A 56,399-nucleotide genomic window follows, 5' to 3' on the forward strand; every position below is an offset into this window, starting at 1 on the left:
TCCCGGTACCGGTCCAGGTCCTCGAGGATCTCGGCCATCGTCGGGCCGTCGGCGAACTCCGCCCGCCGGCGCTCGAGGTACGCCTCGAGGCTGAACGGATCATCCGGGCGCCGGGGCCCGGGTGCCTCCCGCTCGGGCGGGTGGGCCGCGTTCTCGGTCATGCACCCAGGCTAGCCCCCCGCACGGACGCCCAAAACCGCGTCCTTGCACGTCAGCGCACGTCTGGGCCGCCGCGGCGCGGCGCGGCCTACAGTGGATCAGGAGGAGGTCAGGTGACCACGAAGCCGGTGATCGGCGTGCTCGCCCTCCAGGGCGACGTGCGCGAGCACCTCGCCGCGCTGGAGCACGCCGGGGCGGGCGCCCGGCCGGTGCGGCGGCCGGAGGAGCTGGCCGCCGTGGACGGGATCGTCCTGCCCGGCGGCGAGTCGACCACGATGTCGCGGCTGCTGGAGTCGTTCGAACTGCTCGAACCGCTCCGGGACCGGATCGCGGACGGCCTGCCCGCCTACGGCTCGTGCGCCGGGATGATCCTGCTCGCCCGCCAGGTCCTCGACGGGCGCCCCGACCAGCGGCAACTCGACGCACTCGACGTCGTCGTGCGGCGGAACGCCTTCGGGCGGCAGGTCGACTCCTTCGAGGGTGACCTGGACTTCGCCGGGCTCGACGACGGTCCCGTGCACGCCGTGTTCATCCGCGCCCCTTGGGTGGAGAAGGCGGGCGACGGGGTGGAAATACTGGCCAGGGTGCCCGACACGGCCGGTGCCGGGGACGCGGCCGCTAGGATCGTCGCCATCCGGCAGGGGCCGGTGCTCGCCACGGCCTTCCATCCGGAACTCACGGGGGACGAGCGGGTGCACCGGCTCTTCGTGGGCATGGTGCACGAAACGATGTAGACGGAGGAGAGATGAGCGGCCACTCCAAGTGGGCTACCACCAAGCACAAGAAGGCCGCCCTCGACGCCAAGCGTGGCAAGCTGTTCGCGAGACTCATCAAGAACATCGAGGTCGCCGCGCGGACCGGCGGGGGCGACCCGGACGGCAACCCGACGCTCTACGACGCCATCCAGAAGGCGAAGAAGAACTCGGTGCCGCAGGACAACATCGAGCGCGCCCGCAAGCGCGGCGCCGGGGAAGAGGCCGGCGGCGCCGACTGGCAGACGATCAACTACGAGGGCTACGGCCCCAACGGCGTCGCGGTGCTCATCGAGTGCCTCACCGACAACCGCAACCGCGCGGCGTCCGAGGTGCGCACCGCGCTGACCCGCAACGGCGGCTCGCTCGCCGACCCGGGATCGGTGGCGTACCTGTTCAACCGCAAGGGCGTGGTGATCATGCCCAAGAACGACCTGTCCGAGGACGACGTCCTCATGGCGGTCCTCGACGCGGGTGCCGAGGAGGTCAACGACCTCGGCGACAACTTCGAGATCGTCTCCGAGGCGACCGACCTCGTCGCGGTGCGCAAGGCGCTGCAGGACGCCGGGTTCGACTACGAGTCGGCGGAGGCGAGCTTCCTGCCGTCGGTCAACGTGCCGCTGGACGCCGAGGGCGCCAAGAAGGTCTTCAAGCTGATCGACGCGCTCGAGGACTGCGACGACGTCCAGAACGTGTACGCCAACTTCGACGTTCCGGACGACGTTCTCGCCGAGGTCGGCTGAACCCGTTCGAGCGAACAAGAATCCCGGTGTGCCAGGCATGCCGGGATTTTTTGCGGACAGGCACTGTGCCCGCGCGCGGCCTTGCGGCACAATGGCCGCCGTGACCGAGACGACGACCGAGGTGCTCGCGCCCGAAGATCACGAACTTCTCGAGTGGATCGTCTCCGAGGCCGAGCGCCGGGGCAACGCGGTCATCTCGGTTCCCAGTGACGACAAGGGATCCGGCTACTGCTTCACCGCGTGCGTGTGGGCGCTGCACAAGGTGCCGGAGGCCGTCGTCGTCGGGCTGCCCGAGCACATGGCGCAGGTCCTGCTGGACGCCTATGTGGACCGGGCCGCCACCGCGGGGCCGTTCGAGCCCGGCCGGATCTACGACGACTTCTTCGAGGGCGTGCCCGTCGTCTTCGAGCAGGTGCACCCCGGGCACTACCCCGAGTACTTCGGCAGCGCCTTCCTCGTCTACCCCGACGGCGACTTCCCGGCGCTGCAGATCATCGTCGCCACGCCCGAGGGCAAGTGGCCGTGGGACCCCGACGCCCCCGAGGGTTTCGCCGAGTGGCAGCCGGTGCTGACCGACAGCGGCAGGCCGGAGAGCTGGACCCCTGGCGTCGACGGTCCATAGTGGACATACGCTCGCTCCGGCGCGTCGTCCCGGGCGGGCGGCACCCGACCCGGTAGCCTCCGAACTGGTGTTCGGGCGCGGAAGGGCGGATCATGCGGGTGCTGGGTGTCGACCCCGGGCTGACGCGGTGCGGGCTCGGGGTGGTGGACGGCGGCGTGGGCCGCACGGTCCGCTGCGTGGCGGTGGACGTCGTGCGCACCCCCGTCGACGCGACGCTCGCGAACCGGCTGCTGAAGATCTCCGACGCGGTGGAGGAGTGGCTCGACCGCTACCGGCCCGAGGCCGTCGCCGTCGAGCGCGTGTTCAGCCAGCACAACGTCCGCACGGTGATGGGCACGGCGCAGGCCGGCGGCGTGGTCGCGCTCAGCGCGGCGCGGCGCGGGCTGCCGGTCGTGTTCCACACGCCGAGTGAGATGAAGGCCGCCGTCACCGGCTCTGGCCGGGCGGACAAGGCGCAGGTCACGGACATGGTCACCCGCCTGCTGGGGCTCGCGGAGGCGCCCAGCCCCGCGGACGCGGCGGACGCGCTGGGCCTGGCGATCTGCCACCTGTGGCGGGAGCCGATGCGGGCCCGGCTCGCCGAGGCGGAGGCGCGGGCGGCCGAGCTGGCGAAGAAGCACCGGGCGCGGCTGGCCGCGGCCGCGAAGGCAGCGAAAGCGAAGGGGGCGGCACGATGATCTCGTCGGTGCGCGGGGAGGTGCTGTCGGTCGGGCTCGACCACGTGGTCGTCGAGGTCGGCGGGGTGGGCTTCGCGGTGCAGGCCACGCCGTCGACGCTGGCGACGCTGCGGCGCGGCGAGGAGGTGCGCCTGCACACCGCGCTCGTCGTCCGCGAGGACTCGCTGACGTTGTTCGGGTTCGCCGACGCCGAGTCGCGCGAGCTGTTCACGCTGCTGCAGACCGTGTCCGGGATCGGGCCGCGGCTCGCGCTCGCCGCGCTCGCCGTGCTCGACCCCGACAAGCTGCGCACCGCGCTCGCCGAAGGCAACATCACCGTGCTCACGCAGGTCCCGGGCATCGGCCGCAAGGGCGCCGAGCGGCTGTCGCTGGAGCTGCGGGACAAGGTCGCCGCGACCGGCGCCGCTCCCGGCGAGGCCGCGCCGGCCGCCGGGGCCGCGGTCCGCGCCGAGGTCGTCGAGGCGCTCACCGGGCTCGGGTTCCCCGCCAAGCAGGCCGAGCAGGCCGTGGAGAAGGTGCTGGCGGCGGGCGAGGTCAGCGACACCCCGGGGGTGCTGCGTGCCGCGCTGACCACCCTCGGCCGCAAGGGCTAGGCCACGAGCGTGCACGATGACAGCGTGACCGAATTCGACTCCGACGAGACCCTCTCGGCGCTGCCGCAGACCGGCGAGCGCGAGGTCGAGACGACGCTGCGCCCGCGCAAGCTCTCGGAGTTCGTCGGCCAGCCCCGGGTCCGTGAGCAGCTGGAACTGGTGCTGGAGAGCGCCCGGCGCCGCGGCGTGCCGCCGGACCACGTGCTGCTGTCCGGCCCGCCCGGCCTCGGCAAGACGAGCCTGGCGATGATCATCGCGGCCGAGCTGGACGCGGCGATCCGGATCACCTCGGGCCCCGCGCTGGAGCGCGCGGGCGACCTCGCCGCGATGCTGTCCAACCTCGCCGAGGGCGACGTGCTGTTCATCGACGAGATCCACCGCATCGCCCGGCCCGCCGAGGAGATGCTGTACCTCGCGATGGAGGACTTCCGGGTCGACGTGGTGGTCGGCAAGGGGCCCGGCGCGACGAGCATCCCGCTGGAGATCGCGCCGTTCACGCTGGTCGGGGCCACGACGCGGTCCGGCTCGCTGACCGGCCCGCTGCGTGACCGCTTCGGCTTCACCGGGCAGATGGAGTTCTACGCCGACGAGGAGCTGGACCAGGTGGTCCGGCGGGCGGCGGCGATCCTGGGCATCGAGATCGACCCGGCAGCCAGCTTCGAGATAGCCCGTCGCTCGCGGGGCACGCCGCGCATCGCGAACCGGCTGCTGCGGCGCGTGCGCGACTACGCCGAGGTCCGCGCCGACGGGCACATCACGCTCGACGTCACCCGGGCCGCGCTGAAGGTCTACGACGTGGACGAACTGGGCCTCGACCGGCTGGACCGCGCCGTGCTCGGCGCGCTGGTGCACTCGTTCGCAGGCGGCCCCGTCGGGGTGTCGACGCTCGCGGTGGCGGTGGGGGAGGAGCCGACCACCGTCGAAGAGGTGTGCGAGCCGTACCTGGTCCGCGCGGGTATGCTCGCGCGGACCCCACGGGGACGGGTGGCGACCGCGGCCGCGTGGGAGCACCTCGGCCTGCGTCCGCCCGCGGAACACGGCCGAACGGACCAGTCGACGCTGTTCGACTAGCCCCGCCTGGTGAGAGTTGCGGCTTCACCTGGCACACTCGAGAGAGCACATCCGGACAAAAAGGTGCGCGCGCCGCGTGTGCCGAATGGAGAATCATGAACCAGCTCTTGCTGCCGTTGCTGCTCATGCTCGTGGTGGCGATCCCCCTCGTGCTGGGCAGCCGCAAGCAGAAGCGCGCCGCCGCGGAGCAGCAGAACCTGCAGGCCAGCCTCGCCGAGGGCGACCGCGTGATGACCACGTCGGGCCTCTACGGCACGGTGGCCGACACCAGCGACGACACCACGATCGACATCGAGATCGCCCCCGGTGTCGTGACGACGTGGCTGCGCCAGGCGGTGCGCGAGAAGGTGGCCCCGCCGGTCGAAGAGGTCGAGGAGACCACCTCCGACGACGAGCCCACCACGGTCGCCGCGGTCGAGGACACCCCGGCCGAGGAGAAGCCGGGCCCGCAGGTCGCGCCCCCGCTGGAGCAGGGCAACAAGAAGTAGCCAGGACGCGAAGCCCCTGGCGCCGACACGCGGGCGCCGGGGGCTGCACGCTGTCCTCACGTGGCACCGAGTACTGTCTCGGTGCTGACATGGGCTGAAGCTTATTTTCCCGAGGAGAACGACCACCGTGGCACCACCGGCCGGGCGGATCCGCCCGGGACGCTACCTGGGCTTGTTCGTTTTGATCGTGGTCGTGCTCTACGCGCTGGTGTTTTTCACCGGCGGCGGCAAGCCGACGCCGAAGCTGGGCATCGACCTGCAGGGGGGTACGCGGGTCACGCTGTCCGCGCGCACCCCCGACGGTTCCGCCCCGTCGAAGGACTCGCTCAACCAGGCCCGCCAGATCATCGAGAGGCGGGTCAACGGCTTCGGTGTGAGCGGCGCCGAGATCATCCTCGACGGCAGCAACATCGTCATCACCGTGCCCGGTGAGCAGGGCGACCAGGCGAAGAAGCTCGGGCAGACCGCGAAGCTGGGCTTCCGCCAGGTGCTCGACGCGCAGACCACCACCACGCCGCCGGCCCCGGCCACCCCGGGTGCGGACGACCAGTCGCCGCAGCAGATCCAGCAGGCCAAGGCCACCCGGCAGGACCCGGCGCTGGCCACCGGCTCCGGGGACACGCTGGCCGCGTCCCCGACTGCGCAGCAGGCGCTCACCGCGTTCACCTGCTCGGCGCAGGACCCGCTCCGCGGCAACGACGACCCCAACCTGCCGCTGCTGGCGTGCAACAAGGACGGCACCGAGAAGTACCTGCTCGGCCCGGTGTTCCTGGAGGGCACCGAGATCGACAACGCGGTGTCCTCGCCGCCCGCGCAGAACAAGCCCGGCTGGACCGTCGACCTGACGTTCAAGTCCGCGGGCCGCCAGATCTGGGCCGACTTCACCACGAAGCACTACCAGCAGCAGACGAGGACGGCCTTCACCCTCGACACGCAGGTGGTGTCCGCGCCCGCGATCCAGAGCGCGATCGTGGACGGCAACACCCAGATCAGCGGGCAGTTCACCCAGCAGCAGACCAAGGACCTCGCCGACATCCTGAAGTACGGCTCGCTGCCCCTGTCGTTCACCACGTCCGACGCGACCACGGTGTCGGCGACGCTGGGGCTCGCGTCGCTCGAGGCCGGGCTGATCGCCGGTGGCGTCGGGCTGGCGCTGGTGTTCGTGTACTGCCTGTTCTACTACCGCCTGCTCGGCGCGCTCACCATCGTGTCGCTGGCCCTGTCCGGTCTCGTGGTGTACGCGGTGCTGGTGCTGCTGGGCCGGTGGATCGGCTTCACGCTCGACCTCGCGGGCGTCGCCGGGTTCATCATCTCGATCGGTGTCACGGCGGACTCGTTCGTCGTGTTCTTCGAACGCCTCAAGGACGAGATACGCGAGGGCCGCACCTTCCGGTCGGCGGTGCCACGCGGCTGGACGCGGGCGCGGCGCACGATCCTCGCGTCCGACGCGGTCATGTTCCTCGCGTCCGCGGTGCTCTACGCCATCGCGGTCGGGGACGTGCAGGGCTTCGCGTTCACCCTCGGCATGTCGACCGTGCTGGACCTGCTCGTGGTGTTCCTCGTGACGCACCCGCTGGTGGCGCTGGCCGCGAAGTCGAAGTCCCTGTCCAACCCGAAGCTGACCGGGCTCGGTGGGGTGCAGCACCTCGCCGACGAGCGCCGGGGCGCCAGGAAAGCCGCCGCCGCGGCCGCGAAGGAGGCGTGAGGTGTCCAGCCCCGCAGGAAACCCGCCCGCTCCGGCGTCCGGCGCGAAGAAGGGCAGCGTGTTCCACCGGCTCTACGTCGGCACCGGCGCGTTCGACATCGTCGGCAAGCGCAAGCGGTGGTACCTGTTCTTCGCCGGGCTGGTGCTCGTGTGCCTCGCTTCGATGGTGTTCCGCGGTTTCAACCTCGGCATCGAGTTCGAGGGCGGCACGCAGCTGCAGCTGCCCGCGCACGGCACCCACGGCACCATCACCGCCGACCAGGCCAAGCAGGTGTTCGCCGACGCGCTCGGCCAGCAGGCGTCCTCGGCGCAGACGGTGGGCGTCGGCAACGCGGCCACCGTGCAGATCCGGTCCGAGGCGCTCGACGAGACCGACGTCTCGAAGGTCAAGCAGGCGCTGTTCGACCGGCTGCAGCCCATCGGTTCCAACGGCCAGCCCAGCGTGCAGGCGATCAGCGACAGCGCGGTGAGCGCGTCGTGGGGCGGGGAGATCTCCCGGCAGGCCCTGATCGCGCTCGCGGTGTTCATGGTGCTGGTGACGGTGTTCCTCGCGATCTACTTCGAGCGCTGGATGGCCGTCGCCGCGCTGATCTCGCTGGTGCACGACATCGTGGTCACGGCGGGCGTGTACTCGCTGGTGGGCTTCGAGGTCACCCCGGCGACCGTGATCGGCCTGCTGACGATCCTCGGGTTCTCCCTGTACGACACCGTGGTGGTGTTCGACAAGGTCAAGGAGAACGCGCGGGGCCTGCTCGGGCTGACGCGCCGCACCTACGCCGAGACGGCGAACCTGGCGCTGAACCAGACGCTGATGCGCTCGATCAACACGTCCGTCATCGCGCTGCTGCCGGTGCTGGGCCTGCTGATCGTGGGTTACCTCCTGCTCGGTTCCGGGACGCTGCAGGACCTCGCGCTCGTGCAGCTCACCGGCATGCTCGCCGGCGTCATGTCGTCGCTGTTCCTGGCGACCCCGCTGCTGGTGGACCTCAAGATGCGCGACCCGCGGTACAAGCAGCAGGCCGAGCGCGTGCGGGCCCGCCGCGCGAACCTGGCGCGCAAGGCCGAGCAGGAGGCCGCCGGGGAGGACGTCGAGGACGAGCAGGAGAAGGCGTACGCCACGGCGGCCACCGGCTCCTCCCGCGCGACCAAGGGCACCAGGCCGCAGCCGCGCCGGGGCCGCCCGAGCGGCAAGCGGAAGCGCTGAGCATGGACCTGGACGCGGCGCTCGGTCTGATCGCCGAGGTGCCGGACTTCCCCGAGCCCGGGGTGCTGTTCCGCGACCTCTCGCCGCTGTTCGCCAGCGGTGAGGGGTTCCGGGCGGTGACGGACGCCCTTGCCGCGACCGTGCCGCCCGACGTGGACCTGCTCGCCGCGGTGGAGGCACGCGGGTTCATGCTCGCGGCCGCGGTCGGCTACGCGCGGGGGCTCGGGGTTGTGCTGGTGCGCAAGCCCGGCAAACTGCCGTCCGTGGCGGGCCGCGTGGACTACGCGCTGGAGTACGGCACGGCGGCGCTCGAACTGCCGGAGAACGTCGTGGCGCCGGACTCCCGCGTCGCGGTGGTGGACGACGTCCTCGCGACGGGCGGCACGGTGCAGGCCGCGTGCCGCCTGCTGGAGGAGGCCGGTGCGGTGGTGTCCGGCGTGTCGGTGGTGCTGGAGCTGGCGGCGCTGTCCGGACGCGGCGTGCTCGACGGGCGCCCGGTGCACTCGCTGCGCGTGGTCTGACCACGTCGGCCGCCGGAGTCGGCGGTGCGGCGCGGCGCGCGGTCCGGGTGGCCGCGTGTCGGTGGTGCTGGAGCTGGCGGCGCTGTCCGGACGCGGCGCGGCGCCGCTGGAGCGTGCGGCGCAGTACCAGCGGCCGATGCCCCGGTTGAGTCGGCGGTGCGGCGCGGAGCCACTGGAGCTGGTCGTGCCGCTCGACGCCCGCGCCATCCCACGCGCGTGGGCTGACCACCCCGGCCGGTCGGCCTGACCCCCGCGGCCGATCACCCCCGCGCCCGTCCGCCGCGAAACCCGGCCGCTCGGCGACCCCGCCGCTCCCGGGCACGGGGATCACGAACTTTCCCGGCCTCCGCGCGTTAGGCTTGATGTTCCAGTAGGTCATCGCGAGGAGCAGGAGGTGGCGGTGAGCCAGGAGCTCGATGCCGCGTCGCCCGCCGACAACGCGTTGACGCACCAGGGTGCGACGAGGGCGCCCTCGGCCACCCGGCGCGTGCGGGCCCGCCTCGCCCGGCGGATCACCGCGCAGCGGGCCGCCTCGGTCAAGCAGGTGCTGGAACCGCTCGCCGCGATCCACCGCGAGCTGCACCCCAACGCCGACCTGAGCCTGCTGCAGCGCGCGTACGACGTCGCCGAGGAGCTGCACCGCGACCAGCGCCGCAAGTCCGGCGACCCGTACATCACGCACCCGCTCGCGGTCGCCACGATCCTCGCCGAGCTGGGCATGGACACCATCACGCTGGTGGCCGCCCTGCTGCACGACACGGTCGAGGACACCGGCTACTCCGTCGAGCAGCTGGCCGAGGACTTCGGCGACAAGGTGGCCCAGCTCGTCGACGGCGTGACCAAACTGGACAAGGTCAAGCTCGGCACGGCCGCCGAGGCCGAGACCATCCGCAAGATGGTCATCGCGATGGCGCGCGACCCGCGCGTGCTGGTCATCAAGCTCGCCGACCGGCTGCACAACATGCGCACGATGCGCTTCCTGCCGCCTGAAAAGCAGGCGCGCAAGGCGAAGGAGACCCTGGAGGTCCTGGCCCCGCTCGCGCACCGGCTGGGCATGGCCACCGTCAAGTGGGAGCTGGAGGACCTCGCGTTCGCGATCCTGCAGCCGAAGAAGTACGACGAGATCGTGCGCCTGGTCGCCGACCGCGCGCCGTCGCGCGACATCTACCTGCGCAAGGTGATCGACGAGCTGAACCTGAGCCTGGGCAACTCGCGGATCACCGCGAAGGTCGAGGGCAGGCCGAAGCACTACTACTCGATCAACCAGAAGATGATCGTGCGCGGCCGCGACCTCGACGACATCCACGACCTCGTGGGCGTGCGCATCCTGGTTGAGGACGTGCGGGACTGCTACGCGGCGATGGGCGTCGTGCACGCGCTGTGGCAGCCGATGCCCGGCCGCTTCAAGGACTACATCGCCCAGCCCCGCTACGGCGTCTACCAGTCGCTGCACACCACGGTCATCGGGCCGGACGGCAAGCCGCTGGAGGTGCAGATCCGCACCTACGAGATGCACCACACCGCCGAGTACGGCATCGCCGCGCACTGGCGCTACAAGGAGACCAAGGGCACCCACAGCGGCACCGCCGTCGACATCGACGAGATGGCGTGGATGCGGCAGCTGCTGGACTGGCAGCGGGAGGCCGCCGACCCGGGCGAGTTCCTCGACTCCCTGCGGTACGAGCTGGCCGCGCGGGAGATCTTCGTCTTCACGCCGAAGGGCGACGTGGTCACGCTGCCCGTCGGCGGCACGCCGGTGGACTTCGCCTACGCGGTGCACACGGAGGTCGGCCACCGGTGCATCGGCGCCCGCGTCAACGGCCGTCTCGTCGCGCTGGAGCGCAAGCTCGAAAACGGCGACGTGGTCGAGATCTTCACCTCCAAGGCGGAGAACGCGGGCCCGAGCCGCGACTGGCTGACGTTCGCCCGCTCGCCCAAGGCCCGCGCCAAGATCCGGCAGTGGTTCGCCAAGGAGCGCCGCGACGAGGCGATCGAGGCGGGCAAGGAGGCCATCACCAAGGAGATCCGCAAGGTCGGGCTGCCGATGCAGCGCCTGGTCACGGCGGAGTCCATGGGCGCGCTGGCGGCCGAGCTGCGGCACCCGGACATCAGCTCGCTGTACGCGGCGGTGGGGGAGAACCACACCAGCGCCAAGCACGTCGTGCAGCGGCTCGTCGCGTTGATCGGCGGGGTCGAGGAGGCCGAGGACGAGCTGGCCGCGCGGTCCACGCCGTCCACCGTCACGCGCCGCCGCGGCTCCAACGACGTCGGCGTGATCGTCAAGGGCGCCAGCGACGTGTGGGCCAAGCTCGCGCGCTGCTGCACGCCGGTGCCCGGCGACGAGATCCTCGGGTTCGTCACGCGGGGCGGCGGCGTCAGCGTGCACCGCACGGACTGCACCAACGCCGAGGACCTGCGCCGCCAGCCGGAGCGGCTGGTCGAGGTGGAGTGGGCGCCGTCGGAGAACTCGGTGTTCCTGGTGTCGATCCAGGTCGAGGCGCTCGACCGGCACCGCCTGCTGTCGGACGTGACGAAGGTGCTGGCGGACGAGAAGGTCAACATCCTGTCCGCGTCGGTCACCACGTCCCGCGACCGCGTCGCGGTGAGCCGGTTCTCCTTCGAGATGGGCGATCCCAAGCACCTGGGGCACGTGCTCAAGGTGGTGCGCGGGGTCGAGGGCGTGTACGACGTGTATCGCGTCACCTCGGCGTCCTGATCTTCCCGGTTACAGTGCCGGTATGGGTCTGGAGTTCGTGCGTGACGGTGAGGTGGGCCGGCTGACGTTCACGCGGCCGGAGAAGAAGAACGCGATCACGTACGAGATGTGGTCGGCCATCCCGCGGCTCGTCGCCGAGGTGGAGCGGGATCCCGGGGTCAAGGTGCTCGTGTTGACGGGCGCGGGCGGCGATTTCTCGGCGGGGGCGGACATCGGCGAGTTCGGCTCGCTGCGCTCGACCGCCGAGGGCGCGACCACCTACGACAAGGCGGTGGAGGGCGCGGTTTCGGCGTTGACGGGCCTGCGGAAGCCGAGCATCGCGATGATCCGCGGCAACTGCATCGGCGGCGGCTGCCAGCTCGCCGTCGCGTGCGACTTCCGGTTCGCCGCGCCGGAAGCGCGCTTCGGCATCACACCGGCGAAGCTCGGCATCGTCTACGACTTCCCGTCGACGCGGCAGCTGGTCGAGCTGGTCGGCCCCGCGCACGCCCGGTACTTCCTGCTTTCGGGCCTGCTGGTCGACGCCGCGCGGGCACGGGAAATCGGGCTGGTGAACGACGTCTTCGCGGATGTGGAGTCCGAAGTGGACTCCTTCGCCCGCACGCTGTGCTCGCGCTCGCAGTCCTCGATCAGGGGGATGAACCGCATCATCGAGAAGATCCTTGCGGGGCAAGGGGAAGCGGATGCGGAGGTAGACGAGATCCGGGCGGCGGCCGTGCACGGCGAGGACTACGCGGAGGGCGTCGCTGCCTTCCTGGAGCGCCGCCCGCCGCGGTTTTCGTACCGCTAGGCCGTGGCGCTCTCCGCGAACGCGCGCACCAGCGGGCCCTCGTTCGTCTTCCGCCACGCCACCACCAGGTCGCTCGGCGGGCGGCCGGTCAGCGGAACGAGCACGAGGCCCGGCGGCAGCGGCTGCCCGACCGGGGCCAGTGCCGCGCTTCCGTTCCACAGCACCGACTGCAGGCATTCCTGGATGGTCCGCACGACCGGCGCGTCCTCGGCGGGCGGACCGCTCGTCCAGTAATCCGTCCACAGTGGATCGGTATGGTCGGGCAGCCGGACTCCCGGGCGTGCCGCCAGTTCCACCGGTGCGACCGTCTTCCGGCGGGCGAGTGGATCGTCGTCGCGCAGGACCACGCCCACCGCGTCCGAGCGCAGCACCCGGGTGCCGAGGCCGGAGTCGTCGAAAGGGGAGCGCGTGAGCGCGACGTCCACGAGGCCCGCGCGCAGTCCCGCGGTCGGATCACCGAGGTCCACCTCGTGGATGTCCACCGTGACCCCGGGGTGCCGCCGGCGGAACAGCTCGACCACGGACCTGCCCACCTGCTCGGCCGTGTCCGCGAGCGTCCCGACGCTGAGGCGGCCCGCGCCCGTCACCCGCGCCCGCACCCGGTCCGCCTGTGCCAGCAAGGCGCGTGCCTCGTCGTACAGGGTCTTCCCGGCGGGGGTGAGCCCGACGCCTTTCGGGGTGCGGTCGAACAGGCGGACGCCGAGGTCCTTCTCGAGGTTGCGGATGGCCCTGCTCAGCGGCGGCTGGGTCATGTGCAGCCGGACGGCCGCGCGGCCGACGTGACGTTCCTCGGCCACCGTGACGAAGTACCGCAGCGCGCGCAGGTCCATCGCTCCACGATAGCCGGAAGGTATCGGGTCGACCCGGGAAGTCTTGGACACGCTGAGGCGCCACGGGCACGATCCAAGACGTGAGAATCGCGTGTTTTCGGTACGACACAACGAACCTGCTGTTCGAGGACGACGTGGTCGTCGACGGCGAAACCGTCCGGGTGGAGACCGCGGGGACGCTGCCGGAGATCTTCGAGCGGCTCATCCGCGGCGGCGAGTTCGACGTCGCCGAGCTCGGGCTGACCTTCCACCTCCGGCTGCTGGACGAGGGCTCGCCGTTCGTCGCCTTGCCGGTCTTCCCGAACCGCGTGTTCCGGCACTCGTGCGTGTTCGTCAACGTCCGGAGCGGGATCCGGGGACCGGCCGACCTCGTGGGGCGGACGCTGGGGGAGTTCGGCGTCTACGGCCAGGACTCGGGTGTGTGGATCAAAGGGATCCTGATGGACGAGTACGGGTTCAGGCCCGAACGCAACCGCTGGGTGATCGGTGGCCTCGAATACCCGTCGCCGCCGTTCGAGTTCATCCCGCACCCGCACCCGGCCGACGTCGAGGTCACGGTCGCCGCCGACAGCCTGGGCGCGATGCTCGACGCGGGGGAGATCGACGCCCTGTTCTCGGCGAACGTCCCGCAGTGCGTGCTCGACGGGTCCCCGAACGTGGCCCGGCTGTTCCCGGACTTCGAGCCGCTGGAGCGCGACTACCACCGCCGCACCGGCATCTTCCCGATCATGCACGCGGTGGTGGTCCGGCGGGAGCTGCTGGAGCGGCGTCCCGGCCTCGCCCGCGAGCTCTACGACACCTTCTCGCGGGCGAAGGACGCGGCCGCCGGGCGGTACCGCCGCAACCGGCGGCTGTACCAGGTGCAGACCATGCTGCCGTGGGCGCACGCCCTGGTCGAGCGCAACACCGCCCAGTTCGCCGAGGACTGGTGGCCCTACGGCATCTCGGCGAACCGGACGGCGCTGGAGGCGTTCCTGCGGTACCACCACGAGCAGGGGCTGAGCAAGCGGCTCCTGCGCCTCGACGAGGTGTTCGCCCCCGAGCTGCTCGACACCTAGCTAGGCGGCGACCGTGGCCCCGGTGAACTTCACCGGGGTCTTCGGCGCGCCGGTGCCGTCCTGGCTCTGCGCGGCCGATGCCGGGTCCACGCCGTCGCGCGCGACCTTGTCCAGCACCTGCAGCCCGGCGTCCGAAATGGACCCGAACACGGTGTAGTCGGGGTCGAGCTGCGCCGTGCCGTACACCATGAAGAACTGGCTGCCACCGCTGTTCGGCTGGGACGTCTTCGCCATCGCGAGGATGCCGCGGCCGTAGGTCAGCTGCGGGTAGTTCTCGTCCGGGATGGTGTAGCCGGGGCCGCCCATGCCGGTGCCCGTCGGGTCACCGCACTGCAGCATCTGCAGGCCCTCGGTCCCGAGGCGGTGGCACGAGGTGTCGGTGTAGAAGCCCTGGTTCACCAGGCTGAGGAAGCTGTTCACCGTGCACGGCGCGAGCGAGCGGTCGAGCGTGAGCGGGATGTCGCCGACGGTCGTCTTCAGCGTCACGTTCACGGTGCCCGTCGAGGGCACGTTCGCACCCGCCGGCGGGGTCGCCTTCTTCGTGCTCTGCTGGTCCGCCGACGCCGGGTACTGGCACGTGGTCGGGTTGGGCAGCGGCGTGGGGCGCGCGGCCTCGGTGACCCGCTGGGTGGGGATCTGGATGGGGCTGCTCTCGGGCGCGCTGGTCTGGTCGGCCGCGGTGGTCGAGCCGTCACCGCCGCCCCTGGTCACGAGGAACACCACCAGCCCGGCGACCACGACCACGGCACCCACGGTCGCCCCCACGCCGATGATCTTGCGCCGCCGTGCGCGCTCGGCCCGGCGGACGAGCTGCCGTTCGAGTTTGCGCTTCGCGGCTTCACGGCGTTGCTGGTTGGTCGCCACCTGCCCCCTCCAGAATCTGCTCGACTTCACCGATCGGGTGGCGGCAGTCTATGGGCACAGCCTGTGAGAACCCCGTACAGGTCCGGTTAGGGTGAACGCGCCGGACTGAGTGGAGGTGGCTTTTCGTGCTCGTCGTCGGATTCGCGGCCGGCGCGCTCCGGGCGAACTGTTACCTGCTCGCGCCCGCGCCCCACGGTCCGTGCGTCGTGGTGGACCCGGGGCAGGACGCCGTCGAACCGGTGCGGAAAGCGTTGGGGGAACACGATTTGACGCCGGAGGCGATCCTGCTGACGCACGGCCACCACGACCACGTGGACTCCGCCGGGGCGCTCGCCGGCGAGCACGGGATCCCGGTGTGGCTGCACCCGGCCGACCGCCCGCTCGTCCCGATATCCACTTGTGACCTGTCCGGCACGGCCCTCGGCGTGGCGGGGCTGGAGGTCGGGGTCGGGCACGTACCCGGGCACACTCCGGGTTCGGTGGTGTTCCGTCTCGACACTCCGGAAGGGGGACGTCTGGTGCTCACCGGTGACACGCTGTTCGCCGGTTCCGTCGGCCGCGGCGACCAGGAGCTGCTCGCCGGGTCGGTCAGGGACACGTTGCTGCCGCTGCCGGACGACACGGTGGTGCTGCCGGGGCACGGTGGCGCGACGACGATCGGGCGCGAGCGGCGGCTGCTGGCGGGCGGGGCGGTGGCCCGGTGACCGAGCCGAGCAACGAGTCCAAGAAGTCGACGCGCCCGCCCGAGCCGGAGCGCTTGCCGCTGCACCAGGAGGACCCGGCGCTGCGGCGGAGGCGCCTGTGGTCGGGGCTGGCGGGCGTCGCGTTGTTCGCGGCCGCGTTCGGCGGGATCGGCGGGCTCATCGGCGGTGAGGTCGTGGGCCTGGTCGTCGCGGCCGTGGTCGCCCTGCCGCTGCTGTACGTGGTCCTGTTCGCCGTGCGGCGGCGGATCTGGCTGGAGGGCGACGCGCTGCTCGTGCGGACGTGGCGCACCCGCCGCGTGGACATCGTGCAGGCCGCCAGGATCGACCTGCTCGTGACGGACGTGCGCGGCATGCGGACGGTGAGCCTGCTGTTCAACGCCGGGCAGCGCCGCAAGGTCGCCAAGGTCGACCTCGCGGTGTACGCCGGGACCGGCGGGCGGGAGCTGGGCGTGCTGGCGCTGCGGCGGCTGGCGAACGCGCTGATGAACAACATCGAGGCCAACGGCATGGTGTTCTCGGAGCTGCTCGTGGCGCAGCTGCGGGCCGAGGCCAAGGGTGAGGGCGCGGCCGACCGTCCGCTCTACCGGCTGGCGTCCGCGGCGCCGAGCGGGCGCATCGCGCAGCGCTTCACGATGGACGCGGTGAGCCGCTTCGTCGCTCATCTCGACTGACGCGCGGGGGTTCCCCGTTCCCCTGCGCGGCAAGCCGCCGTTCGATCGCCGCCAGCTGCTCGCGGACCTGTTCGAGCTGGTACACCAGCTCGGGCAGCTCCTGCGTGGCGAAGGTGACGAGCCGTTCGATCTGCTTCACCGCGTCCCGCAGTTCGGCGAGGACGACCGTCAGCCGGGGCAGGCTCCAGACGGCGTGAGCGGCGGTCCTGGCGGCGCGGGACAGGCGGCGCGGCAGTGCGAGATCCATGCGGAACCCCTCTGTTCGCTTGCCGGACTTCGTACCCCACGCACGGGGGCCGTCCCGCACCGGGGCCGCGACCTGTGGCTACTGCTTACTCCTGTGACTGCTGGGGTTGCTGGGCTCGCGGCTGGCGATGAGCGCGGCGAGCCCGGTGGTGACGGGCACGGCGGCGACGATCCCGACGCTGCCCGCCAGCGTCCGCACGATCTCCTCCGCGATGTCCTGCGAGCCGAGGATCGTGCCCAGCCCCACGCCCGACAGGGAGGAGTACAACAGCACCGGCAGCGCGGCACCGGCGTAGGCCATCACGAGCGTGTTGACGGCCGAGCCGACGTGGTCCCTGCCGATGCGCTGGCCCGCCCGGTACAGCTCGCGCCAGCCGAGGTCCGGGTTCGCCCGCCGCAGCTCCCACACCGCGCTGGTCTGCGTCACGGTGACGTCGTCCAGCACGCCGAGCGCGCCGATGACGATGCCGGCCAGCAGCAGCCCGCGCGCGTCGATACCGTGCCCGAGCGAACCGATCAAGGTGGACGTGCTGTCGTCGAGCCCGGTCAGCGACGCGGCGGCCGAGAAGATCACCGACAGCAGCCCGATGAGCACGAGGCTGACCATCGTGCCGAGCACCGCGACCGACGTGCGCGCCGACAGCCCGTGTGTCAGGTACAGGGCGACGAACATGATCACCCCGGCGCCCACGATCGCCACCAGCAGCGGGTTCTCCCCGGCCAGGATCGCGGGCAGCACGAACAGCACCAGCACGACGAAGCTGAGCACCAGCGCCCCGAGCGCCGCGACCCCCTGCCACCGGCCGAGCGCCACGACGGCGAGTGCGAACAGCCCCGCGAGCACCGCGAGCGGCAGCCCGCGCTGGAAGTCGACGATCTGGTAGGAACCCGGGTCGTGCGGGTCGCCGCCGTTGTAGGCCAGCACGACCTTGTCGTTCGCCGAGAAGCGTGGCGTGCTGGGCTCGATGGGGACGATCAGCTTCACCGTCGAGCCCGCCGCGGCACCGTCGCTGAACGCGACCTCGACGGTGAGGCACGGCTTCTGCCCGGGTTCGGGCTGGTCGCCCACCTGCACCTGCCCCGGTGCGAGGCACGGGCCGCTCAGCGCGGTCGTGATCGTGCCGTGCACCGGGACGCCCTGCTGGTAGCTGCTCGCCGGTTTCGCCTTGCCCCACGGGTAGAGCACGAGCAGTCCCGCGACGGCGGCGACCGCGATCGGCACCAGCAGCCACGTCAGCAGCAGGCGCACGCGCTTGGACGCCGGTGCCGCCGGGCCGTGCCCGTGCCCGTGTCCGTGGCCCGTCGCGGCGGTTCCGGCCGGGCGTTTCGCGGGCGGTTTCCGGGCGGGCCGCTTCTCCGGGGAAGTGCTCCGGCGCCGCGGAGGCTGCTCCCGGGCACGCGGGGGCTCGGCGGGGATCCGGCGGATCGGGCCGGTCTCCGCGTCGGCCAGTTCGTCACGTGCCACCGGGTAATCGTGCACAGCGGTACCCGCCCCGGTGCCGCCGGGTCGGCCACCCGCGGAAATTCGTGCCCGGAACCGGTGTAACGTCCGGGCCGCTCCGGCGTCTCTTCCAGGACAGAGCAGTGGACGGGGAGGACGCCGTGCGCACCGACTTCGCGGAACAACACCAGTTCGTCACCCTCAACGGGTCCGGCACACCCGTCTTCTCCCGCTGGTCCTACGTGGCCCGCGACCCGTACGCGGTCACGCTGGCCTTCCGCACCGCACGCGGGAACTGGATCGAGTGGTGCTTCGCGCGGGACCTGCTCGTGGGCGGGCTCAGCGAGCCTACCGGGCTGGGGGACGTGCGGGTGCGCCCGGACCTGGCGTTCGAGCACGAAGTGCTGGTCATCGAGCTGGAGTCGCCGGACGGGTACGCGGTGGTGGAGACCCGCCGCGCCGACGTCGAACGGTTCGTGGTCGCCTCGCACGAGGTCGTGCCGGTCGGCGGGGAAAGCGGTTTCGTCGACGTGGACGCGTTCATCGCGCAGATCACCGGGGTCTGACCGGCGTCCGGCCGGTGTTCACCGCGGCATGATCAGCTGCGGGCGTGCTTGCCTTCACCCGCCGGTGTGCGGCGCTCGCCGCCGCCGCGCTGCTGCCGCTGACCCTGCCCGCCGTCGCCTCGGCCGACGACCTCGTCGCGCCCGGCGTGACCTACCGGACCTTCTCCGTGTCCACCGCGCACGGCCCCGTGTCCGCCTACCTGCTCACCGTGGACCTGCGGGTCGCCCGGCTGGACCTGCTGCACCCCGCCCGGGTCGCGCAGCGCGCGGGGGTGGCCGAGATGGCCACCGCCCAGCGCGCCGTCGCCGGGGTCAACGGGGACTTCTTCAACATCAGCGAAACCCACGCCGGGGTCGCCGCCACCGGTTCCTCCGTGGGACCGGAGATCGCGTCCGGTGAGGACCTGAAGTTCGCGGTGCCCGACGGACAGCGCTTCGGGCCCGCGATGCCCGCCGGGGCGACGACGAAGGTCGTGTTCGGGGAGGGCGTGGACCGCCGCGCCCGCGTGACGAGCGTGGACCTCGCCGGGGCGGCGGTGTCCGCGGAAGGCGTTTTCCGGATCGACGGGCTCAACCAGTACGCGCTGCCGGTCGGCGGCATCGGCGAGTACACGTCGGACTGGGGCGAGGTGTCGCGCGCCCGCGCCGCGTGCGGCACCGACACCGACCGTTCGGCGGGCTGCACCACCGAAACCGAGGAGGTCGTCATCCGGCACGGCGTCGTGACGGCCGAAGCGGAGACGCCCGGCAGCGGCCCGATCGCGCCGGACACCGTGGTGCTGCTCGGCCGCGAGCAGGGCGCGGCGGCGCTCGAAGCGCTCGACCCCGGCGACCACGTCGTCGTCGGCACGCACCTCGTGGCGCGGCAGGCGCCGCCGTTCCGGTTCGCGGTCGGCGGCTTTCCCATCCTGCGCAACGGAACCCCGCTGTCCGGCCTCGACGCCGTGACGCTGGCGCCTCGCACGGCGGCGGGCGCGAGCGCGGATGGGCGCACCGCCTACCTGCTGACCGTGGACGGCCGGACCGCCGCCAGCAGTGGGATGAGCGTCGCCGAACTCGCCGGGCTGCTGCGGGATTCCGGTGCGGCCACGGGCGTCAACCTCGACGGCGGCGGCTCGACCACGATGGCCGTCGCCGGTGACGAGGGCGTGACCATCCGCAACGTCCCGTCCGACGGCACGGAACGCGCGGTGGCCAACGGGATCGGCGTGTTCAGCGGCGGGCGGTGAGGTAGGCCGGATCGGCCGCCGGCAGCGGGACGTCCGGTTTGCCCGCGAGCAACTGGCTGAACGCGTGGAAGTACGGCGGGGCGGCCACGGTGCCACCGAAGGCGCCGTGCCCGCACTCGCCGAGGTGCACCGGCGTGCCGGGGCAGATCTCCTGCGGGTGCGGGCCGTCGGCGAACACCATGGACGACAGTGCGTAGTCGTCGACGCCGCCGACGAACGCCACGGACTCGCTGAACTGCGTGGTCCCGGTCTTGCCGATGTCGGGGTGGTGCCAGTCCGCCGCTCGCGCCGCGGCCGCCGAGGTGCCGCTGATCGTGTCCTGGCTCAGCCCCGCCTCCAGCGTGTTCGCCAGGCCCGCCGGCACGACCTGTTCGCACGCCTGCTGCCTGACCGGCACGTCCTTGCCGTCGCGGTCGGTGACGGACAGGATCGGGTTCGGCGGGCACCACACGCCGCCGCTCATCAGCGTCGCCGACACGTTCGCCATCTCCAGCGGGCTCACCGGGCTGTTGCCCAGGGTGAACGACAGCTTGTCCTGGAAGTACTGCGACTGCGGCTCGCTGTACCGGGTGTCCTTCGACGTGGGATCGGGCTTGGCACCCGCGTCGTTGGTGTTGAGGGAGTTCCGCAGGCCGAGCCGCCGCGCCATGTCCAGCACGGCCGGCATCCCGACCTTCTGCTCCAGCCCGACGAACGCGACGTTCGGCGAGGTGGCGAGGCCGTCGCGCAGCGAGATCGGGTCCGGGTAGCTCGTGCCGTCGTTCTGCACGCAGTACTGCGGCGTGTACTGGTTGGCGCCGGGCTGGGTGAAGCACTGGCCCGACTGGTTGGGCAGCGGCGTGTCCAGCCCCGCCACCCCGGCCTCCATCGCGGCGGCGGAGGTGAAGATCTTGAACGACGAGCCGGCGCCGAACACGTTGCTGGCGTTCGCCACGATGTTCGTCGAGGTCTCGCCCTTCGCGGGATCGGTGCCGTAGTCCCGGTTCGCCACCATCGCGAGCACCTCGTGGGTGGTGTTCCCCGGCCGGATCACGGCGAAGGTGTTGGCGACGCCGTTCTGCGTGGGAGGCACGTTGGCGTCGACGGCGTCCTTGACGGTGCGGCTCACGACGGGGTCCATCGTGGTGCGGATCGTGTAACCGCCGGTTTCGAGGTCGTCGGCGGTGAACCCGGCCTGTTCGAGGTAGCTTTCCGCGTAGGCGCAGAAGAACCCGGCGTCGTCCGGGGCGCCCATGCAGGTGCTCGACGGGATGTCCGGGCCGCCGTCGACCACCCCGAGCGGGCTCGCCTTCGCGGTCTCGGCGTCCTTCTCCGCGAGCACGCGGTTGGTGACCATGTCGTCGATGACGGTGTTGCGCCGGTCCAGCGCCTGCTGGGGGTGCGTGTACGGGTTGTACAGGTTCGGGTTGTTGACCATGCCCGCGAGCAGCGCCGCCTGCGCCACGGTCAGTTTGTCCGGTGTGGTGTGGAAGTACGCCTGCGCGGCGGCCCGGACGCCGTAGATGTTGCCGGAGAACTCGACCACGTTGAGGTAGCCGCTGAGGATGTCCTGTTTGGACTCCGTCTGGCCGAGCTGCACGGCGATCTTCGCCTCGCGCAGCTTGCGGGCGATGGTGTCGGCGCGGTCGGCGTACTGGGCGGCCTTGTCGCCGCGGTCCACGACGTTGATCAGGTAGTTCTTCACGTACTGCTGGGTGATCGTGGACCCGCCCTGCGTGCCGCCGCTGCCGGAGCTGTCGTGCAGCGCGGCCCGCACCATGCCCTTGGGGTCCACGCCGCCCTCGGACCAGAACCGCCGGTCCTCGACCGCGACGATCGCGGCCGTCATCGTCGGCGCGATCTGGTCGTAGGTCACGGGGAGGCGGTACTGGTCGAACAACGTGGCGATGGGGTTGCCGTCGCGGTCGGTGACCGTCGTGACGAGCGGCTGCCTGCTCGTGGCGAGGCTCGAGGAAATGCCGTCGACGGAATCGCTCACCTCGTTCGACAGGACGCCCGCCCCCATCGCCACCGGCGCCGCCACCCCGGCGACGAGGACACCGGCGACCGCGCACGAACCGAGGAACCGCGGCACATTACGGGAAAGCTGCACGCGAGCGAGGTTAGTCCCCATTCCGTGTGGCCTTTGTTCTGTCCTGACCCATTACCGGTGTGCGGTTTTCCCTTGAATGTGCGGGCCCTTTTCCCAGGTTTCGGTAAAGATTTCCCCGGTGCACCTTGCGTGTGCCCGCCGGGGTGTCCAGGCTGGGCGGGTGGGCGAATACGACTACGACCTGATCGTCATCGGCTCCGGCCCTGGCGGGCAGAAGGCGGCGATCGCGGCCGCGAAGCTGGGCAAGCGGGTGGCGGTGGTCGACCGGCAGGACATGGTCGGCGGCGTCTGCGTCAACACCGGCACCATCCCGTCGAAGACCCTGCGTGAGGCGGTGCTGTTCCTCACCGGGATGAACCAGCGGGAGCTGTACGGGGCCAGCTACCGGGTGAAACAGGACATCACGATCGCCGACCTGCTGGCGCGGACGCGGCACGTCGTGGGGCGGGAGGTGCAGGTGGTGCGGGCGCAGCTGATGCGCAACCACGTGGACCTCCTCGCCGGCACCGGCACGTTCGTGGACGCGCACACGGTCGCGGTGGAGGGCGCGCACCGGGGTGAGCGGCGGTCGCTGTCGGGGGAGAAGGTCGTGATCGCCACCGGCACCCGCCCCGCCCGGCCGCCCCAGGTCGACTTCGACGCGGAGCGGGTACTGGACTCCGACGAGATCCTCCAGCTCGACGACATCCCGTCGTCGCTGGTCGTCGTCGGGGCGGGGGTGATCGGGATCGAGTACGCGTCGATGTTCGCGGCGCTGGGCAGTCGCGTCACGGTCGTCGAGCAGCGGGAGCGGATGCTGGACTTCTGCGATCCGGAGATCGTCGAGTCGCTCAAGTTCCACCTGCGGGACCTGGCGGTGACGTTCCGGTTCGGGGAGAAGGTGGCCAACGTCGAGGTGTCCGACCACTCGACCGTGACGACGCTGGTCAGCGGGAAGCGCATCCCGGCGGACGCGGTGATGTACTCGGCGGGGCGGCAGGGCATGACGGACGAGCTGAACCTGGCCGCCGCGGGCCTGGAGGCGGACCACCGCGGCAGGCTGACCGTGGACGAGCACTACCGGACGGCGGTGGAGCACATCTACGCGGTCGGGGACGTGATCGGCTTCCCCGCGCTGGCGGCGACGTCGATGGACCAGGGCAGGCTCGCGGCGTACCACGCGTTCGGCGAGCCGGTGCACGAGCTGGGGGCCCTGCAGCCCATCGGCATCTACACGATCCCGGAGATCTCGTACGTGGGGGCGACGGAGGCGGAGCTGACGTCGTCGTCGGTGCCGTACGAGGTCGGCACGGCCCGGTACCGGGAGCTCGCGAGGGGTCAGATCGCGGGTGATTCGTACGGGATGCTGAAGCTGCTAGTGTCCACAACGGACCGGAGGCTGCTGGGGGTGCACGTCTTCGGCACGGGCGCCACGGACCTCGTCCACATCGGACAGGCGGTCATGGGCTGCGGCGGCACCGTGGACTACCTCGTGGACGCCGTGTTCAACTACCCGACCCTGTCGGAGGCGTACAAAGTGGCCGCCCTCGACGCGACGAACAAGATCCGGGCTTTGGAGCGCTTCGCGCCCTGAGGGGGTAGTGGCTTTGGGGGCGTTGGGGTGGTCTGGGGGCGGTTGGTGGCCTGAGGGTTGGTGGCCTGGGGGCGGTTGGTGGCCTGACGATTGGTGGCCTGAGGGCGTTTCGCGCCCTGGGGTGTGCGCGGCGGCTTGGGTGGCTGTGGCGGCTTGGGCAGATGCGCGGCGGCTTGGGTGGCTGTGGCGGCTTGGGCAGGTGCGCGGCGGCTTTGAGGGCTTGGGTGGTCTGGGGGTTCGCCCCCTGGGCACGTGCGCGGCGGCTTTGGGTGGTCTGGGGCGTGCGCGGCGGCTTCGGTGGCTGTGGCGGCCTGAGGGCTCTGTAGCCGCTTAAGGGCTGTGGCCGCTGGTGGGGCGCGGGGTTTGCTCACGCGCGTCCGTTTGCTGTGTCGCGGAGCTCTTCATGCAGAAGCCCCGGTGCGATTCGGCCCGGCCCGGGCGGGTCCGCAGGGAAGCGGCAATGGTGCTGAGCGGCCTGCGTGGACGGCGAGTTGCGGTCACGCGGAGGTGGTGACGGGGCGGTCCGGTGGCTGTCTGGTAGCCGAGGGGCGCCCCGTACTACGTCGTGGTTGTAGGAGGGGGTCAGACGGCGACGGCGGCCGAGAGGTGGGTGCGGAGGGCGTCCGGGCCGAGTGCCGCGAGTGCCCACAGTGCGCTCACCGTCCGCAGGCCCTCCCGTGAGGTCAGCTCCGGCGGCGGCGGGTAGTGGACCGCGAGGCCGCGGGCGAGGAACGGCGCCTCATCCAGGTAGCGGGCGCCGCCGCGGCCGCAGAGGTACGTGGCGGCACCGACGCACCGCGTCAGGTCGGCCAGCCGCTCCGAACGCTCATCGCTCTTGACGAAGGTGCTGCTGCGGACCACGTCGCCACGCCAGCCGAGCTGGGCGAGCAGCGCGCGGGTGGACACCTCGGTCACGTCGGCGACCCGGTCGGTGAGGGCGAGCGCCGTCAGCACCTCGTCGACGGCGTCGCGGGCGCTGGCCCAGTGCGGGGCACGCCGGTAGTACTGGTGCACCAGCCGCTCCACCCGGCGGCGGCTGGTCTCCGGATCGGCGAGCAGCAGCTCTTCGATCCGGCTCTCGCGGCCGCGCGGCCGGTGCACGGGCACGGTCAGCCAGCGTTGCGCGGACGGGTCACCCAGCGGCGCCAGCCGGGCGCGGTGCTGGTAGTCGCGTGCGTTGAACTGGACGTCGTCCAGCACCACCCACACATCGGCGTGGAAAATCTTCGCCAATGTCGACAAACGGGGAAAGAAATTCGGTTGATGGACGGCACAGCATCTCGGGTCGGCCACGGGCCGTATTCGATCACAGCATCCGGCTGCGGAAACCGGCGGCCACTAGTCTTTGGTACGCGGCGTACACCTTCGGGGGAACGTCCTGCGCGATCGCGAATCCCTGGCCGGGATACTCGATGATCCGTTGGAGGTCGCCGATCATCATGTCGATGAGCTCGGTGCCGTGGCCCCGCGTCCGCACGTACTCCTGCAGCGACAGCGGCACCGACGCGCACACCGGCTCGACGTCGGGCCACACCTTGCGGGTGGTGGCGTAGGCCCGCCGCTCCATGTACGGCATCGACACCAGCATCACCGATTCGACGGAAATCCCTGCCACACGCAGGACTTCACGCGAAAGGGTGATGTTCTCGCCGGTGTTCGTCGCGCAGGGCTCGACGAGGATCGCTTCCTCGGGCACGCCGAGCTCGAGCGCGCGCTCCCGGTAGTGCACCCCCTCGCCGCGGGGGAACGTGGCGTACGTTTCGCGGCTGTTGGCCCCGGTGAACACGACCACGGGGAACAGGCCGCGGTGGTACAGCTCGGCGGCGTAAGTGGCGACCCCGAGATCGTGGCAGCCGAGTGCGACAGCCGCACAGCACTTTTTCGGCCGGTGCCGCAACCGGTGGTATTCCCACACGATTTCCGCGTCGGCCCAGGTGCGGTCGAGAAGGTCTTTCCGCATTCTTTCCCGATACCGATTCTTCACGCCTGGCGCTCGAAAGCGCGACGGATTCCGTCGATGCTCTGCAATTGGTGCAGCAAACCGAACCGGGTGGAAATGCGGGCGCAGCGGTCGAGCATGGCGAACCCGCTGCCGGCCGTCGCGCGGTCGGACAGCAGGATGTGCGCGTGCGCCGTTTCGAGACGCACCTTCTGCAGCGGTGTGTCGTTCACGCGGTGGGTCAGCGCGACGTCGATCGCGTGGTTCGCCTGCGTGAGGTTGCCCGCGCCGCGGTGGGCCAGCGCGAGTTTCTGGTGCGCGATCGACCAGTCCTCGGGCTCCTCGAGCGTCTCGAACTCCTGGATCGCGGGGACGATGTGCCGCGTCGCGGACTCGTTGAGCCCGCGTTTGCTCAGCGCCGTACCGACCCACAACCGCGCCCTGGTGCGGTCGTGCTCGCTCAGTCGCTCGTCGGCGGTCAGCGACTCGTAGTGGCGCGCGGCGGAATCGAGGCGGCCGGCCATCTCCTCGAGCACGACGAGCTTCAGTTCGATCTGCGCGACGCGCCGCGGCGCGTTCAGTTCCGTGAAGACGCGCAACGCCTTCCGGTACGTCTGCTCGGCCGACGCGGGCCCGTGGATGACGCCCTGGTCCTGTTGCACCTCGCCGAGCAGTCGCAGGGAGCGGCCGTAGAGGTACATGCCGCGGGTGTCGTTGCTGTTCGGCTGGTACCGCCGGAGCCAGCGGTCGAGCAGGGTGCGGGCGAGCGGGAACTCCTGGCGCCCGAGGCAGGCCATTGTGCGGTCGAGGTCGTCGGCCCAGGCCTCGTAGTCGTAGCCGGAGACGCCGGGCGCGGCGGGCTCGTCCGACTGCTGCAGCAGCAGGTCGAAACGACGCCGGGCCTCGGGTTCGGCGCGGGCCAGCGCGGTGTCCAGGATGGCCTGCGTGTCGGGGCGGGGCACGGTCAGCGCGCCACCGGACTCCCACTTCGCGACCGTTCTCGCCGCGACGCCCAGGTACCCGGCGAAGGCGCGGACGGAAAGGCGAAGCGCATGCCTCAGCAGCCGCGCTTCGCGCCCACTCCAGTGGTGCGCGGTCGCGGCGACCTGGCTGTCGTCCCCGGTGGCCACCCGATGAGGTTAACGCGACCAGGGCCAGGTAAGTACACCGAAAGTGCAACAGCAGTTCGTATGCGTGACGAATTCCATCGTTCAGCCTAGAGGGAGGCACTCGTCGCCGGGCTGACTCCTTTGTCCCGGGCCGATACCCGGCGCCGGGTGCCGCTCCAGTGCCGCGTGACCGGCCGCGGTGGCCGGCGCGAACGGGCGGGTCGGCGCGGTCGCGTGTGGCCTGGTGACGCGGAGGCCGAGCAGGGGCGGTCTCCGGCGCAGGTCGCCGTTCCGGTGGAGCCGGCGCACCGCCGTTCCGGGCGGAGGTGGCGCGGCGGCGGGGAAGCGCCGGGACGGCGCCCGCGGCCGTTTCCTGGGGTGGCTGGATGTTCATCGGGGATCCGTTCGTGGTTGGGGTTCCTTTCGGGCTGTTGGGGCTGTTCGGGCTGTGGCTGAAGTGGGTTGGGTTGGGTCCGGCGGGTCCTTTTCGGTGGTCGCTGGGGGGCGGGTTGTTCGGCTGCGACTGCGGCTGAGGCTGAGGTGGGTGGAGTCGGGTCCTTTCTCAGCGGTTGCTGGGGTTTTCGGCTCGTTCAGGCTGGGGCGGGTAGGGTCGGGTCCTTTCTCGGTGGTTGCTCGGATTGTCGGTGGTTCGGGCTGCAGCTGGGGGTTGGGAGTGGCGGGTTTCCCGGGTCGTTCGGGCTGGAGTTGGCGGGGTTTCCCGGGTCGTTCGGGTTGGGGTTGGCGGGGTTGGGGTCCCCTCTCGGGTGGTTGCCGGGGTGCTCGCGGGCGGCAGGTGGTGGCTCACGGGGTGGGGCTGGGTGTGGGTGAGATTTCCTGTGCCTTGAGGCCTTTCTGGTGCCTTGGGGGTGGGGTGTCACGGGGCCGCGCCGTGCTGCTGGCGGGTCAGGTGGGTTGTGGCCGGGGTTTACCCGTGCGCGCGCCTTTCCGACCTCCCGGAGGGTCGGGGCCGCTGACGGAACCTGGTGCGGGAAAGCGCTTGCCTGTCCGCTCGCGGACAGTGGGTGGACGGAGCGAGATGAGGGATGCGCGCTCGGTGATCGTCCCGGAGAGAACAGTCCACACTGGACAGACTGGCGCGGTTGGCCGACGGAGGAGTGACATGGATGGATTCCTTTCCTGAAGTGGACATCTCCACAGTAGGGTGCCCGGCAGCGGGTGCACATCAGCCGAAAGTCAGATCTTTGGTGCCGAGACTGAATTCGGGCGGCGGGGCGGATTTTCCGGCAGTACCATGGACACCGTGACTTCGGGCTCGATGGTGGCGCCGGCGCGCAACGCCTTCCGGGAGCAGCAGTGGCGGGAGGCGCACGAGCGCTATCTCGTCTGTGCGCGCACGGTTTTCGCCGAGCTGGGGTACCACGCGGCGACGGTGGCGGACATCGTGGCGGCGGCGAACGGGAGCCGTGCCACGTTCTACGCCCACTTCCGGGACAAGGCGGACGTGGCGGCGTGCCTGTTCGAGCGGACGCTCCCCGCGGCGGCCGGGATCTACCGGCGGGTGGCGGAACTGGCCGTACCCACGCGGGAAGCGGTGCGCGCCTGGCTGGACGAGCACGCGCTGGGGTTCTGGCTGCGCTACGGCGTCGAGGTCGAGGCCGTCAACCACGCGATGGCCGCGGACCCCGGCGTCGCCGCGCGGCATTACCAGTGGGTGCTCGACGCGGCGCGGGAGCTGAGCCCGCACCTCGCCGCGTGGACCGGGCCGCACGCCGAGGTCGGGCTCACGCGCGCCTCGCTGCTGGTGCTGCAGCTGGAAAGGCTGTGCTACCACTGGCTCGTGCGCGGCGTCGCGCACGACCGGGAGCAGATGCTCGACATCCTGGCTGACCTTTGGTTCCGCGAACTCGCCCTGCTGCGGGAGGGTCCGCCCCGGTGATCGTCCTCGACGGTGGGCTGGCGACCGAACTCGAGGCACGCGGGCACGACCTCTCCGACGAGCTGTGGTCCGCGCGCCTGCTCGCCGACGACCCCGGCGCGATCGTGGCCGCGCACGAGGCCTTCTTCCGGGCCGGTGCCCAGATCGCGACCACCGCGAGCTACCAGGCCAGCTTCCCCGCGTTCGCCGCGCGGGGATACACCCGGCGGCAGACCGCGGCGCTGCTGCGGCGGAGCGTGGAACTCGCGGCTGAGGCGCGGGATCGGGTGGGCGGGCAAGGGTGGAGTGCGGCGGAGGCGCGGGATCGAGGCGGCGGGCAGGAGTGGACCGCGGTCGAGGCGCGGGGCGGGGTCGGTGGGCAGCGGTGGAGTGCGGAACTCGCGGCGGAGGCGCGGGACCGCGTGGGCGGGCAAGAATGGAGTGCGGCTGAGGCGCGGGGCCGAGGCGACGGGCAGGGGTGGAGCGACGTCGAGGCGCGGAACCGAGGCGGCGGGCAGCGGTGGATCGCGGCCTCCGTTGGGCCGTATGGGGCCATGCTCGCCGACGGGGCCGAGTACCGGGGCCGCTACGGGCTCAGCGTCGCCGAGCTGACGGCCTTCCACCGGCCGCGGGTCGAGGCGCTCGCCGAAGCCGGACCCGATCTGCTCGCACTGGAGACGGTCCCCGACGTGGACGAGGCGGTGGCGCTGCTGGCCGCGATCGAGGGCGTCGGCGTACCGGCTTGGCTGTCCTACACGATCGACGGCGACCGGACCCGCGCCGGACAGCCGCTCGAGGAGGCGTTCGCGGTGGCCGCCGGGCGGGACGACGTCGTGGCGGTCGGCGTGAACTGCTGCGACCCCGACGACGCCGCCCGCGCGATCCCGCTCGCGCGGGAGGTCAGCGGCAAGCCCGTGATCGCGTACCCGAACAGCGGCGAAGGCTGGGACGCGACTGCCCGCCGGTGGACAGGACGCTCCCGTTTTCTGCCCGATCGGGTGGCGGGCGCTGATCTGGCGGGAGGATGCTGTCGCGTGGGGCCGGAGGACATCCGCAGGCTCGCGCTCCGCTGAACGGGTGAAAGCGCTGGTCGCATAGGGTTACTGACCGCAGATCAACCGAAGCACCTTTTCCCTCGATCAGTGGGTTAGCGAAGTCCGCGAGACCAGACGCGCCATACCGCGTCCATTCGCAGTAGAATCGCCTACCTGCGTGACTGATCATCAGTCACGTTCGGTGGAGGCGGACCTCGAGGAGGCGTACCTGCAGTGGCATCGCCTACCGAAGCACCTGGATTCGACGGCACGTACCCCAGCATCGCCCGGGTGAACGACTTCTGGCTGGAGGGCACCGACCACGGCCAGGACGACCAGGACTACGCGGAGCGCATCGAGCTGTGCGCACCGCACATCCCGTACCTGGTGCGCGCCTCGCGGAACCTGACCGGCCGGATGGTCCGGTACCTGCTGGGCAAAGGGGTCCGCCAGTTCATCGACCTGGGCTCCGGCGTGCCCACCCAGCGCCACGTGCACAAGGTCGCGCAGCGGGCCGACCCGGAGTGCCGCGTGGTCTACGTCGACCTCGACCCGGGAGTGGTGACCGACGGCCGCCGGATCCTCGAAGGCAACGACAAGGTCGCGTACCTGCAGGCCGACATCCGCGACCGCGAGGCGGTGCTGGCCGACCCGGCGACCCGCGCGTTGATCGACTTCACCGAGCCGGTCGCGCTGATGGTCATCGAGACGCTGCTGTACCTCCCCGACAGCGACGACCCGGCGGCCCTGGTCGACTCCTACGTCGACGCGCTGCCCGCGGGCAGCTACGTCGGCATGTCGCACTGCGCGGAGGATTCCCAGCTGCGCAAGGGACTCGACATGTTCAGCCGGATGTTCGGGCAGCCGCCGGACGTGACGTTGCGGGAACGCGACGAGCTGACGGCGATGTTCGGCGGGCTCGAACTGGTCGAGCCGGGCGTGGTGCCGGTGCTGCTGTGGAACCCCGACCCCGACGAGGACCTCGGCCGCAACCCGGAGCTGGCCCACATGTACGCAGGCCTCGGCCGCAAGGTCTGGATCGACTAGCCCGCCAGCAGCGGGACCAGCGCGATCAGCACTTCGCCCAGTGTCGCGACCGGGAGCGTGCGCCTGAGCTGCGAACCCGCCCGAGGCGGGTGGCCCCGCAGCGTCGCGGGCAGCTGCGCCACGAGCAGCGCGAGGAACCCCCCGTGCGGGGCGAGCCCGAGCAGGGCCCACGCGCCGTAGCGCGCCCACAGGCCCCAGCCCAGCAGCACCAGACCCACGACGACGAACCCGCAGGCCACGACCAGCGTGCGGGCCGGTCCGTACCGGACGGTCGGGGTGGCGATGCGGCTCGCCACATCCGCGTCGTAGTCGGGGAGGGCCCACCACACCGTCCGCCCGACCGATATCAGTGACGCCCCCGCGACGATCAGCCATACCGTCGTGGGCACGGCCGGAGCGACGGCGGTGTATCCGAGCAGGACCGGCAGGCCCACCGACGCGACACCGAAGGCGACCGAACCCGCCAGCCCGCGGCGCTTGAGCCGCGCCGGTTCGACGTTGTACAGCAGTTGCGCGGCCACGGTCACGACGGCGATGCCGAACGGCCACCACCGGCCCCAGCCGACGCCGATCGCCACCACGGCCGCGAACGCCACGGCGAGTTCGGCGATCGACCAGTTCAGTGCACGGGACCGCCCGATCCGGCCCGCCGCGCCCGCGAGGTAACCCTTGTCCGCGTGCTGTGAATCCGTCGCCATGTCGACCGCGACGTTCAGCGCCAGTGGCGCGACGATGAGCAACAGGTCGGCGGCGACCGCCAGCAGGGCGGCGGGCGTGCGCAGCAGCGCGGGGCCGGCGAACAGGCAGCCCCACAGCGCGTAGCAGACGTAGTTCACGGGCAACGGGAACTGCAGCCGGTGCACGACGACGACGTCGTGCCACGAGGGCCGCACACCTAGTCCAGGCACGACAGCACTTCCACGCGCAGCCGGGGCGACGGCGCCATCGCGTGCCCGCGCAACTGCGGCACCCCGGCCCTCGGGTTGACGCACCGGAGTTCGCGGCGGCGCAACAGGGCGGCCAGGATCATGCGGACCTCCAGCTGCCCCAGCTGGCTGCCGAGGCAGTGCCGGGTGCCGCCGCCGAACGGGAAGTACCGGTCGGCGGGCACACGGCCGTGCAGGAACCGGTCCGGGTCGAACCGGTGGGGGTCGGGATGGGACTCCGCGCGGTGGTGCGCGAGGTAGATGCTCGGCGTGACGGTGGTGCCGGGCTGCAGTTTCCCGCCGCTGTGGGGGCATTCCCGGGACAGCACGCGGTTGCCGGCGGCCGGGACCGGAGGGGTGATCCGCAGGGTCTCCTGCACCACCGCCTGCAGCAGCGGGACCTGCTCGGTGCTGAACCCGTCGTCGGTGGTGGCGGCGAGCTCAGCGAGCACGCGCGCGCGGATGGCTTCGTGCCGGTCCAGCCAGTACACCGCCCACGCCGCCGTCGACGCCGTCGTCTCGTGGCCGGCGAAGAGCAGGGACACGATCTGGTCCCGCAGCTCGCCGTCGTCGAGGTCGGCGAACGGGCCGTCCGCCGCCAGCAGTCGTCCGGCCAAAGTGGACGGTCGGGCGGCGGCCGCCTCCCTCGCCGCGCGCACCAGCCGCTCGTCCAGTTCCCGGCCGGGCAGCGGGAGCCCGCCGCGGAGGTAGCGGTACGCCAGCGTGCGGTAGCGCGAACCCAGCGCGCGGTCCATCCACCGCGCGAACGGGTCCAGCAGCTCGTCGTCGGCGCGCCCGAACACGATCGTCGCCATGACGCGCAGCGCGAGCCCGCGCGTCCAGTCCGCGAGGCCGAACACCCGGCCCGCGGGCAGGTCGTCGATCGCGGCGTGCACGGTGGCGCCGATCATCGCGCGGTAGTCCTGCAGGCGCCGCCCGCGCAGCGGGGTGCCGAGCACGCGCCGGTAGGCGGCGTGCCGCTCACCCTCCTGCCACAGCAGGGAACGCGGGCCGAGCAGCGGCCGGAACGACCGGCTGCCGGGGTGGCCGTGCTCGCCGTCGGCGCGGAACAGCTCCCCGATCGCCCCGGGCTCCCACACCAGGTACTGCGGTTCCGGTGCCGTGCGCCGGCACAGCACGCCGTCCGGCTCGTCGGCGTGCGCGTCGAGGAACGGCAGCGTGCGGAACACGAGCCGGAACTCGATGGGGTTCATCCGGCGGTCCGTTCCGCGTCGTGGGCTCGCACCCGTGACAGGCGGGCCGCGACGCGGGGGTTGCCGAGCGCGACGTGCAGCGCGGCGATGGTCTCGGCCCGGATGATGCGGGCCGGGGTGTAGAGGTCCTTGTCGTGCCACAGCGGGGGGCACGGGGCGCCGGTCACGCCGAGCAGGTACTCGCAACCGCGCGCCGCCGCGCGCACCATGACCGGGTCGAGCCGGTTCAGCTTGGCCCGCAACAGGATCTGCACCGCGTACGCCGTCTCCTCCGCCGTGCCGTCCCAGAAGCCCCAGGATCCGTTGGGATGCTGGTTCTCCACCACCCACTGGACCGCTTTCCCGATCGCCTCACGACTTTCGCCGAAGCCGTCCAGCGCGACGACGCACGTCAGCGTGGCGTAGTACGGGGAGGCGTGCCACTTGTCCGTCCAGCTCCCGTCGGGGTGCTGGCGCTCGCGCAGCCACGCGGCGAGGCCGAGCATGGCGTCCGCGACCCGCGGATCGGGTTGCGGCTGGGCGGCGAACGCCTGCAGCACGTGCGCGTTCGTGGTGACGGACGGGGTGCGCTCGTCGGCGAAGGTGCTGAAGTGGTCGCCGTTCCGGTAGTGCCACAGGCAGTCCAAAGAGGACGGAACCCCGAGGTTCGCCAGCGCGTGCAGCGCGGTCGAGGTGTCGTCGGCGTCGGTCGGCAGACCCGCACCGCCCGGCGCACCGGTCTCGCCGAGCGCGCCGCGCAAGGTGTCCACGAGCTCGGGCGGGACCGTCACGGGCAGCCCCACGTCGGTGAACGTCGCGAGCACCCAGGCGCGTTCGAACACGTCGAGCGGCGCGGCGACCGGCACCGGGCCCCCGTGCCGGGCCTGCACCAGTTCCAGGTACCGCACGGCGGGGTGCGGGTTGGCCGTGCTGGCACCGCTGCCGAACCACGCGGCGGTGGCCGCAGGCGAGCAGCCCACGCCGAAGCGGCCCGCTTGCACGTACGGCAGGCCTTCCGCGGCGGCGCCGAACATTTCCAGCGAGTGCCAGAGTTTTTCGGGCAGCACCGCGCCCTGTTCGACCGCTTCCCGGAGGTGCAGCAGGACTTCCGGGTACGTGCCGGACGGGCACGGCAGCGTCCGCCCGCCGCGCCAGGCGTCCAGCCCCGGCAGGGGACTGGCGTCGAGCGCGGCCAGCCGCACGTTGAGCTCGGCCACGAGCCACGGCACCAGCAGCTCGACCGCCACCGTGTCCGGCAGCGACACGGGACCGGACAGCATGCGCCACAACGCGGTCAGTCCGCGGTGGACCGCGTGGCCGACCTCGGGGTCACCGGTCCTGGCCAGCTCGGCGAACAACGCGTCGGTCGCCGAAAGCGTCGGCAGCACGGCGTAGTCGCCGGGGCCGCTCCAGCTCCCGTCGGGCCGCTGCTCGGCCAGGAGGTGGCGAATTCTGCCGTCGTGGCCGGCGAGCGCGGGCGCCAGCGCGGCCACCCGCGCGGTTTCGTACAGGGAGGGCAGGAAATCGCCGAGGGAGTCCGCCGCCATTTCGACGAGGAGCCGCCGAGCCATGTTCGCCAGATTCATCGACACCCCCGGAAGTGCGCGGCGGTCTCCGCGTGCCCGGGACCGGCCGCGGGCTGCGGCTGCCGTGACAGGGAGGATCCCAAAGTATCACCACAGCCTGCCAACAAGGCCGGTTTTCCTCCGACCGGCCCAGCGGTTTGGTTCGGTAGGGGGGTTGCCCGGCCCCTACCCGTCGCGGGATGAATCCACCGTCCCGATACGTTCATCCTGGAGTAGGACAGCCCGAGGCGACGCAGGAGGCTATGGTGTTCGATCCGGAGGAGCTCTACGAGGTGGACTCGGAGCTTCCCGAACTGACGGGCGCGGTGCTGCTGCACCAGCTCGACGGCTTCGTGGACGCCGGGCTCGCCGGCAAGACCGTCAGCGAGCACCTCGAATCGCGCCTGGAGTACACCGTCGCCGCGAGGTTCGACGTGGACCGGCTGCTCGACTACCGCGCCCGGCGGCCGATGATGACCTTCGCCGCCGACCACTGGGAGAGCTTCGACGCGCCGGAGCTCGTGGTGAAGCTGTTCCACGACGAGGCCGGCACGCCGTTCCTGCTGCTGACCGGCCCGGAGCCGGACCACGAGTGGGAGCGCTACGCCGCGGCGGTGCGCAGTCTCGTGGACCGGTGGAACCTGCGGATGGTCGTGTCGTACCAGGGCATCCCGATGGGAGCCCCGCACACGCGGCCGCTCGGGGTGACCGCGCACGCGACGCGTGTGGAGCTGATCGGGGAGTACCAGCAGGTGCTCAACCGGCTGCAGGTGCCGGGCAGCGCCGCCGGTCTCACGGAGTTCCGGCTGGGGGAGAGCGGGCGCGACGCGGTGGGTTTCGCCGCCCACGTGCCGCACTACCTGGCGCAGTCGCGGTACCCGGCGGCCGGGGTGACGCTGCTCGGCTCGATCTCGCGGATCACGGGGCTGTCGATCCCGGACGAGGCGCTCGTGGAGTCCGCGCGCCGCACCGACGCCGAGATCGAGCGCCAGGTGGCCGAGTCCGCGGAGGTCGCCGAGGTCGTGCGGGCGCTGGAGCAGCAGTACGACACGTTCGTCGAGGCGATGGACCGGAAGAACCTGCTGGCCGACGAGGTCGAGATGCCGACCGCGGAGGAGCTGGGGGCGGAGTTCGAGCGGTTCCTCGCCGAGCAGCAGGAGCGCGGCGAGTAGCCGACCGCGTGGCTTGCGGGCTGCGGCGGTGCCGGCGGAGGGCGAGTAGCCGTCAGAGGCTCGTGCGGAGTGCGGTGACGCGATCGGCGGCCGCGGTGAAATCGGCCGGGTCGAGCCGGCCGGACTGGACGGCGGCGGCGAGTGCGTCCGCCGCCTGGTCGCCCTGCGTGGTGTCGCGCGCGGAGCACAGGATGAGGTCCATCCCGGCGGCCGCGGCGGCCACCGCGCGCTGACCCGTGTCGCCGAAAGCCCGCAGCGAGCCCGCTTCCAGCGCGTCGGTGACCGTGACGCCGGTGAAACCGAGGCGCTGCCGCAGTTCCTGCCGGACGACCGTCGCCGACAGCCCCGCCGGGTGGGTGGTGTCGAGCGCCGGGTACGTCGCCCACGAGACCATGACGAGCTTGACCCCGGCGGAAATCGCCGCCGGGTAAGGGGCTTCGTCCACCGTGCGCAGGGTGTTCAGCGGCACGTCGAGGGTGACCGGGTCGGTGTCGGTGTTCTGGTCGCGGGCCGCCGCGCCGAGGCCGGGGAAGTGCTTGGCCGTCGCGGCGACGCGAGCCTGTTGCTGCGCCGTGATGAACGCCTTGCCCAGGTTGCCCACCACGGCGGGGTCCTTGCTGTACGAACGGCCGTAGTGGTCCAGGAAGTCGCCCTCGGTGCGGTACACGTCGAGCACCGGGGCGAGGTTGACGTTCATGCCGACGCCCGCGAGCGTGCGGGCCGCGCCGGTGCCCGCCTGCGTCGCGGCCGCCACCGGATCCGCCGACTGCCCGATCTGCTTCTCCGACAGCGCCGGCTCGCCGGGCAGGCGCCGTACCTGGCCGCCCTCCTGGTCGGTCATCAGCAGCAGCGGGGCCTTGACCGGGCTCTGCGCGTTGGCGTCCTGGAGCTGCTTGACGACCGCGGCGATCTGCTGGGTGCTCTGGACGTTCTCGCCGAAGAAGATCACCCCGGCGGCCTCACCGGCCCGGATCCGGTCCAGCAGGGACTGCGGCGGCGTGAGCCCCGCGTAGGAGTAGACCACCCGCTGCCCCGCCTGCTGGCGCGGCGTCAGCCCCTGCGCGTGCGAGGTGCCCGCCGCGGCGAACGCGCCGCCCAGCACGATCGCGAGCACGACCTGGAGCCAGCGGACGGAAGATCCCATGGGGCACGCCCCTGTGCGGTGGGGGACAGGACCCGCCTCACCCTACTCCGGCGACCGGGGTGCGGCGAGCCCGCAGGTCCGGACCAATTTCCACCCACCTCATCCCCGGTGCCGCACCGGGCGAATGCCGTTGCCACTCCGGCAAAGGCTCGCCCGTCTTCGCGAACTCCAGCCACGCGGAGCGGAGTTTCCGCCCCAGTTGCGCCATTTCGTCCCATTCCGTGCCGGCGAGCATGGGCGCCGCGGCCCAGGATTCCCGGTCCCCCAACAGGAACGGCAGTTCGATGCAGTGGCATGCGCCGTAGGTGGACGCCGGGGCGTGCCAGTCGAACCGGTAGGTGAACACGCGGCCGCCCGCCGCGGCCAGCGCGTCGGCGAGGCGGCGCGAAGGGGCGTCGAACATCCAGCGCGTGATCCCCGCCTTCGCCGCGGCCACGCCCCGGCGCCCGACGAACGGGAGCGCTTCGAGCTGCGTGATCCCCAGTTTGCCGTTGAGGAAGGTGTTCATCTCGGCGCTGGTGGTACCGATGATGACGTCGACCTCACGGGCCCGGCGCACCATCGACGCGGCCGGGGGCAGCGGGTCGGCCGCCGCGGCGGGGCGGAACGGCGGCACGGAGTACAGCCCGCCGGGACCAGCGGCGCGCACGATGACCCGTTGCTGCGCCTGGAGGATCTCCGCCACGCTCGCGGTGCGGGGATCGGTGCCCAGCGCGGCGGTGAAGTAGCGCCCGACGCGGGCCGCGCCCGCCGGGGTCAGCGGTTTGAGCGCCATCGGCGCGCTCTGCAGGACGGCCCTGCGGAACAACCCGTCGGCGGCCGGGGCGGCGAGCAGGCAGGCGATCGAGTGCGCGCCCGCGGACTGCCCGAACACCGTGACCTGCTCGGGATCGCCGCCGAAGTGCGCGATGTTGTCACGCACCCAGCGCAACGCCGCCAGCTGGTCCAGCAGCCCGAGGTTGCCAGGGGAGACCCCGTCGAGTTTCAGGTAGCCCAGCGCGCCCAGTCGATAGTTCACCCCGACGACCACCACGTCGCCCTCGGCGGCGAGCCGTTGCCCGTCGTAGCAGGCGAAGGACGAGGCGCCGGTGACGTACGCGCCGCCGTGCAGCCAGACCAGCACGGGCCGCTTCCGGTCGTCGGTACCCGGGGTGACGACGGTGAGGTTGAGGCAGTCCTCGCTCTGCTCGTGCTCTTCCGGCACGCCCATGACGGACTCGGGCCGGACCGGTGGTTGCGGGCTGATCGGCCCGTGCCGGGTTGCGTCCCGGACACCGGCCCACGGCTCGACGGGTTCCGGCGGCGCGAAGCGGTCCGCCCGCGCGTACGGCACTCCGCGGAACACGTGCAGCCCCGACTCGCCGGTCGTGCCCCGCAGTTCCCCGCTGCTGATCCTCACCACCCTGCCACTGTAGATCGCGGCGGGCGGGGTGTGGTCACACCTGGAGCAGGATCCTGTCGAGCGCGCCGAGCCTGCGCTGGGCGCTCGCGAGGCTGTAGAGCACGTGCGGGTCGGCCTTGTCGATCAGCCCGGTGACCGCCTGGTCGGCCAGGTCGGGCCTGCCGCCCAGCTGCGGGTACGCGGCCAGGTCGAGCAGGGTCTGTTCGACGGTGGTGACCCAGCCGTTGCCCAGTGTGCTCGTGTGCCGTTCGATCTTGAGGCGGCGCGGGTCGCGGCGGACGAAGGACACGGTGGCGTCGCGGTCGGTGAAGCGCAGCGTCGGCCGGTTGCGGGTGGTGGCGATGACGGCGGCACCGGGGGAGTCCGCCAGCGCGCCGTGCGCACGGGCGGCGGACAGGCCCATCAGCGCCACGGAGCGCGGGCCGTCGTCGGCCGCGGCGATGCCCCACGCCGCCGATTCGAGGTCGGGCTGCCAGTCCTGGCCGATCCGATCGGTCGGCACGAGCGCGTAGTACCCCGGCGCGAGCCGGTGCAGCAGGCCGTTCTCGGCCAGCCTGGCCAGCCCGGCGTGCCGCGGGGCACCGGAGTCCTCGTCCTCCTCCGCGGGCACCACCCGGACCGCGCGCCGCAGCAGCGCGGGCAGCAGATCGAGCATCACTTCACGTGTCATGTCCATCACCCTCGGTAGAGGGTAGGAACTCGGCGCCGTCAGCGGCAAGTCACCGGATGGACGAACTTGGTGTTACTTCCCGCTGTCGTGCCACGCTTCCGGGCCACCCGGTCAGTCCACTGTGGAACTTTCGGGTCCCAGGAGAGGGCTTTCGGCCCTAACCGGGAGGCGGCCGGGGAGGAGATTCTCGGGGAGGAGGGCATGCGGAGTCGGAAGAGGTGCTGCAGCGTGGAGCGGACGGACTACGAACCGGGCACGCCGTGCTGGGTGGATCTGGGCACGACCGACGTCGAAGGGGCGGCGCGGTTCTACGGGGAGCTGTTCGGGTGGACGGCGGTGGACCAGGGCGCCGAGTTCGGCGGCTACCGGATGTGTGAGCTGCGGGGGCGGCCGGTCGCGGGACTGGGGCCGGTCCCGGCGCCGGAGGTGCCGCCGAACTGGACCACCTACGTGTCGGTGGCCGACGCGGACATCGCGGTCAAGGCGGTGACGGCGGCGGGCGGCCAGGCGCTCGTCGAGCCCATGGACATCCCCTCGACGGGGCGGATGGCGCTGTTCGCCGACGCGGCCGGTGCCGCGTTCGGTGTGTGGCAGCCGCGGGGGTTCGCCGGGGCGGAGCTGGTGAACGAGCCGGGCGCGTTGTGCTGGAACGAGCTGACCACCCGGCACCGGGACGCCGAGATCGCCTTCTACCAGTCCGTGTTCGGCTGGCGGCGGGAGGCGCAGCCGGACTACGACGTGTGGCGGCTCGGCGAGGCCAGGGTCGCCGGGATGATGGTGATGGACGAGCGCTGGCCCGCCGACGTCCCCGACCACTGGATGGTCTACTTCGCCGTTCCGGACGCCGACGACGCCGTGGCGCGCGTGAGCGAGCTCGGCGGGCGGATCGTGGTGCCGCCGACCGAGGTCCCGGTCGGCCGCTTCACCGTGCTCACCGATTCGCAGGGCGCGTTGTTCAGCGTGATCGCGCTGGCCGACGCCTGAGCGTGGACGGGCAGGCGACGGGTCAGCAGGTACCGCCGTCGATGCCCCGTGGGCCGGTGCTGGACCGGCTGGCCCGCGGGGCGGCGACGGGGGAGCCCGAGCGCGTCGGTGAGCTGCTCGCGGCGGTCGGGCCCCTGCTCGTGCGGTACTGCCGCGCGCGGCTGGGACGGCGCGGCGATTCGTACCGGCTCGCCGACGAGGTGGCCGCGGAAGCCGGGCGCGCGGTGCTGACCGCGGTGCCCGGCTACACCGGCGGGCCCTTCCTGCGGCTGCTCTACCGCGTGCTCGTGCGCACGGTCGACGACCTCGCGCCGGGCGGGAAGCCCGATGTGGCCGACGACCTGGTGGGCCTGCTGCCGGTGTTGCCGCCGCTGGACCGCGACATCATGCTGCTGCGCGTCGCGACCGGGCTGTCGGCGACCGACACGGCACTCGTGCTGGGGCTGACGACCGGGCAGGTGCGGGTGGCGCAGCACCGCGCGCTGACGAGGCTGCGCGCGTTGCTGTGACCCGCTCAGGCCGGGCCGACCTCTTCGTCCTCGGGGTCGTACGGCAGGAACGACGTGCCGAGCTTCGCGCCCCACCCCACGGTCAGCAGCTCGCCCTCCTCGCCGGTCGGGGCCTGCGGCAGGAAGCCGATCGCGACGGGGGTGCCGAAGCCGACGGTGAGGAAACGGGCCGGTTCTTCGACGCTCATCGGGTCAACGCCTCCCGCACGGCCTGCTCACCGAGCACCGGGTCGTTCGACGGCCCCTCGTCCGGCACCGCCATCGGGGCGATCTTCGCGGCTGCGGGCTCCGGGTCGGCGGGAGCGGCCGAGTGGTACTCGGGGAAACGGGACTGGTAGTCGATCATCGCCTGGACGATCTCCGGTTCGGAGAACCGCGGCCCCCAGAACTGCGCCGAGACGGGCAGGCCCTGGACGTAGCCGGCGGGGAAGCTGACCATCGGCCAGCCGAGCGCGTTGGGCACCTGGTAGTACGCGCGGAACACGGGGAAGCCCGTGCCACCGGAGCGTTTGCCGATCACGTCGCCGAGGGTCAGCACGAGCATGAAATCCACGCCCGCGTCACGCAGTGCCTTGGTGTAGTTGGCGATCAGGGTCCGCCGTCGTCGCTCGCCCTCGTACCGCGCGGAAGCGGGGATGCCGCCGTTGAACCGGTCGGCGCTGGCGAAACTGGGCGCCGACTCGCCGGGGGCGCGGCGGCCGTACTGGTTCGTCAGCGTGGCGACCGCCTCGGGCGGGATCCCGCTCGCGCAGAACTCGGCGATCGCGGCGACGTAACGGACTTCGTACCGGTTGGCGTTGACCACCGCCGCGGACGGCGACACCGGAGAACCGTCCACAGTGGCCAGTACGTCGGCCGAGGAGTAGTACGGGTTCTGGGCGGGGTCGGTCATGTCCAGGCCGCGGAACTGGATCACGCGGGCGCCCAGGCCCTCCAGCTGCGACACCAGGCGCTGGAACACCTGCAGGTGGCCCGCGCCGTAGGTGGCCTGCGGGGACACCCCCACCTTGATGCTCCCGCCGACGTTCATCCAGTCCGTCTGCGGGATCCCGATCGTCAGGCCCTGCAACGGCCTGCGTGCGAGGCGCGGGGCGGTGGGGATGGCGGGGAACGGGATCGGGGCCGAGAGGGTCTGCGGGTCGTTCACACCGTCCGGCCCGAGGATGGTGCTCAGGATCACCGCGGAGTCCCGCGCCGAGCGTGAGATCGGGCCGAGCACGTCGTAGCCGGGGGACAGCGGCATGAGCCCGGCGACGGACACCGTGCCCAGCGACGGCTTGATGCCGCTGGCACCGTTCGCCGCCGACGGGCACATGATGCTGCCGCCCGTCTCCTCCCCGAGGCACGCCGCCGCGAGCCGTGCGACGGGGGCCACCCCGGAACCCTGGCTGGAACCGCCGGGGACGTAGTCGGGGTTCCACGCGTTGCCCGCGAACGTCCCCGTGATCGAGCCGGAGAAGGCCGAGCAGATCGTGGCGCCCAGCAACACCACACCCGCGGCACGCAACCGCGCGACGGCCGTGGCGTCCTGGAGCGCCTTGTTGCCGGCGAACGCGGTACTGCCGTCCTGTGCGGCCAGGCCCTTGATGCCGATGGAGTCCTTGATACCCATGGGAATCCCGCACAGCGGGGAAAGTGCGCCGCCGTGCCTGCGGAAACCGGCGATGCGCTGGTCGGCGGCTCTCGCGGCGGCGAGCGCGCCCTCGGTGTCGATGCGCACGAAGGCGTTGTACAGGCCGTTGTTGCCGTAGACCTCGAACGGGCCGTTGAGCTTCGCGATGCGGTCCAGGTAGGCGCGCGTCAGTTCCACGCTCGACGTGCGGCCGGTGCGCAGCATCGTGGCCAGTTCGAGGATCTCGTAGTCCACGAGCCGGGGCCGGTGCGGGAGCTGCCCGGGGGTGGGCAGCAGTGCTGCCGGGTCCGCCGCCGCGGTGCCGGGTGCCAGTGTCAGTGCGGTGCCGGCGACCGCGGTGCCGAGCACCCTGCGCCGGGACAGTTTCGCGGAATTCACTGCAGCGCCTCATTTCTCACCGGAGTGGGCCGAGGCGGAACGCTAGGTGCCGTTCGTTACGGGGGAGTTTCGCCGCCTTACGAACAGATTTCCACATCGGACGGATGGCCATTAGGCCATTCGGCCGAAACTTGTTTCGTGGCAACGGTTTGCTTAGGGTGATCTTGCGGCCCGCGATCGCGGGCCCCGTCTTTCCCCGTCAGGAGTGCTCATGCGCCGAACGCTGCTGCCCGGTTTGCTGCTGCCCGTACTGCTGGCCGGTGCCGGGCTCGCGCCGGCGCAGGCCGCACAGCCGTGGTCGGTCACGCCGGTGGCCGGTGGCTACCAGGTGACCCTGCGGTTGCCGGACCAGCTGGAGGCGCGCGACGCGTTGCCGGAACTGGCCGTGGACGGCAACTCCGTCGGCGTCGCACGGCAGTCCCCGGACGGCCGCACCCTCACCGTCGTCACGGAGGACCCGGCGGCGGCACACCCGTCGTCGGTGCAGCTCGCGTGGAACGGTCAGGTCGCGGGCACCGAGCGGAGCGGCCCGGCGCACGGGACGAAACCGCGGCCGGGCAACCCGGTGCCCGCCGATCCGTCCGCGCCCGGCCGGTACGCCGTGAGCCGCGCGGACTACGACTTCGGGGACAGCGCGCTGACGCTGCCCGGGCTCGGTAACCGGGTCGTCGAGGAACGCGCGGCGGTGTGGGTGCCCTCCGCACCGGGTCCGCGGCCGGTCGTGCTGTTCCTGCACGGCCGCCATTCCGCCTGCTACAACCCGGCGACGCGGGCCACGGACAACACGCACTGGCCCTGTGTGGAAGGGTTCCAGCCGATCCCGAGCTACCGCGGTTACGACCAGTCGGCGCAGGTGCTCGCGAGCCACGGGTACGTCGTCGTGTCGATCAGCGCCGACGGTGTCAACGCGCAGGACAACCCGTACAGCGAGGACGCCGGGACCACCGCGCGCGGACAGCTCGTGCTCGATCACCTCGACCTGCTCGCGCAGGCGGACTCCGGGCGTGCCAAGGGAATGAGCCCGCTGTTGCGGGGCAAGCTCGACCTGTCCGATGTGGGGCTGATGGGGCATTCGCGGGGCGGTGAGGGCGTGGTCAAGGCGGCGCTGCTCAACGCGGCCCGTCCGCACCCGTACGGCGTGCGTGCCGTGCTGCCGCTGGCGCCGATCGACTTCGGCCGCGAGACGCTGCCGGACGTGCCGATGGCGGTGGTGCTGCCGTACTGCGACGGCGACGTGTCGAACCAGCAGGGGCAGCACTTCTACGACGACAGCCGCTACGCCGACCCCGGCGACGGGGTGTTCCGCGCGTCCGTCATGGTGATGGGCGCCGACCACAACTTCTTCAACACCGAGTGGACGCCGGGCGTCGCGGTCGCGCCCGCGAACGACGACTGGGGCAACCAGGACGACCCGACGTGCGGGATGAACGCGCCGGCCACCACACGGCTGTCCGCCGCCGAGCAGTACCAGGTGGGCGTCGACTACATCGCGGGCTTCTTCCGCCTCGTGATGGGGCACGAGGCGGCGTTCTCCCCGCTGTTCGACGGCGGTACCGCGAAGGTCGGCGCCGCGACCGTGCTGCAGGAGACGCAGGCGCCGCGGCGGCTGGACGTCGCCCCGTTGCAGGGGCCCGCGGCGAACGTGAGCGCGCCGTTCGGCCAGTACTGCGCGAGCATGGCGGGGCGGTCGCCGCAGAGCGGGCTGCCGTCGTGCACCGCGTCCACGGCCACGGCGCGGTTCCCGTCGTTCACCCCGGCCAACTACGGGCCGAACGTGACGGCGACGCCGCTGCTCCACCTGTCGTGGACCACGCCGTCGTCGATGAGCATCGCCGTGCCACGGTCCACAATGGCCGGTTACGACGCGCTGACCGTGCGGGCGGCGCTGGACGACGCGAACGCGCCAGCCGACCTGACGCTCACCGTGGTCGACGGGGCGGGACGGTCTCAATCCGCGACGCTGTCGAGCCTCGGCGACGCCCTGACCCCGCTGCCGGGTTCGGGCACGCTGCTGCCGAAGACCTGGCTGCGGACGGTGCGGTGGCCGCTCGCCCAGCTGAAGCACGTCAACACGCGCGACCTCCGGAAGATCGTGATCTCGACCGCCAGCCCGTCCGGTGGGGTGTTCCTGTCGGACGTGGCGTTCCAGAACTTCGCCCCGGGGCAGGGCGGCCCGAGCCGGCTGCCGCAGGTGACGATCAGTGACTCCACAGTGGACGAAGGCGCGGGTTCGGCGACGATGACCGTGAGCCTGTCGGAACGCAGCCGGGAACCGGTGACCGTGTCGGTGCAGGCGCTGGCGGGCACGGGCACGCAGGTCGTCAACTCCGCGCGGCAGGTGGTGGTCCCGCCGGGACGGCTCAGCGTGCCGGTCACCATCCCGGTCGTGGGGAACACCGTCGCCGAGGCGAACGCCGCCACCGCGTACAAGGTGTTCGTGGTCAGCCCGGTGAACGCCGTGGTGGGACAGGACTTCGCGCACCTGACCGTCCGCGACGACGACCAGGCGGCTACAGCTGCACTCCCCGGGTGAGCGCCCCGTCGACCACGAGGTTCGTGCCCGTGATGAACGACGCGCGCGGGCTGGCGAGCATCGTCACGGCGTAGGCAACCTCCTCGGGAGTGGCCATCCGGCCGGTGGGGTTGAGGCCCAGTGCCTCGCCGTACAGTTTCGGGTCGCCGTGCTGGATCCGTTCCCACACGCCGCCCTCGAAGAACGTGTTGCCGGGGCAGACGCTGTTGACGCGGATTCCCTTGCCCGCCAGCTCGTACGCCTTCGCCTGTGCGTAGTGCACCAGCGCGGCCTTCATCGTGCCGTAGGCCGCGGCGGCGAAGTCGATCTCCCGCGCCGACACGCTCGAAACGACCACAATGGACGGTGCGGTGCTCCGCTCCAGGAACGGCATCGCGGCTTCCACGGTCCGGACGGTGTGCATCAGGTCGACGTCGAAGCTCGCCCGCCAGTTCTCCTCGCCGGGACCGATGGCCAGCGCGCTGACGTTGGTCACCACGACGTCGAGCCCGCCCAGCGACGCCGCCGCGTCGGCGACCCACGCGGCGAGCGACGGGCCGTCGGCGACGTCCAGCGCCCCGCCGAGCACCGTGGCCCCGGCGGCGGTCAGCTCGCCGACCGTGACCTCCACCTCCGACTCGGTCCGCGCGCAGAACGCCACCGCCGCGCCCTCGTCCGCCAGCTGGCCGACGATCGCCCGGCCGATCCCCTTGGTGCCGCCCGTCACGAGGGCCTTCAGGCCCGCCAGTCGGAGGTCCATGTGTCTCCTTACAACGCCGCGGCCTGTTCACGGAGGTACCGGTGCATCCCGCCGAACGCCTCGCCCGGCGGCAGGAACCGCTTGGCTACCTTGGTGACCGCGCTGTAGTTCGCGTCCACCACGTTCGCCAGCGGGGACTCGCTGACCTGCGTCAGCAGCTGGTAGGCGTCGAGCCGGTCGAGGCCGTACAGCTCGTGCAGCCAGTCGATCATCCCGACCTGGCTCGCGCGCCACGCGTCCTCCAGCGGGCGGGACGAGCCGACCACGACGTAGTGCGAGTCCTGCTCGATGCGGGGCCACGCCGGGGCCCCGCCCTTGATCAGCTCGACGATCAGGGTCACGTTCATCGCGCCCTCGACGGCCGTCCCGCACGACTCGCCCTCGCCCTGCCGGTAGTGCCCGTCGCCGACGGAGAACAACGCGCCTTCCACGTTCACGCCGAGGAAACACGTCGCGCCCGCACGCATCTCGGGCGTGTCCATGTTGCCGCCGAACATGTCCGGCACGATCGACGTGCGGACCTCGCGCCCGGTCGGGGCGACGCCGACGGTGCCCAGCATCGGTGCGACCGGCAGGTCCACCCGGAACTCGCCCCGCAGCGCCTCGAACACCACGACGTCGCGGTCGCGGTCGAGCTGGTAGATCCACGTCCGCTCGGGCAGGGGGTCGTGCAGCAGCGCCGTGCGGTCGGTGCCGGTGAGCGCGCCGAAGAACGGGATGGTCGCCGAAGCGCCCCAGTCGCGGGCCGGCTCCAGGTCGACGAAGTGCAGCGCCAGCGTGTCGCCAGGCTGGGCACCTTCGACGTAGAACGGGCCGGTCTGCGGGTTCACCTCGCTCATGTCGAGGTGCTCGCTCGGCAGGTCGTGCGGGCTGGTGAGCCTGCCGCTGAACGCGTCCTCGGTCCACAGCCGCAGCGCGGTGCCGGGCGCGACCCGCATGACCGGCTCGACCCCGCCGAAGGTCCAGGCGTACTGCTCGCGTTCCGGCTTGAACTCGACCACGTCCATGGAACGATCATTCTCGGGTGGTACCGGGCTGACAAGGCCCACACTGGTGGGGTGACGAAGGAGTCGGTGCTCGGGCGGATCGTGCGGATCATCGAGGTGTTCGGGCCGGACACGCCCGCGCTGGGCGTGTCCGAGCTGGCACGCAGGGCGGACCTGCACGTGGCGACGGCCTCGCGGCTGGTGGAGCGGCTCGTGGGCTACGGCTGGCTGCAACGCGACGCCGACCGCAAGGTGCGCATCGGCGTGCGGCTGTGGGAGCTGGCCTCCCGCGCGTCGCCGACGTTGCCGCTGCGCGAGGCCGCGATGCCGTACCTGGAGGACTTGCACGCCGTCGTCCGCCACCACACCCAGCTCGCCGTGCTCGACGGCGACGAGGTGCTGTTCCTCGAACGGCTGTCCGCGCGGCACGCGGTGATCAACCTGACGCGCATCGCCGGGCGGTTGCCGCTGCACGCGTCGTCCTCCGGCGAAGTCCTGCTCGCGCACGCGCCCGCCGAACTGCAGGAGCGGGTGCTCAGCGGGCCGCTGCCCGCGTACACCCGGTTCACCGTGACGGACCCCAAGGTGCTGCGGGCCCGGCTCGCCGACATCCGCCGCGACGGGTACGCCCTCTGCCCCGGCTACATCGACGAACGGGCGACCGGCGTCGCCGTGCCGGTGCGGGGACCGGGCGGTGCCGTCGTGGCCGCGCTCGGGGTCGTGGTGCCCAACGACGACAACGCGCGCGCCACGATCCCGGCGCTGCGGGCCACGGCGCTCGGCATCGCCCGCTCTCTCACTCAGTGAGAATCGGGTGTAGGCGCCCCGCACGCACTCGTCATCCTCGGGCCATTCCGTCTTCCGCGAGGAGCATCGATGACGATGGTCGAGGTACGGGTGGTCGCCAAGACGCCCGTGGCCGAAGGGGTCGTGGCGCTGACGCTGGCCGACCCGCAGGGACGCAGGCTGCCGGACTGGACCCCGGGCGCGCACGTGGACCTGGTCCTGCCGGGCGGGCTGGTGCGCCAGTACTCGCTGTGCGGTGACCGGTGGGACCCGTCGACGTACCGGATCGGCGTGCTGCGGGAACCCGAGAGCCGGGGCGGCTCGGCGTACGTGCACGACCGGCTGGCTGTCGGCGACACTGTGGGAATCGGCGGGCCGCGCAACAACTTCCCGCTCGTGCCGTCGCGGCGGTACCTGTTCGTCGCGGGCGGTATCGGGATCACGCCGTTGCTGCCGATGCTGTACCAGGCCGAGCTGATCGGTGCGGACTGGCGGCTGCTCTACGGCGGCCGCGCGCGGCGGTCCATGGCGTTCCTGGACGAACTGGCGCGTTACGGCGAGCGCGTCACCGTGTGCCCGCAGGACGAGTACGGGCTGCTCGACCTGGACACGTGGCTCGACACCACTCCCGACACGAAGGTCTACTGCTGCGGCCCGGAGCCCCTGCTCGCCGCGGTCGAAGCGCGGTGCGCCGGGTGGCCCGCCGGGCGGCTGCGCACGGAACGCTTCGTGCTGCGCGAATCCGGCACCCGCGGCGAGCCGTTCGAGGTGACGCTGGCGAGGACCGGCCGCACGGTCACCGTCGCGCCGGGACAGTCGGTGCTCGAAGCCGTCACCGCGGCGGGGGCGGCGGTGCTGTCCTCGTGCCGCCAAGGGGTGTGCGGCACGTGTGAGACCGCGGTGCTCGACGGCGTGCCGGACCACCGCGACTCGATCCTCGACGACGCCGAGCGGGCCGCCGGGGACTGCCTGTTCCCGTGCGTCTCCCGCGCCCTCACCGACCGCCTCGTGCTCGACCTGTGAAGGAGCCAGCCATGCTCGACCCGTTCAGTCCCGAGGTGCTCGAAAACCCCTTGCCGCTGCACGAAAAGCTGCGCGAGGCGGGGGCGGTGACGTACCTGGAGCGCTACGGCGTCCACGCGCTGGCCCGCTACGCCGAGGTGCACGCCGCGCTCACCGACTGGCAGGGCTTCGAGTCCGGCGCCGGGGTGGGGCTGGCGAACTTCCGCGTGGAGAAGCCGTGGCGCCCGCCGAGCCTGCTGCTCGAAGCCGACCCGCCGCACCACGACGCGCCCCGCGCGGTGCTGTCGAAGATCCTCGGCCCGCGTGCGCTGCGGAAGCTGCGTGACGCGTGGTTCGCCGACGCCGAGCGCCTCGTCGACGACGTGCTGGCCGAGGACGAGTTCGACGCCGTGCCCGCGCTCGCGCAGGCGTTCCCGCTGCGGGTGTTCCCCGACGCCGTCGGCATCGGGAAGGAGGGCCGCGAGCACCTGCTGCCCTACGGGGACCACGCGTTCAACGCGTTCGGCCCGCACAACGAATTCGTCGCGAAGGGGGAGCCGCGCGTGGCGGAGCTGTCGGCGTGGGTCAACGCGCAGTGCGCCAGGGAAGCGCTTTCACCGGACGGCTTCGGCGCCCGCATCTGGGCCGCGGCCGACCACGGCGACATCACCTCCGAGCAGGCGCCGCTCGTCGTCCGCTCGCTGCTGACGGCCGGGGTCGACACCACGGTGCACGGGATCGCCGCGCTGCTGTACGCGTTCGCCACCCATCCGGAGCAGTGGCGGCGGTTGCGGGAGCAGCCGTCGCTGGCCCGCGTGGCGTTCGACGAGGCGGTGCGGTGGGAGTCCCCGGTGCAGACGTTCTTCCGCACCGCCACCCGAGACCTGGAGGTCGGGGGCGTGCCGATCCCCGCCGGCGACAAGATCCTGATGTTCCTCGGCGCCGCGAACCGGGACCCGCGGCGGTGGACCGGGCCGGACGCCTTCGACCTGTCGCGCGACCCCTCCGGGCACGTCGGCTTCGGCATGGGCCTGCACCAGTGCGTGGGCCAGCACGTGGCCCGGCTGGAGGCGGAAGCGCTGGTCACGGCGCTGGCGGCACGGGTGGCGCGCCTCGAGCTCGCCGGCCCGCCGCGCCGTCACCTCAACAACACGCTGCGTGGCTGGGCCTCGCTGCCCGTGCGGGTACACCGGACCGGCGGTGCCGTAGACCGAAACGGCCACTAGTGTTGCATCTATGACGCTCAGGGTTGCGCTCTTCGCGACGTGCCTGGGGGACACCCTGTTCCCGGACACGTGCCAGTCGGTGGTGCGCCTGCTGGAGCGGCTCGGCTGCGCGGTGGACTTCCCGCTCGCGCAGACGTGCTGCGGGCAGATGCACTTCAACACCGGCTACCGGGACGAGACGGTGCCGCTGGCGCGGCGGCTGGGGGAGGCGTTCGCGGGCTACGACGCCGTCGTCGCGCCCTCCGGCTCGTGTGCGGCGATGGTGCGCGACATCTACCCGAAGCTGCTGGAAAGCGATCTCCCGCCGCGGATGTACGAGCTGTCCGAGTTCCTCGTCGACGTGCTCGGGGTGACCGACGTGGGGGCCTACTTCCCGCACCGCGTCACCTACCACCCGACGTGCCACTCGCTGCGGATGCTCGGCGTGGGGGAGAAGCCGCTCAAGCTCCTGCGCGAGGTGAAGGGCCTCGACCTGGTCGAGCTGCCCGCCGCCGAGTCGTGCTGCGGCTTCGGCGGCACGTTCGCGCTGAAGAACTCCGAGACGTCCACGGCGATGCTCGGCGACAAGATGAGCAACGTGCTCGACACCGGCGCCGAGGTGCTGACGGCGGGCGACAACTCGTGCCTGATGCACATCGGCGGCGGGCTGTCCCGGCTGCGGACCGGGGTGCGCACCGTGCACCTGGCCGACATCCTGGCGTCGACGGAGGAGGAACCGTGGCTCGCAACCCGGTGACGTGGCTGGGCGTCCCCGCTTTCCCCAAGGCCGCGCACGAGGCGCTCGCGGACTCGCAGCTGCGCCGCAACCTCCGCCACGCCACGCACACCATCCGCGACAAGCGCGCCCGGACCGTCGCCGAGGTGCCCGACTGGGAGGAACTGCGCCGGGCGGGCGAGGCGATCAAGAACGACGTGCTCGCCCACCTCGACACGTACCTGGAGCGGCTGGAAGCGGCGGTCACCGCGCGCGGCGGCGTCGTGCACTGGGCGCGGGACGCGGCGGAGGCCAACGAGATCGTGCTCCGGCTCGCCCGCGAGGCCGGCACGCACGAGGTCGTCAAGGTCAAGTCCATGGCCACCGCCGAGATCGGGCTCAACGAGGCGCTCGAAGCGGGCGGGGTCACGGCGATCGAGACCGACCTCGCCGAGGTGATCGTGCAGCTGGGCCACGACCGGCCCTCGCACATCCTGGTGCCCGCGATCCACCGCAACCGCGCGGAGATCCGCGACATCTTCCGCCGCGAGATGCCGGGCGCGCCCGCCGATCTGCCCGCCGAGCCCCGTGCCCTCGCCGAGGCCGCGCGCAAGCACCTGCGGCAGAAGTTCCTCACCGCGAAGGTCGCCGTCTCGGGCGCGAACTTCGCGGTCGCCGACACCGGCTCGATCATGGTCGTCGAGTCCGAGGGCAACGGCCGCATGTGCCTGACCCTGCCGCGGACGCTGATCACCGTGATGGGGCTGGAAAAGCTCGTGCCGACGTGGCGCGACCTGGAGGTGTTTCTGCAGCTGCTGCCGCGCTCGTCCACCGCGGAGCGGATGAACCCCTACACCTCGGTGTGGACGGGTGTCACGCCAGGGGACGGGCCGCAGGAGTTCCACCTGGTGCTGCTGGACAACGGCCGGACCGAGGCGCTCGCGGACCCGGTCGGGCGGCAGGCGCTGCGGTGCATCCGCTGCTCGGCCTGCCTCAACGTGTGCCCGGTGTACGAGCGCACGGGCGGGCAGGCGTACGGCTCGGTCTACCCCGGCCCGATCGGCGCGATCCTCACCCCGCAGCTGGTCGCCGACCCGCACGACAAGCAGGCGGCGTCCCTGCCGTACGCGTCCTCGTTGTGCGGCGCGTGTTTCGAGGCCTGCCCCGTCCGCATCGACATCCCCGAGGTGCTCACCCACCTGCGGGCGAAAACCGTTGCGGCGAAACCGAAAGCCTCGCCGGAGCGGATCGCGATGAAGGTGCTGGCCCAGGTGTTCGGCGACCCGCGGAAGTACGAGGCCGCGCAGAAGGCCGGTTCGCTCGCGCGGTCCCTCGTGCCCGGCGGGAAGGTCACGAAGCTGCCGTGGCCGGGTTCACTGTGGACGGACTCGCGGGACGCGCCGCTGCCCGCGCGGGAAAGCTTCCGTAGCTGGTGGAGGAACAACCGTGGCTGACCCCCGAGCGGAAATACTGGCGCGCGTGCGCACCGCGTTGCGTGACCGGCCTGCGCCAGGCCCGGTGCCCCGCGAGTACGCGACGACGCGGGAGTACCCGGACGTCGTGGAGCTGGCGGCGGAGCGCATCGCCGACTACCGCGCCGAAGTCCGCCGCGTCGACGAGGACGGGCTGCCCGCCGCCATCGCGGAAGCCCTGCGGCAGCGGGCACCGCGGTCGATGATCGCGCCGCCGGGCCTGCCGCGCGACTGGCACGTGGACGGGGTCGAGTGGCTCACCGACGAGCCACCGCTGACCGTCGACGAGCTGGACGCGGCGGGCGGCGTGCTCACCGGCTGCGCCGTGACGATCGCCGAGACCGGCACGATCGTCCTCGACGCCGGGCCCGGCCAGGGCCGCCGCGCGCTGACGCTCGTGCCGGACTACCACCTGTGCGTGGTGCGGGCCCGGCAGATCGTGGCGACCGTGCCCGAAGCGCTGGCCCGGCTCACCCCGGACCGGCCGCTGACGTTCGTCTCGGGGCCGTCCGCGACGAGCGACATCGAGCTGGACCGCGTCGAAGGGGTGCACGGCCCGCGCACGCTGGACGTGCTGCTCGTCGGATGAGCCGGGAATTCCGCGCGACGAAGGCGGGTTGCCGGGATACGTGACGACCTTCGACACCGCGTTCCAGGTGCTCGCCGTGGACCAGGACGACCCGCGCGTGGCGCCGCTGCTGGCGGAGCTGGCGCACGAGTACTCCAGCCGCTACGGCGGCACGTTCGAAGCGATGCACGAGGACCTGCGCGGCTACCCGCGCGAGCGGTTCGCGCCGCCCCACGGCGCGCTGCTGCTGGTGCTGGAGCACGGCGAACCCGTGGCGGGCGGCGCTTTCCAGCGGTACGACGAGCGCACCGCCGAGCTGAAGCGCATCTGGACGCATTCGGCGCACCGCCGCCGGGGCCTGGCGCGGCGCGTGGTGGCGGAGCTCGAACGCGAGGCCGCCGCCCGCGGCTACGAACGCGTGTACCTCACCACCGGCCCGCGTCAGCCCGAGGCGAAGGCCCTGTACCTCGCGGCGGGCTACACCCCGCTGTTCGACGTCACCGCCGATCCCGAGACCATCGGGCCGCTGGCGTTCGAGAAGGCGCTTCAGTGATCCAGGTACGCGGACAACGCCGCTGACGCCCGCAGCCGGCGCAGGCTGCGGCGCTGCAGTTCCTGTTCGCGCTTGCCCAGTTCGGCCCGCACCCGCTCGGGACGGCCGCCGGGATCGAGCTCGCCCAGCACCGCCTGCACGACCGAGAACGGGTAACCGCCGCGCCGCAGCAACGCGACCACCTCGGCCTTGCGCAGTTCCGCCTGCCCGTACACCCGGTAGCCCGTGCCGGACTCGCGGTCCGGCTTCAGCAGGCCGCGTTGCTCCCACAGCCGCAGCACCGGTGTGCGCACCCCGACCACCTCGGCGACCTCGCCGATCCGCAGCGGCCGCCGCGGCAGGGACCGGGCCGGCGCCCGGCCGATCTCGTCGAACGCGCCGACGACCCTGGCGATGTCGGCGCGTTCCCGGTGGAGTTCCGCGTGGCTCGCGTCCACGGTGGCCAGCACCGTCGTCAGGTCACCCGCGTGCACCGCCCGCATGATCGTCCGCGTGCGCTCCCAGCCGTGCCCGTCCGCCAGCTGCCGCACGATGAGCAGCGCCTCGGCGTGGGTGTCGGTGAACACGCGGTAGCCGCTGGTGGTGCGCTCGACCGGCGGCAGCACCCCGAGATCGACGTAGTTGCGGACCTGCTGCACCGAGATCCCGGCCATCCTGGCCAGGTCCGTGATGCGGAGCTTCGCCACCGGCCCAGCCTAGCGCTTGATCGCCGGTTTGAGACTTTCGCCGACCGCGCCTCCTGTTGATCAACGAAAGCCTCAAGCGGGGTGAAGGAAGCCGGTCAGGTCACGAGCCCGCGCCGGAGCTCGGCCATCAGCACCAGCGCGGGCCGCGACAACGGGCGGGTCGCCGAGGTGGCGAGCGTGACGTTCCAGGCCAGCTGCTCGCCCGCGATCGGCACCACGACGAGTTCGGCGTTGTCGCGCGCGACGCTGTCGGGGACGAAGCCGAGCACGTGGCCCTGCTGGATCAACGCGACCGCGGTGGCGTAGTCGGGCACCTCCAGCGGCACCTGCCTGCTCAGCCCGCGCCGGTCGAAGGCGAGGTCCACGAGGTCCCGCGTGCCCCAGCCGTCGGGGAACTCGGCGAACGTCTCGTCCGCGAGGTCCTCCAGGCGCACCTCGCCGGCATGCGCGAGCCGGTGGTCCGGACCGCACACGAGCTGCAGGACCTCCGTCGTCAGCGTCTCGGTCACGAGGCCGGGCGGCGGGCGCCGGGGGAACGACGCGAGAGCGACGTCGATGGTCCCGTCGAGCAGCGCGTGCACGTGACCCCGCGAACCGGCGGGGGAGAACTGGACGCGGACCCGCACCGCCGGGTGCGCCCGGTGGAACCGGCCGAGCACGCCCGCCACGTCGACGCCCGGCGTCGTCAGCATGCTGCCGAGCACGATCGAGCCGTGCAGCTCACCGTGCTGCGCCTGCACCGCGTCGTGGGCCGCGCGGGCGGCGGCCAGTGCGGCGCGGGCGCTGGGCAGCATCGCCGCCCCGGCGTCGGACAGCCGGACGTGCCTGCTGTCCCGGACGAACAGCGGCGCGCCGACCTCCCGTTCCAGCGCGCGGATCGCGGTGGAGACCCCGGACTGCACGACGCGCAGCCGCCGGGACGCCTTGGTGAAGCTCAGTTCCTCCGCGACCGCGACGAAGTAGGCGAGCTGACGCAGCTCCATGCCAACAATCTAGACGAGAGATAGCAGCATGCACAAACATTCGTTGGACGTGATCGATCGGCGGAGGGAAAGTGGGTAACGGGGAAGAACGGGGACAAGAAAGGACCTTCCGGTGACCACATCCGGCACCTACACGAGCCTGCCCGCCGTCGCGGTCGGCGGCTCCCGGCCGCACGGCCGCGGTTTCTGGCTCGTGGCCTACACCTTCGCGGTGATGATGGCGTTCTCGGCGGCGCCCGCTCCGCTGTACGTGCTCTACCAGGCCAAGGAGGGCTTCGGCTCCTTCACGGTCACACTGATCTTCGCCGCGTACGCCGTGGGCGTGCTCGCGAGTCTCTTCCTCGCCGGGCACATCTCCGACTGGGTCGGCCGGCGGCGCGTGCTGGTGCCCGCGGTGCTCGTCAACATCCTCGCGGGGGTGGTGTTCCTGGCGTGGACTTCGGTGCCGGCGCTGCTCGTCGCACGGTTCGTGTCGGGGATCAGCATCGGCATGCTCACCGCGACGGCGACCGCGCACCTGACCGAGCTGCACCTCGCCGCGCGGCCCGGCGCGTCGCGCTCCCGCGCGGACCTCGTCGGCACGGCGGCGAACCTCGGCGGCATCGGGCTCGGCCCGCTCATCGCGGGCCTGCTGGCCCAGTACGTCGGTGACCCGCTGCACGTGCCGTACCTCGTGTTCCAGGGTCTGATGCTGCTCGGGGTCCTCGCGCTGACGCTCGTGCCGGAGACCGTCGAGCCCTCCCGCGTGAAGTACCGCCCGCAGCGGGTTTCGGTGCCGCGCGAGGCCCGCGGCCGGTACTTCGCCGCCGGTGCGGCGGCGCTGGTGCAGTTCGCGGTGTTCGGCCTGTTCACCTCGCTCGCGCCCGCGTTCCTGGCGAACGTGCTGCACCAGCACTCGCACGCGCTGGCCGGGGTCGCGTCGTTCGCGGTGTTCGCCGCCGCGGCGGTCGCCCAGACCGTGTTGTCCAGGGCCGGGCTGCGGAACCAGCTCCGCTACGGCCTCGGCGCGCTCGTGCTCGGCGTCGTGCTCGTGACCGTCGCGGTGCAGCTGCCGAGCCTCGCGTTGTTCCTCGTCGGCGGGGTGCTCGCGGGCGGCGGCGCCGGTGCGGGCTTCAAGGCGGCCGTCAGCATCGTGCTGTCGGTGGCGCCGCCCGAGGGCCGCGGCGAGGCGCTCGCCGGGCTGTTCCTCGCCGCCTACGTCGGGCTCGTCGTGCCCGTGCTGGGGCTCGGCCTGGCCACGCAGCTGGTGTCGGTGCAGAGCGCGCTGACCGGGTTCGCCGTGGTGCTGCTGGTGATCCTCGCGCTGGTCAGCCGCCGCCTGTTCACCGCGGCGCGCTGAATCAGCTCACGGGCGCCGCGGGGCTGACGGCCAGCAGGAAGTCCAGCGCTGCCTGCGAAGGCGACCCCGGCTCCGCGGTGTAGGCGACGAGCTGCTGGTCCGGCTGGGTGTCGACGGAGAACTGCTGGACGTCGAGCGTGATCGGGCCCGCGACCGGGTGCAGGTACGTCTTCACCAGCTCACGAGGACCGCGCACCTGGTGGCTCGCCCACCAGGTGCGGAAGTCCGCGTCCCGCACGCTCAGTTCGCCGATCAGCGCGGCCAGCGCCTTGTCGCCGGGGTTGCGCCCGGCCTCCATCCGCAGCACGGCGACGCACTCGCGCGCGGCACGCGGCCAGTCCGCGTACAGGGCGCGGTAGGCCTCGTCGAGGAACGTCAGCCGGATCAGGTTCCGCTCGCTCGGCGGCAGTGCACCGAAATCGGTCAGCAACGCGGTCACCCCGCGGTTCCAGGCCAGCACGTCCATCCGGCGGTTGAGGATCATGGCGGGGATGTCGCGCATGCCGTCGAGCAGCTGCCGCAACTGCCGGTCGACCTTCGGCCTGCCCGGCTGCCGGGCGGGCGCGGCGGGCACGGCCTCGGCGACGGTGAACAGGTAGGCGCGCTCGTCCGGGGCGAGCTGGAGGGCGTCGGCGAGCGCGTCGAGCACCGGGCCGGACACCCGCCGCGTGCGGCCCTGCTCCAGCCGGACGACGTAGTCGACGCTGATGTGCGCGAGCTGCGCCAGCTCCTCCCGCCGCAGGCCCGGCACCCGGCGGAGCCTGCCGTCGTCGGGGAAGCCCGCGCGGGCCGGGTCGAGCGCGGCACGGCGGGCGCGGAGGAAGTCGCCCAGCTCGGTGGTCTCCATGCCTCCAGTGTCCACATCGGGCGGACCACGTGCCTGGTACCGGCTTGCCTAGGCAGTTCTCTCACTGGTACCGGCTTCCGGCGGGGACG

At 72.0% G+C, this 56,399-nt stretch carries 56 protein-coding genes (1 of these 56 only partly in view); 34 read left to right on the forward strand and 22 right to left on the reverse strand.

Going from position 1 to position 56,399, the window contains the following annotated elements:
- Positions 1-161: the 5' portion of a hypothetical protein gene (locus ABFX51_RS30500; RefSeq protein ID WP_091514275.1), read on the reverse strand. Its footprint begins 64 nt before the window's first position; 161 of the gene's 225 nt are visible here — the first part of the coding sequence; its start codon is at positions 159-161; its stop codon lies off the left edge, out of view.
- Between the two features lie 111 nt (positions 162-272).
- Here ABFX51_RS30500 and pdxT point away from each other — a divergent pair, with 111 nt between their 5' ends.
- From pdxT to ABFX51_RS30565, 13 genes are all read left to right on the forward strand, one after another.
- Positions 273-893 carry a pyridoxal 5'-phosphate synthase glutaminase subunit PdxT gene (pdxT, locus tag ABFX51_RS30505; protein ID WP_346055715.1) on the forward strand — a complete coding sequence of 207 codons (621 nt, stop codon included), beginning with the start codon at positions 273-275 and terminating at the stop codon, positions 891-893.
- Between the two features lie 11 nt (positions 894-904).
- Positions 905-1,654, forward strand: coding sequence for a YebC/PmpR family DNA-binding transcriptional regulator (locus ABFX51_RS30510; RefSeq protein WP_091514281.1), 750 nt, complete (start codon positions 905-907; stop codon positions 1,652-1,654).
- A gap of 91 nt (positions 1,655-1,745) precedes the next feature.
- The gene (locus tag ABFX51_RS30515; protein WP_346055716.1) at positions 1,746-2,276 is read left to right on the forward strand and encodes a DUF4262 domain-containing protein; all 531 of its coding nucleotides are present in this window, start codon (positions 1,746-1,748) and stop codon (positions 2,274-2,276) included.
- A 92-nt stretch (positions 2,277-2,368) separates the two neighbouring features.
- Positions 2,369-2,953 carry a crossover junction endodeoxyribonuclease RuvC gene (gene ruvC, locus ABFX51_RS30520; protein ID WP_091514285.1) on the forward strand — a complete coding sequence of 195 codons (585 nt, stop codon included), beginning with the start codon at positions 2,369-2,371 and terminating at the stop codon, positions 2,951-2,953.
- Positions 2,950-3,546, forward strand: coding sequence for a Holliday junction branch migration protein RuvA (gene ruvA, locus ABFX51_RS30525; RefSeq protein WP_346055717.1), 597 nt, complete (start codon positions 2,950-2,952; stop codon positions 3,544-3,546). Before ruvC ends, ruvA begins: the two co-directional genes overlap by 4 nt.
- A 24-nt stretch (positions 3,547-3,570) precedes the next feature.
- Positions 3,571-4,617, forward strand: a complete 1,047-nt coding sequence (gene ruvB, locus ABFX51_RS30530; RefSeq protein WP_428832514.1) for a Holliday junction branch migration DNA helicase RuvB — start codon at positions 3,571-3,573, stop codon at positions 4,615-4,617.
- Positions 4,618-4,712: 95 nt separating this feature from the next.
- Entirely contained in the window at positions 4,713-5,105 is a 393-nt protein-coding gene (yajC, locus tag ABFX51_RS30535) for a preprotein translocase subunit YajC (RefSeq protein WP_091514294.1), read from the forward strand.
- A gap of 127 nt (positions 5,106-5,232) precedes the next feature.
- Positions 5,233-6,810, forward strand: a complete 1,578-nt coding sequence (gene secD, locus ABFX51_RS30540) for a protein translocase subunit SecD (RefSeq protein ID WP_346055719.1) — start codon at positions 5,233-5,235, stop codon at positions 6,808-6,810.
- A 1-nt stretch (position 6,811) separates the two neighbouring features.
- A complete protein-coding gene (gene secF / locus ABFX51_RS30545) occupies positions 6,812-8,014 on the forward strand; it encodes a protein translocase subunit SecF (RefSeq protein WP_346055720.1) in 1,203 nt (400 codons plus the stop codon).
- 2 nt (positions 8,015-8,016) lie between these two features.
- On the forward strand, positions 8,017-8,535 hold the full coding sequence (locus ABFX51_RS30550) for an adenine phosphoribosyltransferase (protein ID WP_346055721.1): 519 nt from the start codon (positions 8,017-8,019) through the stop codon (positions 8,533-8,535).
- Between the two features lie 55 nt (positions 8,536-8,590).
- A complete protein-coding gene (locus ABFX51_RS30555) occupies positions 8,591-8,782 on the forward strand; it encodes a hypothetical protein (protein WP_091514304.1) in 192 nt (63 codons plus the stop codon).
- 153 nt (positions 8,783-8,935) lie between these two features.
- Entirely contained in the window at positions 8,936-11,251 is a 2,316-nt protein-coding gene (locus tag ABFX51_RS30560; protein ID WP_346055722.1) for a RelA/SpoT family protein, read from the forward strand.
- Between the two features lie 22 nt (positions 11,252-11,273).
- Entirely contained in the window at positions 11,274-12,041 is a 768-nt protein-coding gene (locus tag ABFX51_RS30565) for an enoyl-CoA hydratase/isomerase family protein (RefSeq protein ID WP_346055724.1), read from the forward strand.
- Here ABFX51_RS30565 and ABFX51_RS30570 read toward each other — a convergent pair.
- Positions 12,038-12,871 carry a LysR family transcriptional regulator gene (locus tag ABFX51_RS30570; RefSeq protein WP_091514308.1) on the reverse strand — a complete coding sequence of 278 codons (834 nt, stop codon included), beginning with the start codon at positions 12,869-12,871 and terminating at the stop codon, positions 12,038-12,040. The genes ABFX51_RS30565 and ABFX51_RS30570 overlap by 4 nt on opposite strands.
- Positions 12,872-12,951: 80 nt before the next feature.
- On the opposite strand from ABFX51_RS30570, the gene ABFX51_RS30575 reads away from it, so the two are divergent.
- Positions 12,952-13,929, forward strand: a complete 978-nt coding sequence (locus tag ABFX51_RS30575) for a substrate-binding domain-containing protein (RefSeq protein WP_425425874.1) — start codon at positions 12,952-12,954, stop codon at positions 13,927-13,929.
- On the opposite strand, the gene ABFX51_RS30580 is transcribed toward ABFX51_RS30575, so the two are convergent.
- Positions 13,930-14,793, reverse strand: coding sequence for a peptidylprolyl isomerase (locus tag ABFX51_RS30580; RefSeq protein WP_091514311.1), 864 nt, complete (start codon positions 14,791-14,793; stop codon positions 13,930-13,932).
- A gap of 125 nt (positions 14,794-14,918) precedes the next feature.
- Here ABFX51_RS30580 and ABFX51_RS30585 point away from each other — a divergent pair, with 125 nt between their 5' ends.
- On the forward strand, positions 14,919-15,497 hold the full coding sequence (locus ABFX51_RS30585; RefSeq protein WP_091514313.1) for an MBL fold metallo-hydrolase: 579 nt from the start codon (positions 14,919-14,921) through the stop codon (positions 15,495-15,497).
- Entirely contained in the window at positions 15,494-16,168 is a 675-nt protein-coding gene (locus tag ABFX51_RS30590; RefSeq protein ID WP_091514315.1) for a hypothetical protein, read from the forward strand. The genes ABFX51_RS30585 and ABFX51_RS30590 overlap by 4 nt, the downstream gene beginning before the upstream one ends.
- On the opposite strand, the gene ABFX51_RS30595 is transcribed toward ABFX51_RS30590, so the two are convergent.
- Both ABFX51_RS30595 and ABFX51_RS30600 read right to left on the reverse strand, forming a co-directional pair.
- Positions 16,125-16,415, reverse strand: a complete 291-nt coding sequence (locus tag ABFX51_RS30595) for a hypothetical protein (RefSeq protein WP_091514318.1) — start codon at positions 16,413-16,415, stop codon at positions 16,125-16,127. The genes ABFX51_RS30590 and ABFX51_RS30595 overlap by 44 nt on opposite strands.
- A 78-nt stretch (positions 16,416-16,493) precedes the next feature.
- Positions 16,494-17,879, reverse strand: coding sequence for a YibE/F family protein (locus ABFX51_RS30600; protein ID WP_143249978.1), 1,386 nt, complete (start codon positions 17,877-17,879; stop codon positions 16,494-16,496).
- 137 nt (positions 17,880-18,016) lie between these two features.
- Between ABFX51_RS30600 and ABFX51_RS30605 the strand changes: the two genes are divergently transcribed.
- A complete protein-coding gene (locus tag ABFX51_RS30605; protein WP_091514348.1) occupies positions 18,017-18,421 on the forward strand; it encodes an SsgA family sporulation/cell division regulator in 405 nt (134 codons plus the stop codon).
- Positions 18,422-18,465: 44 nt separating this feature from the next.
- On the forward strand, positions 18,466-19,650 hold the full coding sequence (locus ABFX51_RS30610; protein WP_091514320.1) for a phosphodiester glycosidase family protein: 1,185 nt from the start codon (positions 18,466-18,468) through the stop codon (positions 19,648-19,650).
- On the opposite strand, the gene ABFX51_RS30615 is transcribed toward ABFX51_RS30610, so the two are convergent.
- Positions 19,634-21,742, reverse strand: a complete 2,109-nt coding sequence (locus ABFX51_RS30615; RefSeq protein WP_346055725.1) for a transglycosylase domain-containing protein — start codon at positions 21,740-21,742, stop codon at positions 19,634-19,636. The genes ABFX51_RS30610 and ABFX51_RS30615 overlap by 17 nt on opposite strands.
- A 160-nt stretch (positions 21,743-21,902) precedes the next feature.
- On the opposite strand from ABFX51_RS30615, the gene sthA reads away from it, so the two are divergent.
- Positions 21,903-23,315 (forward strand): Si-specific NAD(P)(+) transhydrogenase, encoded by a 1,413-nt coding sequence (gene sthA, locus ABFX51_RS30620; protein ID WP_245783332.1) that lies wholly within the window; start codon positions 21,903-21,905, stop codon positions 23,313-23,315.
- Between the two features lie 582 nt (positions 23,316-23,897).
- Here sthA and ABFX51_RS30625 read toward each other — a convergent pair.
- From ABFX51_RS30625 to ABFX51_RS30635, 3 genes are read right to left on the reverse strand one after another with little or no spacing between them, the layout of a single operon-like run.
- Entirely contained in the window at positions 23,898-24,608 is a 711-nt protein-coding gene (locus tag ABFX51_RS30625) for a WbqC family protein (RefSeq protein WP_346055726.1), read from the reverse strand.
- A 13-nt stretch (positions 24,609-24,621) separates the two neighbouring features.
- Positions 24,622-25,275, reverse strand: a complete 654-nt coding sequence (locus ABFX51_RS30630) for a YdcF family protein (RefSeq protein ID WP_346055727.1) — start codon at positions 25,273-25,275, stop codon at positions 24,622-24,624.
- Positions 25,276-25,295: 20 nt separating this feature from the next.
- Positions 25,296-26,384 (reverse strand): helix-turn-helix domain-containing protein, encoded by a 1,089-nt coding sequence (locus ABFX51_RS30635; RefSeq protein WP_091517257.1) that lies wholly within the window; start codon positions 26,382-26,384, stop codon positions 25,296-25,298.
- A gap of 1,240 nt (positions 26,385-27,624) precedes the next feature.
- On the opposite strand from ABFX51_RS30635, the gene ABFX51_RS30640 reads away from it, so the two are divergent.
- The 3 genes from ABFX51_RS30640 to ABFX51_RS30650 all read left to right on the forward strand — a co-directional run bounded on the left by ABFX51_RS30640 (position 27,625) and on the right by ABFX51_RS30650 (position 30,320).
- On the forward strand, positions 27,625-28,260 hold the full coding sequence (locus tag ABFX51_RS30640; protein ID WP_346055728.1) for a TetR/AcrR family transcriptional regulator: 636 nt from the start codon (positions 27,625-27,627) through the stop codon (positions 28,258-28,260).
- Positions 28,257-29,312 carry a homocysteine S-methyltransferase gene (gene mmuM / locus ABFX51_RS30645; protein ID WP_346055729.1) on the forward strand — a complete coding sequence of 352 codons (1,056 nt, stop codon included), beginning with the start codon at positions 28,257-28,259 and terminating at the stop codon, positions 29,310-29,312. The genes ABFX51_RS30640 and mmuM overlap by 4 nt, the downstream gene beginning before the upstream one ends.
- Positions 29,313-29,507: 195 nt before the next feature.
- Complete coding sequence (locus tag ABFX51_RS30650) at positions 29,508-30,320, forward strand: SAM-dependent methyltransferase (protein ID WP_346055730.1); 813 nt, start codon at positions 29,508-29,510, stop codon at positions 30,318-30,320.
- On the opposite strand, the gene ABFX51_RS30655 is transcribed toward ABFX51_RS30650, so the two are convergent.
- The 3 genes from ABFX51_RS30655 to ABFX51_RS30665 are packed head-to-tail and all read right to left on the reverse strand — an operon-like array spanning position 30,317 to position 34,010.
- Positions 30,317-31,228, reverse strand: a complete 912-nt coding sequence (locus tag ABFX51_RS30655) for a UbiA prenyltransferase family protein (RefSeq protein ID WP_346055731.1) — start codon at positions 31,226-31,228, stop codon at positions 30,317-30,319. The genes ABFX51_RS30650 and ABFX51_RS30655 overlap by 4 nt on opposite strands.
- The gene (locus ABFX51_RS30660; protein ID WP_346055732.1) at positions 31,216-32,460 is read right to left on the reverse strand and encodes a cytochrome P450; all 1,245 of its coding nucleotides are present in this window, start codon (positions 32,458-32,460) and stop codon (positions 31,216-31,218) included. Before ABFX51_RS30660 ends, ABFX51_RS30655 begins: the two co-directional genes overlap by 13 nt.
- Positions 32,457-34,010: a prenyltransferase/squalene oxidase repeat-containing protein gene (locus ABFX51_RS30665; RefSeq protein ID WP_245783150.1), complete on the reverse strand. Its 1,554-nt coding sequence runs from the start codon at positions 34,008-34,010 to the stop codon at positions 32,457-32,459. Before ABFX51_RS30665 ends, ABFX51_RS30660 begins: the two co-directional genes overlap by 4 nt.
- A 257-nt stretch (positions 34,011-34,267) precedes the next feature.
- Here ABFX51_RS30665 and ABFX51_RS30670 point away from each other — a divergent pair, with 257 nt between their 5' ends.
- Positions 34,268-35,176 (forward strand): proteasome assembly chaperone family protein, encoded by a 909-nt coding sequence (locus ABFX51_RS30670; protein WP_346055733.1) that lies wholly within the window; start codon positions 34,268-34,270, stop codon positions 35,174-35,176.
- A gap of 52 nt (positions 35,177-35,228) precedes the next feature.
- Here ABFX51_RS30670 and ABFX51_RS30675 read toward each other — a convergent pair whose 3' ends face one another.
- Genes ABFX51_RS30675 through ABFX51_RS30685 form a run of 3 tightly spaced genes read right to left on the reverse strand, consistent with a single transcriptional unit; the run spans position 35,229 to position 38,392 of the window.
- The gene (locus ABFX51_RS30675) at positions 35,229-36,320 is read right to left on the reverse strand and encodes a glycoside hydrolase family 3 N-terminal domain-containing protein (protein WP_346055734.1); all 1,092 of its coding nucleotides are present in this window, start codon (positions 36,318-36,320) and stop codon (positions 35,229-35,231) included.
- A 37-nt stretch (positions 36,321-36,357) separates the two neighbouring features.
- On the reverse strand, positions 36,358-37,722 hold the full coding sequence (locus ABFX51_RS30680; RefSeq protein WP_346055735.1) for a carboxylesterase/lipase family protein: 1,365 nt from the start codon (positions 37,720-37,722) through the stop codon (positions 36,358-36,360).
- A gap of 34 nt (positions 37,723-37,756) precedes the next feature.
- Positions 37,757-38,392: a type IV toxin-antitoxin system AbiEi family antitoxin domain-containing protein gene (locus ABFX51_RS30685; protein ID WP_143249901.1), complete on the reverse strand. Its 636-nt coding sequence runs from the start codon at positions 38,390-38,392 to the stop codon at positions 37,757-37,759.
- Between the two features lie 228 nt (positions 38,393-38,620).
- Between ABFX51_RS30685 and ABFX51_RS30690 the strand changes: the two genes are divergently transcribed.
- Both ABFX51_RS30690 and ABFX51_RS30695 read left to right on the forward strand, forming a co-directional pair.
- A complete protein-coding gene (locus ABFX51_RS30690) occupies positions 38,621-39,376 on the forward strand; it encodes a VOC family protein (RefSeq protein ID WP_218153505.1) in 756 nt (251 codons plus the stop codon).
- Positions 39,377-39,417: 41 nt separating this feature from the next.
- Positions 39,418-39,885, forward strand: coding sequence for a sigma factor-like helix-turn-helix DNA-binding protein (locus ABFX51_RS30695; protein WP_091509897.1), 468 nt, complete (start codon positions 39,418-39,420; stop codon positions 39,883-39,885).
- A gap of 5 nt (positions 39,886-39,890) precedes the next feature.
- Here the strand turns inward: ABFX51_RS30695 and ABFX51_RS30700 are convergent, their stop codons facing one another.
- Complete coding sequence (locus tag ABFX51_RS30700; RefSeq protein ID WP_091509821.1) at positions 39,891-40,073, reverse strand: hypothetical protein; 183 nt, start codon at positions 40,071-40,073, stop codon at positions 39,891-39,893.
- Entirely contained in the window at positions 40,070-41,896 is a 1,827-nt protein-coding gene (locus ABFX51_RS30705) for an amidase (protein WP_346055736.1), read from the reverse strand. Before ABFX51_RS30705 ends, ABFX51_RS30700 begins: the two co-directional genes overlap by 4 nt.
- A gap of 211 nt (positions 41,897-42,107) precedes the next feature.
- Between ABFX51_RS30705 and ABFX51_RS30710 the strand changes: the two genes are divergently transcribed.
- Positions 42,108-44,429 carry a poly(ethylene terephthalate) hydrolase family protein gene (locus tag ABFX51_RS30710; protein WP_346055737.1) on the forward strand — a complete coding sequence of 774 codons (2,322 nt, stop codon included), beginning with the start codon at positions 42,108-42,110 and terminating at the stop codon, positions 44,427-44,429.
- Here the strand turns inward: ABFX51_RS30710 and ABFX51_RS30715 are convergent.
- Together ABFX51_RS30715 and ABFX51_RS30720 are read right to left on the reverse strand one after the other, a co-directional pair.
- Entirely contained in the window at positions 44,407-45,168 is a 762-nt protein-coding gene (locus ABFX51_RS30715) for an SDR family NAD(P)-dependent oxidoreductase (protein WP_346055738.1), read from the reverse strand. The two genes, ABFX51_RS30710 and ABFX51_RS30715, sit on opposite strands and share 23 nt — an antisense overlap.
- An 8-nt stretch (positions 45,169-45,176) precedes the next feature.
- Positions 45,177-46,175, reverse strand: a complete 999-nt coding sequence (locus ABFX51_RS30720; protein WP_346055739.1) for an acetamidase/formamidase family protein — start codon at positions 46,173-46,175, stop codon at positions 45,177-45,179.
- A 51-nt stretch (positions 46,176-46,226) separates the two neighbouring features.
- Here ABFX51_RS30720 and ABFX51_RS30725 point away from each other — a divergent pair, with 51 nt between their 5' ends.
- From ABFX51_RS30725 to ABFX51_RS30755, 7 genes are all read left to right on the forward strand, one after another.
- Positions 46,227-46,961 carry an IclR family transcriptional regulator gene (locus ABFX51_RS30725; protein WP_091509809.1) on the forward strand — a complete coding sequence of 245 codons (735 nt, stop codon included), beginning with the start codon at positions 46,227-46,229 and terminating at the stop codon, positions 46,959-46,961.
- A gap of 69 nt (positions 46,962-47,030) precedes the next feature.
- Entirely contained in the window at positions 47,031-47,963 is a 933-nt protein-coding gene (locus tag ABFX51_RS30730; RefSeq protein ID WP_346055741.1) for a PDR/VanB family oxidoreductase, read from the forward strand.
- 11 nt (positions 47,964-47,974) lie between these two features.
- Positions 47,975-49,168 carry a cytochrome P450 gene (locus ABFX51_RS30735; RefSeq protein ID WP_346055742.1) on the forward strand — a complete coding sequence of 398 codons (1,194 nt, stop codon included), beginning with the start codon at positions 47,975-47,977 and terminating at the stop codon, positions 49,166-49,168.
- A gap of 10 nt (positions 49,169-49,178) precedes the next feature.
- Positions 49,179-49,904: a (Fe-S)-binding protein gene (locus tag ABFX51_RS30740; RefSeq protein WP_346055743.1), complete on the forward strand. Its 726-nt coding sequence runs from the start codon at positions 49,179-49,181 to the stop codon at positions 49,902-49,904.
- Positions 49,886-51,316 carry a LutB/LldF family L-lactate oxidation iron-sulfur protein gene (locus tag ABFX51_RS30745; RefSeq protein ID WP_346055744.1) on the forward strand — a complete coding sequence of 477 codons (1,431 nt, stop codon included), beginning with the start codon at positions 49,886-49,888 and terminating at the stop codon, positions 51,314-51,316. The genes ABFX51_RS30740 and ABFX51_RS30745 overlap by 19 nt, the downstream gene beginning before the upstream one ends.
- Entirely contained in the window at positions 51,309-51,923 is a 615-nt protein-coding gene (locus ABFX51_RS30750) for a LutC/YkgG family protein (protein ID WP_346055745.1), read from the forward strand. The genes ABFX51_RS30745 and ABFX51_RS30750 overlap by 8 nt, the downstream gene beginning before the upstream one ends.
- 40 nt (positions 51,924-51,963) lie before the next feature.
- A complete protein-coding gene (locus tag ABFX51_RS30755) occupies positions 51,964-52,455 on the forward strand; it encodes a GNAT family N-acetyltransferase (protein ID WP_218153504.1) in 492 nt (163 codons plus the stop codon).
- Here ABFX51_RS30755 and ABFX51_RS30760 read toward each other — a convergent pair.
- Together ABFX51_RS30760 and ABFX51_RS30765 are read right to left on the reverse strand one after the other, a co-directional pair.
- Complete coding sequence (locus ABFX51_RS30760; protein WP_346055746.1) at positions 52,449-53,141, reverse strand: MerR family transcriptional regulator; 693 nt, start codon at positions 53,139-53,141, stop codon at positions 52,449-52,451. The two genes, ABFX51_RS30755 and ABFX51_RS30760, sit on opposite strands and share 7 nt — an antisense overlap.
- Before the next feature lie 95 nt (positions 53,142-53,236).
- Entirely contained in the window at positions 53,237-54,124 is an 888-nt protein-coding gene (locus ABFX51_RS30765) for a LysR family transcriptional regulator (protein WP_346055747.1), read from the reverse strand.
- A gap of 112 nt (positions 54,125-54,236) precedes the next feature.
- On the opposite strand from ABFX51_RS30765, the gene ABFX51_RS30770 reads away from it, so the two are divergent.
- On the forward strand, positions 54,237-55,463 hold the full coding sequence (locus tag ABFX51_RS30770) for an MFS transporter (RefSeq protein ID WP_346055748.1): 1,227 nt from the start codon (positions 54,237-54,239) through the stop codon (positions 55,461-55,463).
- Position 55,464: 1 nt separating this feature from the next.
- Here the strand turns inward: ABFX51_RS30770 and ABFX51_RS30775 are convergent, their stop codons facing one another.
- Positions 55,465-56,310, reverse strand: a complete 846-nt coding sequence (locus ABFX51_RS30775) for a helix-turn-helix transcriptional regulator (protein ID WP_346055749.1) — start codon at positions 56,308-56,310, stop codon at positions 55,465-55,467.
- Positions 56,311-56,399 lie beyond the last annotated feature (89 nt).

It is taken from the genome of Amycolatopsis dongchuanensis (genome assembly GCF_039542405.1).
GTDB classification, from domain to species: domain Bacteria; phylum Actinomycetota; class Actinomycetes; order Mycobacteriales; family Pseudonocardiaceae; genus Amycolatopsis_E; species Amycolatopsis_E sacchari.

What these genes read in the sequence shown, in the direction of transcription:
- ABFX51_RS30510 (WP_091514281.1), top strand. Translation starts at nt 905, where the DNA reads ATGAGCGGCCACTCCAAGTGGGCTACCACCAAGCACAAGAAGGCCGCC.
- ABFX51_RS30515 (WP_346055716.1), top strand. Translation starts at nt 1,746, where the DNA reads ATGGCCGCCGTGACCGAGACGACGACCGAGGTGCTCGCGCCCGAAGAT.
- ruvC (WP_091514285.1), top strand. Translation starts at nt 2,369, where the DNA reads ATGCGGGTGCTGGGTGTCGACCCCGGGCTGACGCGGTGCGGGCTCGGG.
- ruvA (WP_346055717.1), top strand. Translation starts at nt 2,950, where the DNA reads ATGATCTCGTCGGTGCGCGGGGAGGTGCTGTCGGTCGGGCTCGACCAC.
- yajC (WP_091514294.1), top strand. Translation starts at nt 4,713, where the DNA reads ATGAACCAGCTCTTGCTGCCGTTGCTGCTCATGCTCGTGGTGGCGATC.
- ABFX51_RS30550 (WP_346055721.1), top strand. Translation starts at nt 8,017, where the DNA reads ATGGACCTGGACGCGGCGCTCGGTCTGATCGCCGAGGTGCCGGACTTC.
- ABFX51_RS30565 (WP_346055724.1), top strand. Translation starts at nt 11,274, where the DNA reads ATGGGTCTGGAGTTCGTGCGTGACGGTGAGGTGGGCCGGCTGACGTTC.
- ABFX51_RS30570 (WP_091514308.1), bottom strand. Translation starts at nt 12,871, where the DNA reads ATGGACCTGCGCGCGCTGCGGTACTTCGTCACGGTGGCCGAGGAACGT.
- ABFX51_RS30595 (WP_091514318.1), bottom strand. Translation starts at nt 16,415, where the DNA reads ATGGATCTCGCACTGCCGCGCCGCCTGTCCCGCGCCGCCAGGACCGCC.
- ABFX51_RS30630 (WP_346055727.1), bottom strand. Translation starts at nt 25,275, where the DNA reads ATGCGGAAAGACCTTCTCGACCGCACCTGGGCCGACGCGGAAATCGTG.
- ABFX51_RS30660 (WP_346055732.1), bottom strand. Translation starts at nt 32,460, where the DNA reads ATGAACCCCATCGAGTTCCGGCTCGTGTTCCGCACGCTGCCGTTCCTC.
- ABFX51_RS30665 (WP_245783150.1), bottom strand. Translation starts at nt 34,010, where the DNA reads ATGGCTCGGCGGCTCCTCGTCGAAATGGCGGCGGACTCCCTCGGCGAT.
- ABFX51_RS30670 (WP_346055733.1), top strand. Translation starts at nt 34,268, where the DNA reads ATGGTGTTCGATCCGGAGGAGCTCTACGAGGTGGACTCGGAGCTTCCC.
- ABFX51_RS30675 (WP_346055734.1), bottom strand. Translation starts at nt 36,320, where the DNA reads ATGGGATCTTCCGTCCGCTGGCTCCAGGTCGTGCTCGCGATCGTGCTG.
- ABFX51_RS30685 (WP_143249901.1), bottom strand. Translation starts at nt 38,392, where the DNA reads ATGACACGTGAAGTGATGCTCGATCTGCTGCCCGCGCTGCTGCGGCGC.
- ABFX51_RS30695 (WP_091509897.1), top strand. Translation starts at nt 39,418, where the DNA reads ATGCCCCGTGGGCCGGTGCTGGACCGGCTGGCCCGCGGGGCGGCGACG.
- ABFX51_RS30700 (WP_091509821.1), bottom strand. Translation starts at nt 40,073, where the DNA reads ATGAGCGTCGAAGAACCGGCCCGTTTCCTCACCGTCGGCTTCGGCACC.
- ABFX51_RS30710 (WP_346055737.1), top strand. Translation starts at nt 42,108, where the DNA reads ATGCGCCGAACGCTGCTGCCCGGTTTGCTGCTGCCCGTACTGCTGGCC.
- ABFX51_RS30715 (WP_346055738.1), bottom strand. Translation starts at nt 45,168, where the DNA reads ATGGACCTCCGACTGGCGGGCCTGAAGGCCCTCGTGACGGGCGGCACC.
- ABFX51_RS30720 (WP_346055739.1), bottom strand. Translation starts at nt 46,175, where the DNA reads ATGGACGTGGTCGAGTTCAAGCCGGAACGCGAGCAGTACGCCTGGACC.
- ABFX51_RS30730 (WP_346055741.1), top strand. Translation starts at nt 47,031, where the DNA reads ATGACGATGGTCGAGGTACGGGTGGTCGCCAAGACGCCCGTGGCCGAA.
- ABFX51_RS30735 (WP_346055742.1), top strand. Translation starts at nt 47,975, where the DNA reads ATGCTCGACCCGTTCAGTCCCGAGGTGCTCGAAAACCCCTTGCCGCTG.
- ABFX51_RS30740 (WP_346055743.1), top strand. Translation starts at nt 49,179, where the DNA reads ATGACGCTCAGGGTTGCGCTCTTCGCGACGTGCCTGGGGGACACCCTG.
- ABFX51_RS30765 (WP_346055747.1), bottom strand. Translation starts at nt 54,124, where the DNA reads ATGGAGCTGCGTCAGCTCGCCTACTTCGTCGCGGTCGCGGAGGAACTG.
- ABFX51_RS30775 (WP_346055749.1), bottom strand. Translation starts at nt 56,310, where the DNA reads ATGGAGACCACCGAGCTGGGCGACTTCCTCCGCGCCCGCCGTGCCGCG.